Raw genomic sequence first — 57,273 nt, forward strand, 5'->3', positions numbered from 1 at the left:
CTGCGCCCCGGGCCGGCTTCCCGGCGGAAGGGTCGCAGGATCCGGGGCGTTCCCGGAAAGTGGCTATGCCGAGGCGGGCTGTCACCGGGTGCGCCTGCTCCCGTACAGTCCGTGGTGCCGGTGCGCCGTTACGGCCAAGCACAGCGGTTGACCAGGAGAAGAATCATGGACCCCGAAGCCAGTCTCGGCTCCCTTTCGCACGTTCCCGGAACGGGGCGGCCGGTCCCCGAAGCCGGGCCTGGACTCGTGCAGCGGTGGCGTTCGGGGGGAGGTGAACTGGTCGAGCTGCTGTCCCAGGTGCGCGAGCGGTTCGGCAGCATCGCCGTGTTCCGCCTCGGGCCGGCCCCCACCGTTCTCGTCACCGACCCGCAGGCGGTCCAGCACGTACTCGCCCGGCACCCGGAGCGGTACGTCAAGCGCTCCCACCGCGCCCGTCTGCTGATCGGCGACGGAGTCCTCGCCGCCACCGGTGCGGCGTGGAAGCGCCAACGCCGCGTGTTGCAGTCCCAGTTCACCGGTACCGGGATGCGCCGCTACGAACAGCGGATCACTGAGGCTGCCAGGACCACCGCCGGGCGCTGGGGCGGGTACGCCCGTACCGGGCAAACCCTCGATGTCGGGCGGGAGATGCGCCGCTTCGCCCTGGACGCCATCTGGCGCTCTCTTACCGGGCATCCCCTCGATGACGGGACCGAGCGCGAACTGGCCGCCGTGGCAGCCGTGGCAGCCGCCCTTCCGACGCTGCCCGCTGATGTCACCGACGCCCACGACGCCGTTGCCGCCGATCTCGCCCGGATCGACGCGGTCGCCCGGCGCGCCATCGAGGCCGCCCGCGGCGGGGCGGTCGGCCCCGACGGCCCGGGCCTGCTTCACGTCCTGATCGACGCCGCCAACGAGCGCCCCGGGTACACCGACCGGCTGATCCGCGACGAGCTGGTCACGTTGCTCGTGGCTGGGCACGAGACCACCGCCACCACCCTGACCTGGCTCTACCTGCTTCTCGACCGGTACCCCGCCGCCCGCGAACAAGCTCTCTCCGCCGGCGACGAAGGTTCGGCGCAACGCCGCCAGGCCATCCAGGCTCTGGTCCACGAGACGCTCCGGCTCTACCCGTCCGCCTGGATCCTGCCCCGCCACGCCACCGAGGACGACACCCTCGCCGGCTACACCGTCGAGGCGGGCACCGACATCCTGATCTGCCCGTACCTCACGCACCGCGATCCTGAGCTGTGGCCGAACCCAGAGCACTTCGACCCTCGGCGCTTCATCACCCCGGACGGCCGGCCTGCCCACCCAGGCGCCTACTTCCCCTTCGGCATCGGTCCCCGCGCCTGCCTCGGTCTGCAATTCGCGCTCCGCGAATCGACGGTCCTGCTCGAACACCTGCTGCCAGTCCACACCCTGGCCTTCTCCTCCAACCCCACGAAGGCGGCGTACGGCATCACCGTCCGCCCCGACGGCCCCACCCCAGCGACCTTGAAACCGCCACGCACCTGAAGTGGGCCATGAGGGGAACGGCACAGAGGAAGGGCAGCAGCACGATGAACCCGGAGGCGTCCTTGGGGCGGCTGACCGTTTTGATGGTGAGGTTGAGGTACTGCCTTGCCCAGGTCACGAGTTTGCCTGCGTAGGCGGAGTCTGCCCAGACGACGGTGATCTCGGGGTGCACGAGGCGGAGGCGGAAGAGGACTTCCTTGGCCGCGTCGCGGTCACTGAGCGAGGCGGGAGTGACCATGACCAGCAGTGGCAGGCCACGGGTGCCGACCACCAGGTGGCGCTTGCGTCCGTTGATCCTCTTGCCTGCGTCGTAGCCGCGGGAGTTCTTGCCGACAGTCTCGGCGGGTTTCACGCTCTGTGAGTCTTCTCTGAACGTGCGATTGCATACTCGTAAGCCAGCCGCTCTGGCTCACGGCAGGTGCTCACGCACCGCTATCCAGGCGAAAAGCCGTTCCTTGGTCGGTCCGGGCGGCAGGAAGTCGACCAGTCGGTCCAAGTGCGCCGTCAGGTTCTTGTGCCGCCGCAGTTCGCCGATCTGCTCAATCGGGAGGTCACGCCAGCCTGCGGATATCGTGCGGACCTGGCCGGGATCGAGGGTGAGTGCTGCAAGGGTGTCGGCAACGAGGGCCTCTGGGTCCCAGGCTGGCTCCGTATCGGGGCCAAGATGCTCAATGATCCATGTGCGCAGAGCGAACTCCTGTCGGGCCCTGCGGGCTTGGTCCCACGGGCCGTCGCCGGGCAGCCGTTCGTTGGCGCGCAAGTACAGCCTGGCCCAGCGGAGGCGGACGAGCCTCGGCTGGTGAGCCCGGTAGGCGCGGGATTGAGCGATGATCCGGACCCGCTCCAGCCCCTGTACTCGCTGACCGGCAGCGAAGGCTTCGAGATGTTCGATCGTCCAGGTGCTGAGATCTCGGATCGACCCGTTGTAGTCCGCGTCCGTGCTCAAGGTTCCTCGCTTCCGACGGTGGAAAACCAAGGTCGACGGTAGTGGCGTTCTGGGATCGGCGATCGATTTGGGCGAGCTTGTCGTTGGCCCCTGCGAGGCTGACCTTGAGACCTTCCACCTCTCCAAACCACCACTCGCAGTGGGCCTCTTCGATGCGGGCGATTGTCGCGGATCTCCACGAGGCGGTGGCATTGTTCGGGGTCCGGTCTCAGGAGGGAACATCGCAGGCAGGAGTGTTCATGGATGCACGGGGTGCTGAAGGCTCTTCCGCAGGTTCCCAGGGCGACCTTCCGTCGCTCGAAGTGACCGAGGAACTCCTCCCACTCCCATCGGTCGGCACTCTGCACTCTCCGGCGGGACGGAGGGCTCGACGGCGGGTGATGAAGGCCCGGTGGCCGTTGATGACCTCCTCGGGATAGACCGCTTTGTAGCCGACAGCACCGAGAAGTCAAAGCCCCGGTCCTCCAGGTCCAGCCCGAGGGCGTACTTGAAGTATCGAAAATGGAGATCGAAAACGTGCGTTCCGAACGGTGCCCGCGCCCGCTTTGGTGCCGACTCCGTGATGCCCGCAAGGGACTACGAACGCCTTCCGCAGCGCAGTCAAGCCCATCTGACCTGGTCACTCATCACTCTGATGACCCGGCGGGCCCGACCCGAACCGCGGCAGCCCAGAAGGCTGCCGGGCGGCGGTGAGATACCGGTGAAGGCTTCGCCACCGTCTCGAGTGGACGGCCGTACGCCCCTCCACAGATGGAGGAGTGAGCGGCACGCCGCAGCACGGAAACGATGCCTAACGCATAAATTGCGCCTAAAGACCCCAAAATATTCGAGGCGCATCGGTGAGCCGATTCGGATTGGTGTGCCCCGTCCATCCTCAGAAGGGCGAGTGCATGTCGAGATTCAGGGCTCTTGCCGGGGCGGCGATGATGGTCGCAGCCGTCCTCGGCGTTCCGGCCATCGCTCACGCCGACGACGCCGACCACGGCGATCGGGTCCGCTGCAACGAGCAGGCCCTCAAGGACGCGATCAAGAAAGCGAATGACGCCGGTGGCGGCACGCTGAGCCTCGCCCGTCGCTGCACGTACACCATCACGACGCCGGACAACGAGGGCAACGCTTTGCCGGTGATCACCAGCAAGATCACTGTCTACGGCAACGGAAGCACCATCAGGCGCAGCTCCACGACAGCATTCCGCATCTTCCAGGTCGGCGCCCCCGATGAGATCGGCTTTCCCCGACAAGGAGACCTGACCCTCCACGACGTCACCATCCGCAATGGCCGCTCAGTGAAAAGCAGTGCGGATAACCCGGGCAACGGCGGCGGCATTAGCGTGTTCGGCAGCAAGCTCACGCTCAACGGATGCAAGGTTGTCGACAACAGTACCGACGGCTTCGGCGGAGGCATCAACCACTATTCCTTGTTCAGCAAACAGGAGGACTCTTCGCTCACCATCCGGAACAGTGTCATCAGGGGCAACCACGCGCACGATGGTGGCGGAGTGTGGCACGTGGACGGCATCGCGACGTACTCACACAGCACCATCAGCGGCAACAGTGCCGATGGCCAGGGCGGCGGCCTCGTCGTGGGCGGCCCCAGCGTGGTCGTCAACGACACCAAGATCACCAGGAATCGCGCGGGTGTTGCGGCAGGCGGCTTGCTCATCACCGTAGCCGAGAACGAGGGCGCCTTCACCAGCGTGGACCTCAACGACACGACCGTCAGCGGCAACACGGCGGCCGTCTCGGCCGGCGGCATCTACCAGACCGGTGGCAGTGCAGCGAGGCTCAACCGGAGCCGTGTCCACGGCAATACCACCACCGGCGCCAACGGCGTAGCCGGCGGCATCTTCGTCGAACCGTTCAATCTCATGACTCTCCGGGACAGTTCGGTCGACAACAACTCCTCCCAGCGGGCCCCCGGCGGGATCTTGGGCGGGGACGACCGCGTGGACAGGGTGATCCTGATCTCCAGCCGTGTAGTACACAACCGCCCCACCAATTGCAGCCCCACACCACTACACGGGTGCGTCAACTGATCCAGCCCGACCACTCCCCGACCCGCCGCCGGCTCTGATCGGGAATCTCCGCCGATTCTGCCGGTGATGGTCCTTCGTGAACGCTCGCGAGGGACCATCACCGCCGACTACCCCCATCCGCACAGGCGCCCGGCATGCGGAGGCTGCCCGTTCCCCGGGGCGCCCGCCACAGCCCCTCCAGTGAAGTCCGGCAGAATCGGTCCTCCAACGCCTTGATCTCCTTGCCCACCAGGCGATCGGCCTTCCCCGGGTCGGCGGTTCCATGTCGTCGTTGCGGCAGCGGACCACCGCGGCCACCAGACCCTCACGCGACACCTCCGCTGGGCACAGCGACAGCGTATTGCCACGGTCACGCACCAGGTGGGGCAGATCCTCACGACGGGCCCGCTCCACCCCCCGCCACGGCCGGCGGTGCCCACGTGAACGACGATGACGACGGCCGCCACGCCCCCAGCACGAGCGGGATGAACAAAGCGGCCAACGCCCCAGTCTCATGTCCGCCTGACTCCCCCTCACACAAACACGCGAAGGCCCCCGGCACGACGTGTCGGGGGCCTTCGGATCCAGACAGCAAAAGACCCCGCCGAAGGGGGGCATCTGAGGCTGCACGACCGCTCCACCCCGCGCGTGCAGGCCGTACGCCAAAAACCCGAAGGATCCTCCGATGCCCTTGCTGTTCACGCTCATGCTCGCTGTGGTCGTCGTCATGGTGACCCTGCTCCTGGCCCTGACGCTCGGCGCGCTGGTTCGCTTGCGTCCCACGCTGTAACGACGATCATCGCCCTCATCGCCATGCTCGTCGCCGCCACGCGCTGATACTGCGACGGCCACAGGCCCCCGTACCGCCATGCCGGCGCTGCGGCGGCACACAGCGGCACGCCCGCCCAACAACAGCCCGGGCCCACTCGCCCGGACTCCACGCGAGCGGCCCCGGCACATCAGCGGATCAACCGAGGTCAGCGACCAGCGCAGCGGCAGCAACTAGTCAGGGGATCCCGTACTTACGGTTACCGGGATGTGATGAGGGCCCGCCTGCCGGATCGACGGCGAGAAAGCCGTTGCCTGACCCATCATCTTGCCCATTGCGGGCAGAACTCCACATGGATCTGTTCCCAGTTGTGCGCAGTCAGTTCGTCCCAGTCGTACATGCCTCGGCAAACGTGGTAGTTGCAGGCGCCGGGAATGTGATGTCTGGTCGCCGCATGGGGCGGCCCATCCTTCGTGGCGGCGAATATCTCCTTGGCTCCTTCCCGGAACGCCGCGGTGCCGCCGGTCAGGAGCAGCGTCTCGGCGTAGACGTGCTGGCGGAGCAGGAACTCGTTCGCCTCCTTCGGGTTGTCCGGGACGATGGAGTCAGACTCAAGGTCGGGCAGGTCTCGCTCCGGCACGCTCGCGGTGCGGAACTCCCGGGGAGCATTCCCCGCGTTGAGGCGCTCTCTGAGCCGCTTCCAGCGGGAAGGACGCAACTGCACTGCGCTGGGGGCCAGCACGAGGTCGAGTGGCTGCTCGTCTTCCCAGCCGATACCGGGCGCGGCCGGAGCAGTGCGCATCGGCAAGTAGACCAAAGATCGCGGCGATCGCGCTGCGAGCAGCCACAGGGTGCCAATGCGCCTGCCCTCCGTCCGGTCCACATACATGTCGTACGAGCCACGTGTCCTGTAAAGCGCCCCGTTCTTCAGTGGTCTGGCCGGCCGGATCACACGGTATTCCGTGCCTCCCAGCCGCACCCGCTGCACGACAATCTTCACCCGCAGGCTGTCCCGGGGCAGGGGCGCCCTTGACGCGGTCATGTTGATGTCTCCTGTCTGTCGATCCGGTCGGCGCCGTCGACGGGACGCGGATGGGAGATCGGCCAGTCCCGCTTCCAGGAGGACATCTTTCCGCCCCCGTCCTCTCCGGCTCGGACGGCGTGGGTGAAGGGATGGCCACCGTAGGGAATGAGAGCGTGTCTCGGTCGTCCAGCACACCGCCCCGCCAGTGGCGTTGATGTGCAGCTTCTGCCGGCTGGAGAGCAGACGGAGCCGGCCAGGCGCGCCAGTTCAACTCGCCGATCCGATCCGTATCCTTCAGGCCGCCAAAGCAGCTCAGGACGCTGCGTGCTCTCCCAGCCGAGGCCGGGGCCCGCGCACAGGAGTGGGCGCGCAGCACACCATACTGGCGAGCGCAGGGACAGGGACCAATGCTCAGAGGGGGGAACAGCGTGAGGAACGGGTCATGGCTCCGGGCTGCCGCTACGGTGGCCGTTGGCATCTTCATCGCCTGCGGATGCAGCACGGGCCAAGGCGATGCCCCGGCCGCCGGCGCGGCCGCCCGCCCGGCCTCGTCGCCGACATCCGCGATCAAGGTCCTGCGGCTCAAGCAGGTCGACGTGGCGCTCCCCGGGCCCGAGGACGTTCCGGATGGGTGGGTGGCAGCAGGAACCCCCAGGCGAGGCGGCACAGCCCAGGACGACGGACGTATCGCATACGGGACCTCCGGCTACCAGGCGCCCGACCTCGACGGAGCCGTCGGCTTCACCATCAGCTCCTACACCAGCACCGCCGACGCAATCGACCACTTCGCCTTCAGCAAGACCCAGTACAAAGGCGGCGTTGACCCCATCACCATGACCGGCGCCGATCAAGCCTTCGCCGCCCAGGGCTGCGTCATGGAAAACGCCTGCAGCGCCACCATCATCGCCCAGTCCGGTCCGGTAGTACTGTCCGTCAACATCAACACCAAAACCCACGACTACCGCGCCCCCGACCCACGAATCCTCAACTCCGCCGCCCGCATGCAGATCGAACGCGTCCGACAGACGCAACACGGCAAGCCCCCCACTGCCCAAGCCTCCTGAACGGACATACCCACGCATCGGGCCGCCAGCGGGCCGGTACGTGCAGCGGTCACCAGCCGCACAGGCAGCACGTGTGCACCTGCCCGCAGTCGCCGAACGGCGGGTTCGCTCGGCGGGGCGCGCCGGAGCTACCGTGTCACCGGGCAGCAGCCGCTCACCCTGACCGTGCGCCGGCTCGGGATCGGGCCGGCGCACACCGCGCGGGTGGCTGACCATCGGTCACGGGCGGCCCCGCTCAGACAGGGGCGTCGTGGGTTTTGGCCTCACCCTGGCTGAACCCCCAGAGTGCAGAACCCGTCCAGAGGACAGCGTTGCACGGGTACGGAGAGCTCAATGGGGTGAGACGCGCCCCAACGGGGCTGGTCGGCCAGACTCCTTCCGGACCGGGACGGGAAGACTTGCAAAGGCGGTGTCAGCGCACGCCACTAGAGTCCCGGAAATGACCACAAACCTCTTCGCGCCCCACGAACTGCCTCAACTAGCCGCGCTGCAAGGCCTGTTGGACGACCCCACGAAGCCGCCGTCCACATCCCGGGCATGGAGAGCCGTCCGTGAGCTGGCCGCCATGACCGGCCCAGCCACCGAAGCCGCCATCGTCCTGGTCGCCCGCTTCGCCGAGATCGCCGAGCCGCCGTCGGACAAGTTACTGCCACTGTGGCGGGACTCCCCGGATCGAGACGCCTTCGCCCGCCTGCTGTTGGCTCCCGCGTTCGCCCGCGAGAATCGCACCGAACTGGACCTCGGCCGGAAGCTCCCCCTGACGGGCATACGGCACCTGATGACACTGCGCACCCTCCGCGCGTACCGCCGCAAGGACATCACCGACCTCGGCGAACTCTCCGCGCTCATCGACCTCACAGACCTCAACCTCGACGGCTGCCGCAACGTCCGCGACCTCACCCCCCTTGCCAACCTCATCGAGCTGACCACCCTCAACCTGCAGCACGGCGCCGTCTGCGACCTCACACCACTCGCTGGACTCACCCGCCTGACCGCTCTCGACCTGAACCGCTGCCACGCGATCACCGACCTCACCCCACTCGTGCGGCTCACCCGCCTACGTAGCCTCGGCCTCGCCGAGACCCGCATCCGCGACCTCACCCATCTCGCGAGCCTCACGACCCTCACCGAACTGCTCACTTGACGGCATCGAAGGACTGCAGTCGCTCGAACAGGCCAACGTCAGCGGCAGTCCCCAGGTACGGGATCTGTCCGCGCTCGCCGAGCCGCCCATGCTGGACAGGCTGATCCTCACCGAACTCCCGCAGTTCACGGACACGTCCCTGCTCCCCCGCTCCGCCTCGCTGCGCCAACTCACCGTCCGGGACTTCGAGTACCTGGTCACGCTCGACGGGCTCGACCGGCTCGCCGGCCTCCCATCGCTGGAGATCCTGAGCGTGGAGGCCTGCCCGCAGCTGCGCACGCTCGGCACCGGTCACGGCCTCCCAACACTGCACAGTCTGTTCACCAGCCACTGCCCGGAGCTGGCCAACCTCGGCAGCATCGCCGACCTCCCCGTCCTCGCCGAACTGATGCTGGGAAACCACTCCCCCAACTTCAACCCCGACGGGCTACACAGCAGCGCCCCCTTCACAATGATCCGGACACACCACGACGAGGATCCCCGCTGGCAGGCCGCCATCTCACAGGCCCTCGGCAAGACACTGCGGACAGCCAACGGCCGACCCGAAGCCGTGAACGAACCACCCAACGCCTGCCTGTCAGAAAATCCAGCCTGAATTTCTTGACCAGCACCCGGCAGCTTCGGCATGGCTCTATCGGATAGCCGTGCTTCTTTGAGTGGCACCAGTTGGCACGCAGCCGGAAGCTGGGACAGCTGTTCTCCGCGTCTTCCAGCGTCAGTAGTGCCGGCAGTAGAGGCCGCCGCCAGTGCTGACGGCAGCCGCCGCGGGCCGAGCAACCCCCTGCAGGATCGCCAGAGGATCGTCGTCGGTCATGTCATTTTCGTCTGAACGCCTCAGCCCCTCGGTCCAACGAGCGGCGAGCTCATGGAGCCCTCCTCGGGCATCGCGCAGTCGTGAACGCCACCGTGGCGACGGGGTTAAGGGTCTGAACCCGGAGCAGACGGGGAAGCACGGGTCGGAGCAGGGACCTCCGGCTCGCCGACCGAGGCAACGTCTTGTGGTGGTGAGATGAATACAGCCCCGCTTCCGCCGATTCTGGTCGTTCTCCCCGACGGCCAGGAGCTCAACGGCCTCCTCCACGCACGGCTGCAGACGCAGCGGGCGTGGATGTACCAGGTCAGCCTGCCGACGTGGCAGGCGACGGCGGACGAATGGGTGGAACCCGCCCAGTACATGGTCTGGGTGCCCGCCGACTATGTCCGCCTGCTGGAAGGCATCGTCTACGACGACGTTCCGGCACAGGGGTTGGCGCCGCCCGTCGACGCGCCGACGCAGCGGCTGGAGCCGGTGCCCGCCGCCACCCCCGTCGTGGAGGCCGTGGAGGGCGCGGGAGCGTGGAGAATCGAGCGGCTCCCGCGTGAGCGTGGCCGGCCTGGATGGAACGTGGTACACGTCCATGACTGCGAACACGCGGATGACGGCGACATCCTCGACCTCGACCAAGCGCTGACTGTGGTCAGGCAGCCAGGCACGAGGGTGTGCACGAAGTGCGGCGCCGCCGAAACTCTCCCACCCCTGATGTAGCCGATGGTGCAGCCGAGGCCCAACTCCCGGCGCGCGCTCCCCGATGGGTCGAATTCTCCGGCGGTCGGCATGTCTCAGCCGCGCAATGCGGGGCACAAGGTCCTCACCTGATCGAGCGGAGAACCTCATGCTTGGCATCGCAGCAGCCGTGCTGTTTTTCATCGCGTTCCTCATCAACGCCGCGGACATCTCGACCAACGACGTCTTCACTTCCAGCGACATCATGCTGATCGGGCTGACACTGCTGGCCCTGCACGTCGCGGGAATAGGGAGCGGCTGGTCCGGCCGGAGCCGCAGACGCTGATCCGGCCCCGTACACCAAGGGGCCCACGTAGCAAAGGAGTTCGTCCGAGGCCCTTGATGACCAAGCCTTGTGCGCAGTCGGTCACTAACCTATACCTAGCGCCATGATCGTAAACGCGTGGCGGGTACGGGCCACGGTGGAGGAGTTCGACCTCCCTCGGGACGGAGTTCCTTTCGATGTACGGCTGCTGACGGCGAACCGGGCGGAGTGGCTGCGCGAGGTGGGCCTGGAGGCAGGGACGCCGTTCCTCGTCTCGCCGGTGTTCGAGTACGACGTCGTCCTGAACCGCTTCTTTCAGACGCCGGGGATGCGGATGCACGCGGTGAACACCCAGTTCGGCTACGCCCGGGACCTGGCGGCGTTCCTGACGTTCCTGTGGGTGTCGCGGCGCTGTAAGGGCTGGCGGGACGCGGCCGAGGAGGACCACCTCGCCTACCTGGCCTGGCGGCGCCGGGACGGCGACGGGCCGCGCATCGCCGGGTCGACGTGGAACCGCGAAGTGGCGGGGGTGGACGCCTTCTACCGGTGGGCGGTGCGTGCCGGGCACATGCCTGCTTCGAGGTAGGCCGCGGTGTCGATCACACGTGTGAGAGCACTGCGGACGATGCCCTCACGTTCGCCTTCAGCTACCTCATCAAGGTCACCGCCAAAGTCCGCTGCGGTGTCGTTGTCGAAGGGGCCGACGTCCCAAGTGCCCATGGTCTCTCCTGATCACGGTGTTGACCGGGGCATCCTGACAGAGGCCACTGACAGAAGCCGTGCAGTCCAGAGCGGGGTTTCAGCCGCATGTGACTGGTCGAGACAGATGTCACCTGGCCTCGATATCCGTCACCCGCGTCAGCTCGGCGGGCTGCCATCATGCTGAGCCGGGACACGACAGGTGGAACCTGGCCAGGCATGTGGGAACTACTGGCTAGAGATGTGTCGCAGTCCGGACAAGGTCGGCGACGGCTCTGGACCGGCTGTGCGATGGCCAGGCGATCACGGTGGTGACTGTCGGCGCGTCCAGCACGGGCACGGCCGCGAGGTCACCGTGCAGTTGAGCTCGGCACGACTCCGGTGAGACCGCGCAAGCACGGCCGAGCGCGACGAGCTGCAACAACTGCGCGTGGTCACGGACCTGCGGGCCGGGGCCGGGCGGGTAGGTGCCGTCGGGATCGGGCCAGCGTGGCAGGGGCAGGCCCGGCAGCCCGGTGATGTCGGCCATGTGCACATGGGCCCGGACGGTGAGCGGATGCCCGGCCGGCAGGACCGCAACCTGGCCCTCCGCGCTGAGCTCTTCGGTGTGGAACCCGGCCGTCGAGTCGAACGGCCGGTGCAGCAGCGCCACATCGGCCCGGCCCTCGCGCAGGAGTCGTGCCTGCTCGGCCGGGCCGCACAGGATGACCTCGACGGGGACCGCGCCGGGTTCGGCAGCGTACGCGTCGAGCAGTTTCGCCAGCAGTTCGCTGGACGCGCTGGCCTTCGTAACCAGGACCAGGCCGGGACGGCCGGTCACGGAAAGGGCGGCACGGCGGGTCCGTCGCTCCGCAGCGTCGACCGCCTCGAGGGCCGCCCGGCCCTCGACCAACAGCACCGAGCCGGCCTCGGTCAGCGTGACAGTGCGGCTGGTCCGATCAAACAACACTGCCCCGAGTCGGCGTTCGAGCTGCTGGATCGCCCGTGACAAAGGCGGCTGCGCGATCCCGAGCCGCTGCGCGGCACGCCCGAAGTGCAGCTCTTCAGCGACAGCGACGAAGTATCGCAGTTCCCGGGTCTCCATACGGCCACGCTACTTCAGATCCATACCCTGAAGGTATCGCTGCCCACCCAATCGGTGTTGGACCCCCGCCGGGGCCCGAGGGCAGCATGGTCCCTATGACTGAACGAACGATTGCGCTGGTCACCGGCGCGAACAAGGGAATCGGCTACGAGATCGCCGCGGGCCTGGGAGCCCTCGGCTGGAGCGTCGGCGTCGGCGCCCGCGACGATCAGCGCCGTAAGGCCGCGGTGGAGAGACTGCGCGCGGCCGGCGTCGACGCGTTCGGCGTACCGCTGGACGTGACCGACGACGCGAGCGCGACCGCCGCCGCACGGCTGATCGAGGCACAGGCTGGGCGCCTCGACGTGCTCGTCAACAACGCAGGCATCGCCGGCGGCATGCCGCAGGAGCCCACCCAAGTCGATCCCGCCACCATCCGGACGGTCGTGGAGACCAACGTGATCGGCGTCATCCGCGTCACCAACGCGATGATGCCGCTGCTGCACCGCTCCGCCTCACCGCGGATCGTGAACATGTCCAGCAGTGTCGGCTCTCTCACCCGGCAGTCAGGAACCGCTGCTGAGCAGACGACGGGTCCGGTGGCCGTGGCGTACGCGCCGTCGAAAACGTTCCTGAACGCTGTCACCCTCCAGTACGCCCGGGAGCTGAACGGCACGAACATCCTGATCAACGCTGGCTGCCCTGGCTACGTCGCGACCGACCTCAACGGCTTCCGCGGCGTGCGTACCCCCGAACAGGGCGCGGCGATCGCCATCAAACTCGCGACCCTGCCCGACGACGGCCCGACCGGCAAGTTCTTCGAAGACGCCGGCGTAGTGCCCTGGTGATGTGCACGGCAGTCATCAGCCGCCGGATGAGGCGGCTTCGCCCGCGCGTCTCGAACAGGTCTATCGATACTGGTTCCCGCATGAATGGCAATTCACCGCAGGTTCCAAGAAGCCTGGCCGTTTGGTTCCAACCAGCGTGTCCCGCGAGGCTCGAACCGCCAGGTCACCACACCCATACGGTTCCAACTACTGAACTTGAATGGGTGATGTCGGGGACGGGGAGTCTGGTGGCACCCCGAGCCGCTCCACCTGTGGCTGGCTCGGCAAGATGGGCGTATGACCGAGAGCGAAGCGGATCTGCTGGCGTTGCTGCGCGGGCTTGATGATCCGGGGTGGCTGGAGTGGCCGCAGCACTACGACCGTGGCGAGACCGCAGCCCGCTTCGGTGGTCTGCTGACCGACTCGAAGGCGACTTCGCAGCTCTCTGCACGGATGAGCAGGACACTCAGGACTCCAGCGAGTACGGACGCGTCGTCGTGCCGGCTGACGCGACCGTATGCGGAACCCGGATCGTCGTCTGCGTGAGCAAGTTTGGGTCACTAGCGCTGGTCTGCGCGGACAACCCGGGCGCCTTCCTCGGAACGGAGGAAGCTCATACCGAGGGAGAGCTGGACGGCGCTGACCTTGCCAAGGTCAACCGGGCGTTGGTCGAGCTCGGCTATGTAGTGGTTGCCGAGGAACTACTGGAGAGCGACTACGACGGGCCGAGCCGACTGCCCTCGCATGTTCAGCGGCCCACCTGGTGGGCTCGCTTCTTCGGCTTCTTCTGACGCTCACGCCGACAGGGACAGGCCCGTGCCCGCCAGGCAGCCGTCGATGACCTCCGGCCGGTACTGGAGCATCTTGAGCTTGCGCTTCACGGCTCGGGTGATCTGGCCGAGGTCGGCGGCGGCGAGGTTGCCGATGTCGCGCTTGACCAGCGATCAGATGCCCTCTTGCGGGTTGAGGTCCGGGGCGCGTCGGCAACTGGAACACGGTGAGCCAGTCAGCGTTGGCCTCGAAGAACTCCCGCAGCGGCGCGACCAGGTGCATGCGCAGGTTGTCCCACACCAGCACGATGGGCCCGCCGAGCTGTGTACGGGCGCGGAGGACCAGGTCGCGGTAGTCCTTCCAGCCGAAGCCCTTGGGTTGGTCCCTGCGGCCCCGGCACTCGCGAATCGCGTAGATCAGACGGGACCGCTCACCAGGCTTGTAGCAGGTCATGCCCGCCATCGACACGCGGCCCGAGCCCCGTCCGCGCACACGAACGACTGGGGTACTGCCCTTACGGCCCCAGGTCCTGGCACGCGGCGGCGTCATCGACTGGCCGGCTTCGTCCTCGAAGACCACCCAGCCGCTGTTCGCCGCCGCGGTGCTCTTACCCGCGCCCACACCTCTCGCTTCCACAGCTCAACCGCATCGTCGTCACGCTCGATCGCACGCCGGGCTGGTTGCTGCCAGCTCCAGCCGTGACGCTTCAGCAACCGCCAGGTGCCCTCGACCGTGTAGGACACATGGAACAGTCGACCGATCAGTGTCCTCACCCGGGTCAGGGTCCACCGCTGATCAGCCCACCCGTTTGCCAGTGGGCCACGCTCCAACTCCCGCTCCAGCCTGGCCATCTGCACATCAGACAGTCGGGGCCGACCAGGCGATCCTTTGGATGCCACCCCAGCCAGGCCTTCATCGCGCCACTGGCGTCGCCAGCGTTCCACCGACCGCTCCGAAACCCGCAACGCGGCAGCGATATCCCGGTTCCCCTCCCCGCCCTCGAACCGAGCCACGGCTTCGTGCCGAATACGCTCCCGCGCGGCCCTCTCGGCGTCGGTCAAGCCACCACCCTGCGCGTATCTCACCGCAACAGGACTACCGAAGCCGCCCCCACGCCGTCCGGAGAACGGCCCGACATCACCCGATCAAGTTCAGTAGCGCGTCCCGGCACACATGCTCAGATGGCCCACGACATAGTGTTCTTCCTCGCCGCCGACGACGCGACCGCTGCTGCGACGCGCCTGCGGGGACCTGGTGAGGCCTTTGAGTCAGTGACCTGCCGTTTCATTGAGCCGGACAGTGCCATCGCCGAATGGGACATGTACTTCGAGGAGCCTTCGGCCGAGGCCCCGCCGGTTGAGCAGCTCCTTGGGTGGGCGTGGCCGGAGTGGGTCACTGCCCCCTTGAACGACGGCGTTGAGTTGGTCGCTCTGCCGCAGCGGCCGACCCGGGCGCTGGACAACGCGACCTCCGCCGAGCTGGAAGAGCTTGCAGGCCGCTGGACCACGCGGGTCCGGTCTGAGGACGGGGACGACATGACCGACGATGATCTACTGGAGGTCCTGCAGGGAGTTGCCCGGCTTGCAGCGTCTGCGGTGGACACGGGTGGCGGCCTCTACAGCTGGAGCTCCTGACCATTCCCCTGCGAGGGACGCTCGTTTTTGAGGCCGCTGCATGCCAAGAGCTCGGTCCCGGTGGAGTCGAAGTACAGGGTGAAGAACCAAGATCGGTCTGCTGCGACGATGTTGCCGGTACGCAATTGCTCGTCGCGGTGCCGAGCGCGGAGGATCTCAACGGTCTCGTCGAGGCCGAGGGTCGTCAGGCCGATCTTCAACGACCGCTTCAGCCTTGTCGCAGCGATGCCGACGACCATCCACTGTGGCGGCTGTCCGTCGTAGAGCACTACCTCGCCGCCGGCGGCGATGGCGTCGCGTGCTGCCTTGCAGGCACTGGTTTGCTCTTTGAGCATCACGGTGATGTCGGGCGGACTTGGGCTCTCTCCTCGGTGGCCATGTGGCGACTGTAGAGACCGAATGCAGGCGTTGCTACAGGATTCGGCGTGACCTGCGCAGGGCTCAGGGACAGAGGCGGTCGTGATAGGTAGAACTGCGGACCGGCAACATGGTGGTCAATCGGTCAACACGAAACCCTGGCTGCAAAATGCCCTCTACTCCCTGAACCTCCCTCCAGGATTCCAGCCATTCCTGGGCGACGGCCGGGTCCGTTGTCATCGGACACACAGAAGCGCGCGGAAGCCGTCGGCCTCCAGACTTTGGTGTGTCTCATGAGGCACCGGGCCGTTGACATCGGTGATGACTGGCGCGTGTCTCAGCCCTGGGTAGTCCGGAGTGGGGCGGTGTCCTGCGCAGTCCAGGACTGGACCGGAAGATCCGGATTGCGACGCCTCTTGAAACGTGCATCGATACCCGCGCGGCAGCGCACAGCAGTGCAAGGCACAGTGACCTCATGAGCGAACGAGGGCTGGACCACGACGGAACGATCGCACGCGAAGGCGCACTGGACCGAGTGCCAGCAGCATTCACCCCCGTCGTCGAGGCCGCCCGCACTCATATCACCGAGACGTTCGACAGCACGCGGCTGCACAGCGCCTACATCTACGGCAGCATCCCGCGCGGCACCTCCACACCCGGAGTCTCCGACCTCGACCTCCAGCTCGCCCTCCACCACGAGCCCTCCGAAGCCGACCGCGATGACGCCAAAGCGATCGAGGCCGCACTCGACCGCTCATTCCCCCAGATTGATGGCGTCGGCATCCTGCTCACCAGCACGCGCGCTCTGCTGAGCGACCTCGAACGCCACGATGGCGGGTTCTTCATCGCCTGCCTGTGCACCCCGCTGCTCGGTGCCGACCTCGCTAAACGACTGCCCCGTTACCGCCCTACAGCCCTGCTCGCCCGCGAAACGAACGGCGACCTCGCCCTCGCGCTGCAACGCTGGCACACCCGAGGCGCCGAAGCCGCCACGGTTGCCGACCACCAGACTCTCAGCCGCGTCGTAGCCCGCCGCATCGTGCGCACAGGATTCACTCTGATCATGCCCCGCTGGGGCGGCTGGACCAGCGACCTCAACGAGTCCGCCGAACTCTTCCGCCGCTACTACCCTGAGCGCGTTGACCAGATGCGCATCGCCGCGGCCACCGGCCGCACCCCCTCGGCCGATACGGCAGTACTCAGCATGCTCATCGACGACCTGGGCCCCTGGCTCGCCGCCGAATACACAGTCGTGCACGGCGAGAAAACACCCCGCCCCTGAAACGGCACCTTTCCCCTGGAATTCGCAAGGTGACTCTGCACAGAATCCGCGAAGGCCGAGATCCCATCCTGCGAGCTGGCCACCGGCTCAGGGTGCCGCTCAGGTGCCCGATGCTCATCCATAGGACCGAACACGTACGAAACGGGCGGTCTCGTGGCGTCCGGCTGCCTGGCGCAGTTCGACGAGGAGAAGGTCGGTGAGCATCCGTACGGGCCCATGGTCCGGGTGGTCCGTCAGCTCTCCCAGGCGACCGTGTACCAGCTCGCCGACCTGTCGTGACTGCGTTGCGGTCAAGCGCGGCGAGATCTTCACGGTCCGATCATCGGGAAGCTGCACGAGAAGTGCCTGTGGCCGATCCACCGGGTCGAAAATGCCGAGTAGCGCGGTGTCCCGCGTATCGGAATTCCGGATCTTCCTCAAGGCCCAGGTTCCTCCTGCCCGGTAGGGCGAGCTCAGCGTTTTCGCCACGATGAGGGGCAGTTCCGGAGATTCACCCGAATGAGACATCTTCAGGTGTCTGGAAAACCGTGGTACTTGGGGTCGAACACCGTTCCGGCAGGCAGCGCCGCGGGGCCGGGGAGCTGCGCGACGGCCTGGGCCAGCATCGGCGCCAGCGGAGGGGTGATGTGCGAGAGCCTCACGCCCTGCGGCGCTTGTGCCCGCTCGCTTTCTTGGCCGGGGCCTTCTTCGCCGGGGTCTTCTTGGCCTCGGCGGTGGTCATCTTCGCAGCGCGCTTCTTGGGGATGTCGTGCACGGTGGCGTCCTCGCCGGTCTCGCCGCGGGATTCCTTCGCGGCCTGGACGGAGGCGTTGAGCGCAGCCATCAGATCGACGACCTCACCGGTCGGCGGCTGTTCTCCTTCGGCCGTCGGTGGTGCTTTCCCGTCGGCCTTGGCCCCTGAGCAGTCCCAGCCGTTCGCGGCCGCGCAGCGCGTACTTCGCGACGGCCACTTTGGAGCTGCGTTCCATAGCTTGCCACAGCAGCTTGTACGGCTTGGCGGCGACCTGGCCGTCCGCCTCCAGATAGTAGGAGGCGCCGATCCGCACCGGGTCGATGCTCTCCGCAGGGACGAACGCTGCGATCTCGACAGCCTTCGCGGTGGGCAGCGGCATGTTCTCCAGGTCCTCGTCGCTGGTAGCGACGATGGTGTCCTTTGTCGACCTCGTACCCGCGGGTGATCTCATGATCGGCGAGCTGCTTGCCGTCCAGCTCGCACACCTTCCGATACCGGATGCGGCCCATGTCCTCGAGATGGATCTGCCGGAAACTGATCGAGTGGTCCCCAGCCGCGTTAATGATCTTGATAGGGATGGTGACCAGGTCGAAGCGGATGGCGCCGGACCAGATGGGGCGGGGCATGACCAACCTCCGTGACAGCCCCGAGACCGTCAGCCTACGACGACATCCACCGGTCGGTATGAGACTGCCGGCCCAGCCTCGATCGCTGCGGATCTGCGAGGATCTCGGGTACAGCCAGGCGCGCGAGTCGGCCCGCCCCCCGGGGGGCGGGCCTCATACTGCGGCCTGTTCCGCTCGCCGCACCGCCTTGGTGAGTTGCATACGTGTGAGCCTTTGCACGACGACGACGGCCAGCAGCGCGGCGCCGATGTCGGTAAGGCAGCCGACGATGAAGGCGTCAGCGCCAGCGAGGAACTCGTCGGCCGTCTGGGCCATGTCGTATTGAGCGCCCGCAATGCCGTTGACCAGATTCGCGACGAGCCATGCGATCCACCAGACGTTGATGATGGTGTGTGGCTCCTGCTTCCCCATGCCGTACGGGTCTTGGCGGCTGGCCGCCCAGATGTCGGCTGCGATCGCGCGCGGGAGGTAGAGATTCCCGATCGGGACGAACCAGCCGCCGATCGCCCAGCCCCGCCCGCGGCGCTGGAGATCCGGCGCGAACACATCGGCGTTGGCCCGCACCCGGTGGAACCAGATGATGAAGACAACGGCAGTCGCGAACTGCGCGACCCCTTGGACGACGCCGGCGGCATCCGTCACCGAGAGGGCCTGCTCCAGGTCCGTCACCGAATAAGCCGTGCCCATCAGGTTCCGCAGGCCGGCCGCGGCGAACAGGGAGAAGACGTCGGCCGCGACGACGATGCAGAGCAGTGCGACCACGGCGTAGGAGAGCCCTACAGGCGAGCGCAGGACACCCGGCCGACGCTCCGCGGGCCGTCCCGGCAAGGTGAGGTCCACCAGCGGGACGGCCGGGCAGCCGTCGCACAGGCCGTCACCGGTCGTGGCTGTGTTCTTCCGACAGTTCGAGCAGAGCATGGCTGAGCAGACCCCCCACGGGCGCGATGACGCCCCTCCCCCAGAGGCGTCGTGGAACCGGGACCGCACGCCGTGCGACCGCTCACGGACGATATGCCTCCTGCCCGGCCGCCGTCCAGCACGAATCCGCAGCTCAGCCCAGCGAGCGGCCGGTGCCTGGAAGGACTGCCATGCCGGCCCTGGGGGGCGGGTCCCCAGGCTTACACGCTTGTCCTCAGGATGGAGGGGAGGGCATCCAGACGGGTGCTGTCAGAGGGCAGGGGCACACTGGCCCCATGAACGTCTCCGACGATGCTCATCCCCCCATCTGCCCCGCGCTGCCCGGGCTGAAGTGGGTCGAGTCCATGGGGGTCCGCTCATCGTGATTCCGGTGTCGGCAGTTCAGGAGTGGGGCGGCTGCACAGAGGCCGGAATGATCGTCGGCGGGACGGATGATCCCGACGACTATGACCGAGCCTGCGCGGTCGAAGACCTCACCGCGGTGATCGCCGTGGATACACACGGCACTCGAGCACTGGTCATGAGCGATGAGCCGGCCACAAGCTGCCTTCTGCCGGGACGCAATGTCTTCCTGCGCTGGCTCGCCGCCGACTCCGAGGCCAGGCTTCTCGCCGCCGCCGAGGCGATGCTCGATGCCCCGGGCACCGCGTGGGAAGACAGTGGGGTGTGGGAAACGGACGGTCCGGCGGTGCTGATGGATTCCGCCGAGGCCGGAGCCGATCTCGCAACGCCGTACCCCGACAGTTCCCGCCTGCCGGAGCAGACCCTGGTCGCCGTACCAGCAGACCGGTGGAGAGTCTGTGCGTTCCAAACGACTGACGACCCTCCCTGGGTTGGTGTCGTTCAGCTGATCGCGGAGTAGGGCCCCGCGCCGCGCTGTCCCCAGCCGACCGCATGACGCGGTCGGCGGCGACCTCGAGTCCCCGGGCGGCGCCTCTGTAGCCCTCTCGCCGCCGACCGCGGCCACACCGCACTCGCAGGCCAGCCACCCATCAGCCGCGTGAGCAACGCTGTAGGTCAATACACCTAGCCGCTGGCCTGGGCCAGTGCTTCGATGAGGCGTTGGCGGACGATGTCCAATGCGGCGATCCTCTCCTCCACGTCCGTGAGCCTCCGAGCGATGACCCGCGCGCTCGCGGGACAGATGGGACCGTCGGCGATGTCTTGATCGAGACAGGGCAGGAAGGCGCGGACGTCATTGGCGGTGAGGCCGAGCGAGAGGAGCAGCCTGATGTTGCCCACCTGGGCGACCTTCGACTCGTCATACTCCCGGTATCCGTTCGGCGCTCGCCGGGGGTGGAGCAGGCCCTGCTGCTCGTAGTACCGCAGTGCCCGGGTGGTAGTGCCGACCTCGTTCGCAAGTTCTCCGATGAGCATCGCTCTATCTTCATCCACCCGTGCTCAGCCCGCCGTCGACACGAATGACCGCACCGGTGAGATAGCTGGCCTCGGGGCGCGCCGCGTTGACGATCCACCAGGCGATTTCCTCCGGTCGGGCGATACGCCCAAGCGGGATCCGGGCCCGAAGCTCCTTTCCCGCTGCGGCCATCTGCTCGTCCGCGAAACCGGCGTGGCTGAGCACCGGTGTCGCCGTCACCCCAGGGGCCACTGACACAACGCGAATGCCGCGCGGCGCAAGCTCGACAGCCCACGTGTGGGTCAGGAAGTCGAGAGCCACCTTCGTGGAGCCGTAGACCGAGTTGTTCGGCCAGCCATAGTGGGGCGGATTGGATGTGACGTTGACGATGGTGCTGCCGGCCCCCAGGTGTGGCAGAGCATGCTGAGTGAGAAACACCGGGGCGAGAAGGTTGGTGGCGAGCTGTTCCTCGGCGACCTTCCGGTCGATCGCCTCCAGCGGAGCCGGACGAGTGATCGCGGCGTTGTTGACCAGGACATCGATGCGGCCGAACGCGTCGACCGCGGCGGCGACGATGTCGACCGGGGCGTTCGGCGCGGCGATGTCGGCCACGAACGTGCGAATGCGCGGGTGTTCTTTGGCGGTCTCCGCCAAGCGTTCGGCAGTCCGGCCGATGATAAGAACCTCGGCGCCCGCAACAGCGAACTGCTGGGCCGTCGCACGGCCGATCCCGGTGCCTCCCCCGGTGATGAGCACTGCCCGGCCGTGAAGGGTGTTCGTCTCTTCCATGGTCGGGACGCTAAGCCTTGACCCTGGCGTCAAGGTCAAGGGGCGGGGGACGGCATCAGGCATCAAAGCCGAACTTGATGCGCGACCGGACTCGACTGGCGAACTGTCTCTGAAGGAGCGGGACTGGCCAAGTCGCCGTGAGTGGCGGTTCGTACGCAGTGGTGGAGACAGCGGGCTGCGGCCGACCGAACACCTGGGCATCGCAAGACAGCGAGGTGGCCTATCGCAGGTGGCTGTCAGTCCCTCCAGCTCTACGTATCGCGGCGGTTCCCGAAGACGCACGGCACCCACTGATCGAGCTGGGTGCCGAATGCCGCTGCCGAATCGATGCCGGATGCGGGCAGCGTTCCGGCGTCGTCGAGGCTGGCGACGAAGTCGACATCAGCCCAGCCGCCCCGGAACAGCACCACGGACAGCTCAGCGTCCGCCGGCCCGGAGATGAGAACGCCGATCGAGTCAGGATCACGGACGAGTGCCCTGTCAGTCTCAAGCCGCTGAGGCCACGGGGCGGCTTCGTCCCGCCAAGTCACCTGCCCAACCGTGAGACCAGCCCCTAGCCATCGCGCGGCCCGCTCGGCAATTGATGCGACCGCCTGATCAAGATCAATGACTCGTTCCACAAGCAGATCATCCCGCACCCAGACGCGCTGTTCCACTGGCTTCCACACCCTTAGCTTGGGCCGCCAGCCACCAAACCGACTCCGGTGCTCTCAGTTCCTACCGACATTTTCAGGGCGCCAGGTCATCGACGACTCTCTGAACTCACCGATTACGGTCTCCGGTCTCACATGCTCAGCCAGACAACGAGGCTGCGCCACAGCACCGAACCGCATCGTGTTCGTCTTCGTCAAGAAGGGCCTCCCGCTGCCCGATCTGCGGCCGCCCCGACTGCACCCGTACGCACGCTGCAACCGGATCGCCGAGCTGGTGACCCGGCCGACCCACCGATCTCCCTCGCCGCGTTGCCCAGCGTCCGCGCTGCCGTTCGCATCAGCGCCATCGACGTCCATCCGAACGACAAGCCAACCATCTACCACCACACAACGCTGTCGCGCGCGGAAGGAAACTCCGTGCGTGACCGAGCCGAACGGCAGCCGGGCCGGGCGGCGCCTTCCTGCTCAGCGGGCCCACTGGGGCGGTCACGGCAAAGCCCGCGATCCGCTGCCCCTGCCGGAGCGCCGGCCTGTAGGTCGCACCGGTGGCGATCGTCGTCATCACCGTGGTCCGCAAGGTCAGCCTCAAGGCCGGGATCGGTGCCCTGATCGGTCTCGCGCTCGCGCTGGGCATCTACAACTCCCGCGGGACGTTGGCGAAGCTCTTCGAGGACGAGGTCACCAATCCGGCCACGGACGTCGGGGCGGTCACCGACGTGGTCTCCCCGCAGCCGGAGCGACTGCCGGGTGTGCCGGGGCGGTGTCCTGTGAGCGCGCCCACCGCGGAGCGGCCGCGGGTCGCCCGGGTCTACACCGCCGCGCGACGGCATCCCTGGGTGCTGGGCAAGTTGGGCGACTGGGTGATCTGGTTCGGCCCGTACACCCCCGCACAACTGTTGGTGATGGGCGGCGGCGCCGTGCTGCTGATCAAGACGTATCTGTGGTGGTCGTGGCTGGGCCCGGTGCCGATCGCCGGGTGGCTGGTGTCGATCTGGGCGGTACGCGGAGCCAAGATCGGCGGCCGGTCCCCGTTCACCGCTGCCTTCGGGTGGCTCGCTCTGCTCGCGCAGCCTCCGGCAGGCCGGATCGCTGGGCAGGCCGCTCGTGACCGGCGACCCTGCATGCTCACGGGCGCGTTCGTCACCGTCAGGTGGTGCAAGAGGCGGGCCGTAGGGTGGCCTGATGTTCGATCGGTTGGAGATCACCGTGCTGCCGCCGGGGCCACGCTTCCCTGCCCAGCTGCGCTTCTGGGTGAACGGCGAGGACGTCGTGGAACAGGCGGTTGGCACTGGGTGCCGCGGACCGCTTGCGGCAGAAGCGTTGCCCTTCGGTCTCCCCAGCCCGCTACGGGCGACACGCGAGCCGCGCCGGCTGCAGTTGGGCGAGCCGGAGTGCACCGGGGGTTGCTGCGGCTTCCTCTCTGTGGTCGTGCAGCGAATCGGAAACGTCGTCCAATGGTCGGACTGGCAGGTTCCCCACTTGGAGGCCCGGCCACTGGAGTTCGACTTCGACGCGAGCGAGTACGACGCAGAAGTGGCCCGCGCTGAGGCAGATTCCTGGTGGCGGTTCTCGGTTTAGCTTGGCTGGCGCTGGCGGTAGCCGTAACGGTAGCGGCCAGAACGTCGCCTTCCAAGGGTGGGCTCGTTGGTCTGGACGTGTAGTTAACTAATGTGCAGTGGGCGCGAATTGAGCCGATACTGCCGGACGGCGCCCCCAAGCGGGGGCTCCGGCCGGACCAGCCGCTCCCTATTCCCGCGACGTGCAGGGCTGCTCTGCGCCGCTCGTACGGCTCGTGGGGAAGCTCCTGTCCGTCGGCCTGAAGGACGTCGAAGGCGATGAAGTGCACAGGCATCGCCACCGCCAGCTGCGCCACGGTGGGGCTGCCCGATGAGGCGGCGCGCTGCAACGCCTCGAACGACAGCCGGTCTCCCGACCACACCACCAACTCGCCATCGAGGACCAGGCCGTGCGGCAGCTGCCTTGCGGCGATGACAAGATCAGGGAAATGCCGCTGGATCAGTGCCCCGCGCCGCGACTGCAGCAGCGTCGGCCCGCCCAGCTGGTCCGGAGTGAACAGAAGCGCGCGGAAGCCGTCGGCCTCCAGACTTTGGTGTGTCTCATGAGACACCGGGCCGTTGACACTGGTGATGACTGGCGCGTGTCTCAGCCCTGGGTAGTCCGGAGTGGGGCGGTGTCCTGCGCAGTCCAGGACTGGACCGGAAGATCCGGATTGCGACGCCTCTTGAAACGTGCATCGATACCCGCGCGGCAGCGCACAGCAGTGCAAGGCACAGTTACCTCATGAGCGACCGTCGACGAGTGACTCGGGAGTAGCCTGCTGACGTAACCACACGAAGGGGTCCGCCCGATGCCAGTCCGGATCGAACGCCAGGAACACGTCACCACCGTCGTCCTCTCCCGCCCGGAGGCCCGCAACGCGGTGGACGGTCCGACGGCGGCCGAACTCGCCGACGCATTCAGGGCGTTCGAGGACGACGAGACGGCCCGGGTGGCGGTCCTGTGGGGCGAGGGCGGCACGTTCTGCGCGGGCGCCGACCTCAAGGCACTCGGCACGAAACGCAGCAACCACGTCACCGAAGAAGGCGACGGGCCGATGGGTCCCACGCGGATGCGGCTGTCCAAGCCGGTTATTGCGGCAGTGGCGGGCCACGCCGTCGCCGGCGGTCTGGAGCTGGCACTCTGGTGCGATCTACGGGTCGCCGAGGAGGACGCGGTCTTCGGGGTCTTCTGCCGTCGCTGGGGCGTACCGCTCATCGACGGCGGCACCGTACGACTCCCCCGCCTCATCGGCACCAGCCGCGCGATAGACATGATCCTGACCGGCCGTCCGGTCGCGGCCCCCGAGGCGCACGAGATGGGGCTCGCGAACCGTGTCGTCCCACCTGGCCGGGCACGCGCGGAGGCCGAGGCCCTGGCCGCCTTGATCGCCCGCTTCCCGCAGGCCTGCCTCCGGGCCGACCGGAGCTCCGTACTCGACCAGGAGGGCCTGAACGAGCAAGCCGCCATGCGGGGCGAACTTCGCCACGGGACGAGCGTGCTCACGCAGAGCCTGGAGGGCGCAGCCCGGTTCTCGGCCGGGGCGGGACGGCACGGGTCCTTCAGCGAACCCTGATACCGTTCCGCTCCCAGCACGGCAGCCGTCCCGCGTGCGGTGCCGAAGCGTCCAGGCCATCTGGGCGCGGATGCGCAGGAGTTCGAAGTCCGTCTTCGCGCAGTAGCCAAAGCGGCGCAGCCCTCCTGCGCGGGACCACTAGCCACTCCGTGGTAGCAGCACTTCGTTTCTTGACGCAGGGTATAGAGCGTTTCAGGCCGTCAGCGGAGCGATTCCCCGACGCCAGGGATCACGGCGAAGCTTGCGTCGTCGGCGAAGAGGCAGACCGGCTTCAGGTCTGCCTCAGTGTTTTACGAGGTCGCTGCTTCGGCGAACTGGTTCGTTTCGAAGAGCTGGTTGATGTGTCCCCGAGCTCGGACCAGTGCTGCCCCGAGAGTTCGCCGGCAGCGCGGGCGTTGCCGGTGGCGCAGACGTCGATGAGCTGCATCACCGCCACCCGCTCCACCCTGGCCGGTCAGGTCCTGGCCACCGGCCGCGGCATCAAGGGCCTCGTCGCGGAAGCTGGTCTGCTCACCGCCGACCAGCTGGACGCAATCCTGCGCCCCTAAAGCCTCACCTGACACTCCCCCCAGCCCCGGCACCGCAGCCCGACGTCCGCGCGGCGAGCCGCAGCTCACACAGAGGCTGCTCAGATAATCGATCGCACGAACGGATTACCCAGGACACAATCGGCGTATGTCGAACCTTGCGGAGCACCTGCTCTCCGCACTTGAACCACTGCCGTTCCCCGCCCGCCTCTCCCTCACCGCACGAACCGCCCGCCGGCTGGCGGACGACGGGCAACTCAGGGCGCTGCTCACCGACCTGGACGCGCGCGGGCCGTACGAGCGGCGGCTGGCGGCGCTGGCCGCCTCCGCCGGACAGGATGCCGACTTCCTCGCCGAGCGGCTGGCCGACCCTGACCCGATCGTCGCCGGATACGCCCTGCGCGCCGCACGTGTCCTCCCCGTGCCGGACGCGGCGGTGGAGGCGGCGTACGACGACGCACCGGCCGCCCTGCGGCACCGGCTGGCCCGGCTGCTCGCCTCCGGTGGACGTACCGCGCTCGCCGAGCGACTGGTGGTGCGGCTGCGCGCGGAGTGGGGCGACGCCGAGGCCGCTCGACTGCTGCCGGCCTGCTCCACCCCCTTCGTGTCAGAGAAACTGCCCGGGCTCGCGCACGCCGTCGACAGCTGGACCGGGCTCGCACGCCGACATCCCGACCCGGTGCTGGACCACGCCGAAGCTGCCCTGGCCGACCGTGCCGGCGGACAGCAGCGGGAGGACTGGTGGCGCCTGAACGCCACGACGGTCGCAGCGCTCGCGCCGGTACGCCCCGGGCGGGTGTTGGCACTGCTGGAGCAGTACGGGCCACACAGCCTGCCGCCTTCCCTTACCAGCGGACTCGGCGCACTGGTAGCCGCCGACGCCGAGGGTGTGGTCCGCTGGATCACCTCCCCCGACCGCCACGAACAGCGCCACGAGCCGATACCGCCGCCGGGAGTGCTGCGCAGGCTGGTACGGGCCGCGCCTGCGTCGCTGCCCACGCTGGGCCGCCACTGGCTGCACCGCGGCGGTCACTTCGCCGCACTGCTGAGGGCCATGGCCCCCGGCGAGCGCCCGGCGTTCCTCGATGCGGTCACCGCCGGCGGGACGCGGGGGGAGCCGGCTCTGGGCGTGCTCGATCTGCTGCCCCGCGAACGACGCTGGGCGGAGGTGCGGCGGGCGGCGGCCGAATTCACCGGCGAAACCTGGTGCCTGTGGGACGACCTGGACACCCTCGCGCACGGGCCGTTCGGTGAGGCGCGTTCCGCGCTGCTCGCCGCGGTCGGACGGCCCGACGCCGGCGACCGGGCCGCCGCCTGGCCGCTTCTGGTGGCGTGCGCCGGCCGGGACGGCGGCCGATTGGCAGTCACCGAACTGCTGACCGCGATGGGGCGCCTGCGCAACGAGCAGGACCCGGTGCGCGCCGCAGCGCTCGGCGCGCTCGCCGAAGTGCACCCGCGACTGCTCAGCTCTGATGACGCCGGGCCGCTGGACCGGATCGCCGTCGACGCCCTGGAAGCACGGGACAGTTCGGACGACAGCCGGGCGGCGGTGCGAACACTCGCCGAGCGCTTGCTGGTCGAGCACGCAACGGACGGTGAATCGGCCCTGCGGCCGTGGGCGCTGCGCACCCTGGAGCGGATCGCGGGCCGGGTCGGCGTACCCGACTTCGGCCCGCTGCACCGGGTCCTGCGCCGAGGTCAGGAGCACCAGGTGTTCGAGGCGCTGCGCCCCTGGCTCGAGGCCGCGGCCGGGCGAGCCGACTTCCGGTTGCTGCTGGGCCTGGCCGACGCGCTGGGGCCGCGTGCCCAACTGATGCCGGGGCTCCAGGACATGCTGGCCACTGCCCTGGAACGCGGCGACGACGAGACGTTCGAGGCGGCTGCGGAGCTGTGGCTGGCCGCACCGGCCACCCGCGACGAACGGGTGGCCCGGATCGTCGCGCTCGAACCGTCGGCGGTCGTCCTGCCGCCCGTACGGCGCGTGCTGGCCAGACGGCGTACGGATCTGCTGGACGCGCTGCTCGACGACACCCCGCCGTACGGTCGCTTCCTGGTGAGCGGCGCTCGGTGCCCGCTGCCGGACCTCGGCAACAGCCACCGCTGGCTGCCCCGCCAGCAGCGGGCGGCGGCACTGCTCGCCGGGCAGGCGGCCTCTGACGACTCCCTTCCGCTCGACGACCGGGCCGCCATGATCCGGGCCGCCGCACCGATTCCGGAGCTGGGGCGTGCCCTGGCGATGAAGCACAAGGACGACGCAGACGTGGTCGTCGCGGAGGCGGCGCTCGGTGCGCTGCCCTGGACCGACCGGCCGCAGGACGCCCTGCCGGTGCTGCTGGAGCAGGCCGGCAGCGACCGGGCGCGGGTCGCCGTGTACGCGGCGGCACGCGCCGCACGCTTCACCGCCCCGTCCGAACTCGCCCTGTCGCTCGGCGCGTTGCTGACCGGGGAGCAGGCAGCGAAGGTGACCTCCCGCAAGGAGGCCGTACGGCTCGCGGCTCGCTTCCTGCCGCCGCAGCAGGTACTAGCCCTGCTGACGCGTGCCTTCCACGCTCCCGACCGCCACCCGGACGTGCGCTGCGCAGTCGTCCGCGCACTGCCGCCGCTGCTCGGCGTGCCCGAGGCCTGGCGCCTCCTCGAGGAGGCCGCCCGCGACGACGCCTCGCCCGTGCTCGAGGCTTTCCTGGGGGTCACGCCCTGGGAACTGGCCGATGTGCATCGCCGCCGGTACGCCACCGTGGTCGGCGCGGCGTACGACGCGTGCCTGGCGTCGCTCGACGGCATCGCAAGCTACGGCCCTCTGCGGGCCGTGGGTATGTGGTCCCGTTACGCCCCCGCACTGGCCGGCCGGCTCTCCCGTTCGGTCTGCGATCTCGGCAGTCGCACTCACTGGCCGTACGCGGCATGGGTGTTGCGCGACCTGGCCGCCTCCGAACTCCCCCACCCCGTGGGCGGTGCGGCCCAGGGCAGTGTGTACCACGGTGCAGTGGCCGGGCTGCTGGCTGCCATGCACGAACCCGAGGGCGGCTGCGACGCGCTGGAGGACCGCGACCTGCCCGCGCTCCAGCGGCTGCGGACACTGGTGTCTCTATGCTCCGACCAAGGCGAACGACCCGAGATGCTTGAGGCGGTCGCCAGGCAGCTGGCACCGGAACCGCTGCTGGGAGCCGAACGCGCCGACCTGCTAAGCCGACTGGTCGACCGCAACGCCGAGCCGGCCGCGCTCCTCTCAGGTCTGCGGGACCTGGCAGAGGCCCTGGAGGACGCCGGAGTGACTGTCGCGGTGCAGACCGCCAGCCGACTGCGGACCTCCTGGGTGCACCGCGCGCTGCCGCAGCACACAGGGTCGCTGCTGGGCTCGGCCGACCGGCTCGCCCGGGACGGTGGCACCGTCACCGGGCTTCTGGCGGCCGGGCTGGTGACCGGAACGGGCAACAGCCTCGGCTGGCCCGAGGAGTGGCGGTCGCTGCTGCGCCTGCTGCGCAGGCACCCGCACCCTGACGTACGCCACCAGGCATACCAGACCGTCACGGAGGCGGAATGACAGCCGGACAGCCGACCTCGCCCACCGACCGCCACGGGCCGGTGTGACCCGAGGCGGTCGTGCTCAACGCCGGCTCCAGCTCGAGCAAGTCCGGCAAGCCCGCTGCCTGCAGGCGCTGCTGCCCCAACTTCAGGCCCAGCTGCAGACGCTCCGCTTCCCGCAGGGCGTGCACTCCCGCACCTGGAGCAGACCGGACGATGGATCCGCGAAGCCGAACCGCGCCGCCGCGCTGACCCGGCGGCTACATGCGCAAGTCCGGTATGCCGATCACGGCACCCTCCAATGTCGCCAGGCACCCACATCGGGCCGTGCGCCTCGGCTCCGGACAGCCCTCGACACTGGCGAACGACATCACAGGACATCCGCGACGCCCTGCATCCCACACGACTAGTGTCCTCGGCATGACCGAAAACACCCTGCGCTCCGTCACCATCGAGCGGACCAGCACGGGCCACTTCACGGCGACGAACACTCGTGGCGGCACGATCAACTTCGGCACCAGTTCCGATGCCCACGGCGGCACCGACTTCACCCCGGTCGAGCTATTGCTCGCCGCGATCGGGGGCTGCACCGCAGCCGACGTGGATGTGGCCACCGCCCGCCACGCGGAGCCCACCGGGTTCGCCGTCACCGTGACCGGCAACAAGATCAGTGACGAGCTCGGCAACCGGATGACCGACCTTGCGGTCACCTTCTCCGTCGCCTTCCCGGACGGCGAACCCGGCGACCGCGCCCGCGCGATCCTCCCCCGGGCGGTCAAGACTTCCCACAACCGGCTCTGCACCGTCAGCCGCACGGTCGAGATCGGTACGCCCGTCACCGCGACGGTCACGGGCACCTGACGCCTGCCCGATCGGGGAGGTCTCCCGCCTGGAGCGCCTCGGCGGCCGGTCCCTGTCGGTCGTACCAGGATGCGAGCATGCAACCTCGGTGGCCTCGGAGCAGGCAGCCCTTGCCCGAGTCTCGCGACAACCTCCGCGCACTTCAAGGCGATGTAAGGGTTATCCCACACCTGCTGATCGCGTGTCAGGTGCCTGCCGCCAGCTGACGCAGATGCCCAATATTTGGTGGCGGACAGTGTCGATGCGCGCGACGATGCCCCACATGGACGAGGGTGAGCACATCAATCAACCAGCAGAGACTCGATGGACGCAGTCAACCATCCATCCTGACATGTGGGTTGATCCGGACGACGACCCGCGCGAGACCGATGTCGAGACTGTCGATGAACGCAGCATCCTGCTCGACAATCTGCGCCACTACCGCCTCACCCTGGAAATGAAATGCGCGGGCCTGGACGCCGAACAGATGGCCCGGCGCTCCATACCGCCGTCCACGATGTCCCTGCTCGGACTGGTGCGGCACATGGCCGAGGAGGAACGACACTTTCGCCGGGTGATGGCCGGCGAGGACGCGCCGAAGCTGTACCGCACCGACGAAGACCGCGACGGCGACTTCAACGGCGCGATCGCCGACCCGGCGGTCGTGGAGGACGCCCGGCGGCAGTGGCGGGCAGAGGTGGAACTCACCGACCAGTACCTGGCCGGCGTCACCGAACTCGGCACCCGGAACGCCGGCTTCTCCGACCTCGGCCCCGAACCCGGTGGGGACGAGCAGCTTCGCGACGTCCTGGTGGCGCAGATCGCGGAGTACGCGCGACACTGCGGCCACGCCGACCTCCTGCGCGAGCGGATCGACGGCCGAGTAGGCCAATGATCACTGCACCCCGACACACCGATCAAGATCACTCGTAGGATGGGGAGATCAACTGAGCAGGTTTGATCACCCCCAGAACGCCAGGTGAGTAATTTCCAAGAGCGGCATCAACGGGGAGGCAAGTACCTCAAAGGGACTGCGGCTGGGCCATAGCAGGCCGGCTGTATGGGCGAGTGGCGACGCCAACTAGTAGTGCTTCGTTACCTCTGCCGATCCTGCCTGGTCACCGGCATGGTGGTTGGTATGGGGCTCGGGGAGGTGGAACGGCTCCGGGGTGAGTTATCGGAGTTCGTTGCCGATGTGTTTGGGTCGCTGCCGCTCAAGCTCCCGGCATCGGTCTTGGCTTCGCCGGGGTAGAGGTCGGCGATCCGTCGCATCGTCAGGCCGGGAAGGTAGGCGACACGGCAGCCCGCGTCGCGGGCGACAGCCAGTGGCAGTGCTCCCCGGGCTCACCCTCGGCATCAGCGTGCCAGCATCCACGTTACGAAGGCCTGCTTCACCCAGAACGGGATGAGCGGTCATGCCCCTGATCAGCGGTCTGCCAATACCTCCGGTGCCCGGTGACACCACTTTTCGACCATGGTCGACAAGGGGCCCAAGTCATGCCGGGTCCGGCGGCCTGGACCCCATCGCGGGGCCACGAAAGCGGTAACGGGGCTCCGGCCGGCGAGCCGGACGACCATGCCATCGGCCGGTCCCGCGGCGGACTGACCACGAAGATTCACCTCGCAGCCGACGCACATTGCCATGCGCCATCCGCGAGCACCTGCGCAACCGCGGTATCCGGACGGTGATCCCCGTTCGGGCGGACCAGCCGGGCCACCCGCTACGCCGAGGCAGCCGTGGCGGCAGGCCACCCGCCTTCAACCGCGAGGCCTACAAGCAGCGCAACACCGTCGAGCGGTGCATCAACCGCTTGAAGCAGTGGCGCGGCATCGCCACCCGCTACGGGACGGGGTCGTTGTCGGGGTCCCAGATGCGGGGGGTGGCGGTGAGGTAGAGGCGGCGGGCGGCGGGGATCTGGGCGTCGTGATGGATGGCCGCCCAGGCCTTGCCGAGGCGGCCTGCGGTGCGGTGTGCCTCGTCAACCGACCGCAAGGTCCCAGGCGGGCAGGTGGTGGCTGTCGTGGGCGGCCAGGAGGGTGGGCAGGGAGGCGTAGGTGGCGTAGACGGTGACCGGTGCGCTGGCGTCGGTGGGGGTGAGGGCGGCGAGTTCGGCCGGATCCGTGGTCATCGGGATGTCGCCGGCCGAGGGATGCTCGACGGCCTGGCGGGCCGAACAGACCGCGACCGCCCGGCCTTTGCGGCCGGCCGCGTGCCAGGAACGCACCTCTGGGACAACAGGTCCAGCGTCGGCACCAGAACCAGAACCCGGCCTCGGGCAGCCAGCCGGAACGCCGTGCTGGCGGCGATCAGGGTCTTCCCCGTACCGCACGCCCGGGCATGTGTACGCAGTGTCTTGACCGCTGCGGTGACAGCGTCCTTCGGGTGCGGCCGAAGCTCGAGGTCGGCAGTGGCCATGGCTGGTGCTTTCGGATGGTCGGCGGGAGCGACCGGAGCATTGTGGCATCCGGCCGCGCGGTGGTGTCTTTGCGGACGTGGAGCCGGTGGGTGATGCGGCGGCGCAGCTCGGGGACGTGGCTGATCGGTCCGACGGTGCGGTCGTGGGCGCGCAGGGAGTCGAGGACGTGGTCGAGGGCCGGTGAGAGACAGGCGGGGCCCGTACACACCCTGTCAACTCAGCGATGCAGGAGCCGGTTTGGTAAAGCATCGACAAAGAGGCGGGACGGCGGGGGCCGGACACAGTCCTTCATTATGACCGGCCCTCCATCGACACACATCTGCGGGGAACCCGATGGCCCGAAGCGTCCTGATGCACAACGTCGAGCAGCGGCTGCGACTCACCGAGTCGATCCACTGCCGCCCGGACATCCCCAGACGCACGGGGAGTTGACCGAGGAGGCGGATGCCGATCCCGCCGCGGCGTTCCGCCTCTCCGGCGGGAGAGCGTGTCACGGTATTACACATTCCTTCTGGGCGTCCCCCAGCTCATTCTCGAAGTCACGCATGACGTTCGAGATTTCGCTCAAGGGTGCGTTCCGTCAATTCCTGTGCGACCCTTCCGGATTCAATGACCCCTGCCTTCGGGCGCAATCCACGGGGCGCGAAGAAAAATCAAATGGGGCTCTGAACGCAATCGAGAATCGACACGTACTCCATGGCACACGGATCGAATCCGAACCGTGTTTCGCCATCGAGGACGGAGTGGAAAGTGTCCCGAAAGAGAATGATCACCAAGAAGAAGAAAATCGTCCTGCTAGTCGGCACCGCCGCACTGGTCGGTAGTGCGGCATTCGCGATGACCGGAACCGGAAATGCCGGCCAGCGGCAGGGCAACGAGTCGTCGAGGTGCAACGGGCTGACCAGGCTTGCGGCGGACCATCAGCGGTTCATCGCCAATGAGCGGGCCAACCCCAACGTCAACTCCCGGGCGAGGATCGCCAATTCGACAGCGGCGATCCGTCAGATCAGGCAGCAGCAGCAATCCGCAGGCTGCAACGGGTCGGGCCGCCGCCAGGCCGTCCCACCCGGAGACCGGCAGGGAGGAGGCGCTCAACGCGGCGGCCGTGGCAGGTGCAACGGGCTGGCCAGGCTTAAGGCGGACCACCAGCGGTTCATCGCCAATGAGCGGGCCAAGCCCAACGTCAACTCCCGGGCGAGGATCGCCAATTCGACAGCGGCGATCCGTCAGATCAGGCAGCAGCAGCAATCCGCAGGCTGCAACGGGGCGGGCCGCCGCCAGGCCGGCCGGGTGGTCTGTGCCGGGTCGACGGTGACACTGTCCGGAGAGGGCGGTGCACCGGCGGCATCCAGCAACCAGTTCCCTGCGGGGACGCAGCTGAGGGTGACAAACCTCGACAACAACAGGTCGACGACCGTCAAGGTGAATTCGCCCTCCGGAAGCTGTGTGCTGCTGAACAATGCGGCGTTCGAGCAAGTCCGCGAACCGGGCAGGAACGTCATCCGGAACGTGCGCGTCGAGCGCGTCGGATAGCTCGAGAATAGCACCGGGTATTCCCGCTCCCGCCTCGCCGTCCCCTGGGGCGGGAGCGGGTCACCCACCTCCGCACTACTCGGAATTCACCTCGATCCAAACGGAGGCAACTGCACGACACCGGAAAGGAGGTCCTGAGACGCGTACGACTCGGCACAACAGGACGCCCCCCGGAGTGAGGTGGCGATTCCGGGGGCTGTATCTGAAAGATCGTCCAAGTCCGTGAGGTGGCAGGTCGGCCGGGGGCTCGCGTGGGCCCCTGGCCTCCCGGATCGGACGTGAGCGACAAGGAGAATCCGGCGGTCAAGCCCGATGAGCTGGTGGATGAGGTCGTCGAGCGGTTCTTGGACCGTGCCGATGCCTCAGGGCGGCCCTGCTGGGCGACGGCGGTGCGCTGCCGGGCCGCATACGCCCGACGTCAGGCACCCAACGCCACACGCACGCACGTCGACCCGGCCGCGCACCCTCCTGCCGTGCCAGGCGCGGTGAAGACGCCCCTCGGCCGGTGACGCAGGGGGCTCGGCCCCGATGCCTCCCATTCAGCCAGAGGGCTTGTCAGGAGGGACCGACAGGGGTGCGGGCCGCACGCCGCTGATACGTCACGGCCCCGCACCCCGCCCATGGCGGCGGCTGGCCGCCGAAGTACTGCCGCACCCACACCAATTAACGTACAAGGAGGAGCGCTGATGCGCCGACGAAGTTCAATCTTACTGGCCGTGGCCATGCTGTGTGCTGCGGGATTCGCCGCCATGCTTGCGGGATGGACCCCCGCTCCTCAAACCCCGGAGGGGTCGAATTCTTCAGCCCGTCCGGCGTTTGAGGACATGCGGCCGAAAGCCGCGGCGCCGGGCATCGCCGAGCCGACCGAAGGGCGGGAGGTGTTCTCGCCGGACGGCACCATCACCCGGGTGAAAATATCCAAGCAGGTCAAGACCGCAGCCGCGGCGGCCGACGCCAAGGCGGCGGCCGCCGAGGTGACCGCCCTTCAGAACACCGGACCATCTGCCTCGCGATTCGACATGGTGATCGTGGGTGACGGCTACACAGCCTCACAGACGGGGCTGCTGCGTCAACACGCACAGGCGAAGTGGAACGAGATCGCCGCCACGGCCCCGTGGAACAAGTACCGCCGGCTCATCAACGTGTGGCTGGTCAACGTCCGGTCCAACGAGTCCGGCGTGGACAACGACCCCTCTCCGGGCATCAACCGTGACACCGCCCTGGACATGCGCTTCTTCTGCGAGGGTCTCGAGCGGCTGCTTTGTCTCAACGAGTCGAAGGCCCAGGCGTACGCCGCCCAGGCCCCCGGCGTCGACGCGATCGTCGCCGTCGGCAACGCCACCAAGTACGGCGGCGCCGGCTACCCGAGCCTCGCCACCGCCTCCGGCGGCAACGCGCAGTCCGGCCGCATCGCCATCCACGAACTCGGCCACTCCGTAGGCGGCCTGGCCGACGAGTACTACACACCGGGCACCACCAACCCGGGCGGTGAACCCAGGGAACGGAACGTCACCACCGACCCGCGCGGGGCCAAGTGGGCGCCCTACCTCGGACGGAACACCCCCGACGGCGGCGTCATCGGGGCCTACCAGGGCGGGCGCTACTACGAGCGCGGCATCTACCGCCCGTCGCAGGACTCCCTCATGCGCAACATCAACAAACCCTTCAACCACATCGGTCTCACCACGATGGAACGGGCCATCAGCTCCAAGGTCAGCTGAACGCCGGCGCCCGGGGACAGGCCTTCACCAGCCACGAGGCGTCGCGCACCGGCAGCCTGACCAACGGCTCCGCCTACCAGCCCGACTGCGGTTCCTTCATTGCCGCTGGCACACACCGCGCCGGCCTCTCCGGGCCCAGCGGCAGCAACTTCAGCCTCGCGCTGCGGCACTGCAACGGAACCACCTGACAGACCGTCGCGACCAGCAGGTCTCGCGGTAGGCCCACCCACCACGGATCCAGCGGCCACCACACCTACCAGGCCCGCTCCCTCTCGGAATCGGGGTCGTACACGCTGGGTTGCAACGCGCCCTGCCCCAGCGACATGACGGCGGGTCCCGGCACCTCAGGTGCAGGGACCCGTCCCCTCATGTCAGCAGCGGCTCGAACACACCGCCCCTGTACCCACGGGCCACGCGGCACCCATCCGGCTGTTCCCGCTCCAACGCACCGCCTCTGTGCCGACGCCGGTCCCATGTGGCGCTGTGAACCGACTCGGCAGGAACGAACAATGTCCGCCACTGCCACGCCATCAACAGCACCCCACGCACCTCCCAAGGCGCGCGGACCAACACTTCGCTTCTCCCCATGGCCCGGCGCTTGCGAGCCGCTCCCCGCACACGCCGCCGACTCCATCGGCGAGCGCTATTCAAGCGGTTGTGGCGGTGCGCGAAGCCGTGAGCGTTCTACTACGCCTTCGGGCGGGAGTTGCCTGGGTCCGTTGGCTGTTGGAGCCGCTGTTCCGGGCTCGGCGGGGAGATTACGAGTTCGGCGACGGCTCGGCCGTCAGGTGCGTTCGAGAACCGCAGCGTGGCACCGAGGACACGGGCTTGCCCCACAGCGATAATCAGCCCGAGACCGTGACCGGTCCTCCTGCCGCTTGCGGACTGGCTCCTGAACCGCTGGGAGCCGTGGCCGAGGACATGCCCGGGTTAGCCGTCCCCGTGGTCCCGCACGGTGATGGCCTGGCCGTCGACGGTCAGAACCACCGGCGGATGGCCATGCTTGTGGGCATTGGAGACCAGGTTTCCCAGCACGCGTTGAAGCCTGCGCTGGTTGCTCCCCACCCGGGTGTCCCGCTCAATCCGGACCTCGGCCTGCAGCCCGGTGGCCAGCACCGCACGCTCGGCCAGCGGCCCCAGTTGATGAACCTCGATGTCGGCCTGCTCCACCTCCGCATCGAGGCGGGAGATCTCCAGGAGATCCTCGGTCAGTCGGTGCATGCTCCGGATACGGTCCCGTACCATCCCGGTCGGGCGGCCGGGCGGCAGCAGCTCTGCCGCCGTTTCACCGCCGACGTAGCGCGGCGCTACGGCCGAGAGGGGCCCCGGCTTCGTACGGGCAGCTGACCGGGATGTCCTGCACGCGGGTCAGGGAGCGGAAGCCGGCCGCGGAGGGATCGTCGTCAACGTTCCTGCATCCACCTCGATGATGGTGTCGGCGTAAGAGGCCAGTCGCAGGTCGTGAGTGATGAGGAATGTGGTGCGCTCGGTGGTCAGGCGGCGAAGGGGTTCGGTGATCCGCTCTGCGGATTCGTCGTCCAGGCCCGTAGTGGGTTCATCAAGGACGAGGATCCGTGCGTCACGGATCATGGCACGTGCGATGGCCAGCCGACGGCGTTCCCCTCCGGAGAGGAACTGGCCCTGCCGGCCGACCGAGGTGGCGTACCCGTGAGGTAAGGCGCTGATGAAATCGTGCGCGTCGGCGGCCTTGGCGGCTGCGGTGATCTGCTCATCGTCGGCGTCGGGGCGACCGTAGGCGATGTTCTCCCGGATCGTCCCCTCGAAGAGCATGCTTTCCTGCGGCAGGAGACAGACGTTCCGGCGCAGTGATGCCGCCGTCATCGGGGCAATGTCCAGACCGTCGAGAAGAATGCGGCCGGCCGAGGGAGCGTAGAAGCGTAGAAGGAGCTTGCCGATCGTGGACTTGCCGGCCCCGCTCGGTCCCGTGATCACAACGAGCTGACCGGGTGCAGCGGTGAGCGAGGCTTCCCAGAGCGATGGTCGTGCTGCACCGGGATAGAAGAAGTTGACACTTTCGAAGGCGATCGAGCCACGAACCGATGCGAGGACTTCGGACGGATCCGGCCGGTCGAGGCTTGGCGTGTGCGGTGCCGTCGGGCGCTTGCCGGAGCCCCGAGGGGACCCAACGGCCGTGCGTCGCCGCGGACGGGCCTCCCTCAGGTGCGGCTTGTCAAGGGAAATGCGTTCAGCAGGACCGTCATCAACGGTGACGAGACCGTCCGCGGGCGGGTCAACGGGCCGAGCTGCAAGCACCTCAAGGACGCGTTCCGCTGCAGCCGTCGCCGACGACATCTGGATCAAAAGTGCGCTGACCTGCTCCAACTGCGGATACAGATGTCCGACGTATGCCGAAAAGGCAAGAAGGCCGCCGATGGTGAGCCGCCCAGCAGAGATCTGCCAGGCTCCGATGCCCATGATGAGCAGGACGCAGAGGGTTTCGACAAACCCGCTGAGGGGCCGATAGGCACCGTCCAGGAGCGCCTGGCGTAGATTCGCACGCATCCATGTCCGCCCTTCGCGGTGCACCCGTGCGCGCTCTGCTTCCTGCCGGTTGTATGCCTGCACGACGGACATGTTGGTCAGGTTCTCTTCCAGCAGGGAGGCGAGCTGTCCGTTGCTGTCTCGCTCCTGCCGGGTCACGGTCCGCATGCGCTGGGAGAAGGCACGAGCGACCAGCCAGAACACTGGCGCGGCAGCGACGGTCGCCAGGGCGAGCGGCCAGCTGATCCAGAAGGCAGCGACGGTGAAGAACATGATCTCGAACATGGCGGTCACTGCTGCTACCGGAGCGGAGGTGACCAGGGACTCCACGGCCTCGATGTCGCCTGTCAGCCGCGCCACCAGGTCGCCGATCCCACGCTTTCCGAAATAGTCCGGAGGAAGCTTCTGCAGGTGCTGAAAGGTGTGGTCACGCAACTGAAGCAGGAAGTGCTCACTCACCCAGTCGGCGAGGTACCCGCCCGCAAATCCCGCCAGTCCACCGAGCACCGCCAAGGCGAGCCATGTCGCGGCGGGCAGCCAGAACGCAGAGACCCTGCCACCGGCAAGCACATTGTCGGTGAGGTAGGAAACCAGCCAGATGGAGGCTGTCTGGAAACCCGCGGAGAGCATGAGCAACAATAAGGTCGCCGCCATGGCGGGTCTGTTCTTCCGGGCCAATGGCCAGAATTCCTTGAAGCTGGCAACGGGCGATGTTCTCGCGTGACGGACACGCTGTCCGTGTGTGGTTGCGACTGTGGGCATGGCTGATTTGTTCATCTGGCGCATATAACAACCGGTGTTGGGTTGGAGTGCTGAAGTCGAGCCGTCCCCCGGCAGACCGCGGCCGCAGCAATTCATGCTGCGGCCGCGTCCCTTTCGTTTCGGTAATCGGAGTTGATGACCGTGAGAGGTGCTGACGGTATCAATCTCCGACTCCCTGTCAGGCGGGCGGAGAGAATTCCGGCGTTGTCATCCGCAGGGCCGTCGACTGCCGGAGCCGACTGGAATCTCTCGTATCCGCAGAACGGTTACCGGCAGGCGCGCCTGCGGGCGCCAGTTGCCCCGCGGACCTGGCCGCGGCCGTTGCCCCGCACGCCCTGACCAGCGCCACGCCGGCAGCGCCCGGCGGCCTGCTTGCCACGCCCGGCACCCTGCTGGACGCGCCCGAAGAGATCAAATCCCATGATTCATTCTTCCTTTCCATGCTGAATCTCAGGGGCCGTCAGGCCCCACTTTCCGGTTGCCTCGAATGACGACCTCATTGGGCCGAATCACTGGCAACCGTCACCTGATAGTACGGATGCGGATCCAGACCCACTCAACGGAACTCATGGAATTTTTATGGATTCTGACGGAGCGTCGCTTCCGCATGTGCGCACGTCCCGCCCCGGGCAACGCAGAAATGCCGGTCGAGGTTTCTCTCGACCAGCATTCCTCTGGGAAACTCGACTTGTCCCTGGCGCGACTCGAATCAGCGCTTAAGCGCCTGAAGGAAGGGACGCAACAACAGCATCCGCCGACGCGGCGGGGCGAATCAGGCTTTGCGATACGGATGACCTCTCGCGCACCGTCGATACTGACGAGGTCCGCATCGAGCGGCGGCGGGCCTCATCGCCGCCGTCGGCGCCGCGTGGTGATGAGGAACTGCCGCGACGCCCACCGCCGGAGCGGCACACGACGCGCTCACCGGACCGGCGTTCGCGGTTCCCCCCACCGGGGTGGTGAGTGGCAGCAGCGCGGCCGACACCGACGTGAGCCCGAGAAGGTTCACTCCCTTCGGCTTCCACCAGGTCGGCCTCTTCGCACGCAACAAGGAAGTCGTGGCTGCTCGGTGGTGGCCACGGATGATTGGCATGACGCCCCCTATGGACGGTGAAGGGCGAGTAGAGCCCCAGACAGCGACGGTGCGGCACCGAACGCAAAGAGTTCGACGCATCGATCGGTGGTCGTCGGGCAGTGCGCCGTGACGTAGACACGGTGCACGCCCTCGACGGGGGTGATGGGCACCGAGATGTCGTTCACGGAACCGTCGGCACTTGGACTGATCTGTGCCAGCGGTGGTCGGGCAGGGGAATCGAGCCTGAGCTCTAACCGGGCACCGCCGCCCGACGGCCCCGCGAGCCTCGCCACGGCGAGGGTGTCTCGGACGGTGGAGAAATCGACCCGGTCGTAACGCAGGACAGAAGAGCTTCCGAGGGCACGGGCACCGGGGTCGGAGTCGGCGCTTGTCCCCTGCTGCGATGTGTACGCATTGACCTGGACGGGGAATCGGGCCGAGAGCGCAGGAGGAGGTGTTGCTTGCTGTGACGGCGGGTCGTCCGGGGCAGATGAAGGTCCGGACGTAGGGGGCGGTTGTACGTGCGCTCCGAGCCGCGGGTCACAAGCGGTCAGCAGGAGCACGCCCGCGCCAACGCCGACCAGGAAGCCCGCCACCGCGACAGCGGCCCGGGAGTGACGAGGAGACTGCAGGGACGCTGCCCTGCTTCTTCCCCGGCTCCCCCGGCTCCCCCGGGTGGCCGCCGTGGCCCGACATGCACGCGAGGGCTCTGCGGAGGCATCGGCCCGGCCTCGCTCCAGCAACCTTGCCAGGAACGGCGGATCGCCCAGTGGTACGGGGATGGCGGCCTTCGCACGCAGGTATCGCTGTCCCGTCCACCATCCCAACAGCCGTACCGGCAGTTGCGCTTCGAGCTGCTCGTCGAGCTGGGACAGGTCTTTGTAAACAGCCGCACAGGCCGGACACGCGCGGAGATGGCCCCATCCTTCGGCCGAGTCCGCCTCAGGCCGCTGGGTCAGCCACTCGATCACATCCCTGCAGTCCGGACGCTCCAGCCGCTCGAGGTACAGGTCCGCACGGACCTGGCGCAGCGCGGTCATGGCCTGGTCGCACGCAGCCGGAACCTCATGGTGATCCAGGCCCGTGATGCGTGCCGTGAACGCGGGATCATCCCGTTCCACCACCGAGTGCCACAGCAGGCACTGGGTGGTGGCCGGGAGGCGCTCGTACGCGACAGCCAGCTGGCCGTCTTCGCCCCAGGGCCACCGTGATCCTGCCGCGACCCAGGCCCGGAAGTCCGGCGACAGCGTGTCGCGCTCCCGGTGCCAGCGATTGATCGCGGCGGTGCGGACCTTTCCCAGTAACTGGGGTCGCAGGCATCCCGGATGACGACGCTCGATGAGCGATTCGCCGGACACCATCTGCTGGAGCAGGTGCGCAAAGACATCTGACGTCACCTCCTGCGCATGCAGCGGACCTCTCACGCATTGGGAGGCGTATGCCTGCACTGCGGCGTAGTGGCGGCGGTAGAGATGCCGAAAGAATTCGATCTGGCCTTTGCGCAACGTAATCATCACAGCAGCGTCGGAGAGAGGTTGCTGTGATGGTCGCGAGCCCAAGAGCAATTGCATTGAGGAGCCTTCCACTCAAGTCCGGTGGTGCCATGGGTGAACTCCGTCACGGCGCCACCCTCCCTGCCGACTGAGACGCTGCTCCTCAGCCGGCAAGGAAATGTGGTGATACTCGCTTAGGTGAATTCGGTAGCGCCGACGCGGGTATCGCCTGCGACACCCCCCGTGATGTACGCCATGTGGCCGCGATGGCGGACCTCATGACCGCATAAACCCAATGTGCTGAACCCGCCTCGGGAACCGGCATTGCGGCGACCGACGCGGCGTCGGTCTGGTCGCAACGGACAGTGTTCTCCGCGCCCATCGAACGCAGGGCGCATCGCTGAAGCGCTGGTGGACGTGGTGCGCGAGGACGCTTCGTGCCACCGAGTCCCCCTCGTTATGCGTGTTTGGCTTGTCACAGGAGAAGAGGGTGTTCGACTGCGTCCATCCCGCTGCTTTGCCGAGGCTTTGCCGAGTGGGGCCCATGTGCCGTTGAGTGACGGGCTCGTACGGGGGTCCGGCCCGGCCTGCCCTGTCACCTGCCCTCGACGAAATAGCGGAGCCGTGTGGCGTTGTAGTAGTTGTAGGTGAGCACAACGGGGGCGTTCGTCTCGGGCGGCGGGTCGCCGCCCTCCCACCAGGCCTGCATGCCGAGCACCATCTCGTCCCAGGGCTTGCCGTCCGTTCGGTCGGCGCGCACCAGGTAGCTGCCGTCGTTCTCGACCCACCACAGGTCGAAGCGGAACAGTTGCCCTTCGCCCTCGGTGCGGCAGGGGCACATTCCGACGTCGATGACGTCCCTGCCGGTGGCTCCGGAGTGGTAGGTCGCTGCACCGTAGTCGATGCACTCGCCGGTGGCGGCGTTGCGCAGCCGGCTGTAGTCCTTGCTGGTCTTGGACGACACGGACTGCCAGACCTGGTCCTTGCTGCCGTCGCATGTGTTCTGGACGATTGCTGTGCCGGCAGGCTCGACGCATTTCGCGGTGATTCCCCGGTTGCGGAGGGTGCCCGACCACGTGACGGTCCCGAGCCCGGCCCCGGTCGGAGACGGCTTGGCCGGCTTCCCCGATGCGTGGACGGCCGGCCGGGCCTGGCCGGAAGGGATCTGCTGGGAGGGGGTGGCCGTGACCGTGACGGGCGGAGGATGCTCGACCTCCGTCACGGCCGGCGCCGCCTGCGAGGGCGAGGACTCGGTGCCGTCGTCGCCGAACGGCATGGGCAGGACGAGGAGGGCGACCGCGAGGGCGGTGACGACGCCACCGGCGAACGCGCCCGAGCGCAGTGGGGAGTCCGCGGCCGGTGGCCACCACCCCGTACCACCGTTCGGGGAGAGGCCGCCGCCCAGTGTGCCGGGTGCCAAGGCCGCACCAGCGGCACTCGCGCCGGCTTCGGCCATCCGGGCTGCCACATACGCCGAACTGCCCCACAGCAGCACGCTTGTCGGCAGCGCCGAGCCCAGCCGCTCGTTGAGGTCGGTGAGTTCGGTCAGCGCGTGACGGCAGTGCGGGCACTGCACAAGGTGCCGGTCGAGGTCCTTGTTCGAGCGACGGCCGGTACGGCGCACCGCGGCTGCGAGCAGGGAGCTGTAGCGGCGGCACTCCTCGCTCACGGAGGCGCTTTCGACATGCACGGCCAGGTAGGCCTCGCGCAGCCCTTCCCGGGCCCGGGACGCCAGCGAGCCGACCCCGCTGGCGCCCATGCCGAGCAGGCCAGCGACCTTCGAGGCGGGTTCCTCCTCGACGGCGGTGTGCCACAGGACGGCCTGCCAGCGCTCGGGCAGCGAGCGAAAGGCGCGGATGACGAGGCTGTTGTCCTCCAGACGGAGTATCCGCTCCTCGCTGCTCCCCGCCTCGGGACTGTCGGGCAGGTTGCTGAGCCACTCCTCGAAGTCGGCCGACAGCTCGGTGCGCCTTGATGTGACCGCCCATTCCGCGGCGACGCGGCGGACAACGGTGAGCAGATACGGGAGCCAGGCGGCCTCCGGACCGCCCCCGGACCGCACCACTTGCAGCGTGCGGGCGAAGGCTTCCGAGACCAGGTCCTCGGCCGTGTGCGGATCACGGCAACACGTACGCGCGTAAGACAGAACCGCCGAACGGTGCCGCCGGTACAGCTCCTCCACCGGAGCTTCGGATACTAACTCTCTGATTGCTGCCGTGAGTTCGGCGTCGGACAGGGAGTCAACACTATCACCGGACATGCTTAGCAAGGCCTTTCGATGAGGCGGAAGTGACATTGTGACCGATGCTCGAATGCCAGTGGAAGCGTTTTGGGTGATTCACTTCGGCGGGGTAGCGGCGGCGGCAAAGAAGCCTAAACAGCTCGAGATGGCCTTTGCGACAGCAAGTACCATGGCAGCGCCGGAGAGCGGCTGCTGCAGCGGTCGCGAGCCGAGGAGTAATTGCATAGGCGTCTTCCACTCATCTCCGGTGGCAGGTGACAGCCGTGGGAGGCGATGGAATTCTTCAGCCGGTAATCCGTGCGTCACTCCGACGAGTTGACGGAGGTGTACAAGGGCGCGTCCGATGCGAGTGCCCGGCCGTCGACGAGATAGCGGAGCCGTACGGCGCCGTAGCGGTTGCACGTGAGCACAACCGGCGCGCCCCGATCCGGATGCGGGTCGTTCCCCTCCCAACCAGGTGAGCATGCCGAGCTGCATCTCGTGCCCGGGCTCGCCGGCGCGGAGTTCGACGCGAAGAAGACAACTGTCGTCGCCGCTCGTCCCCGAGAGGGGATCGATGCGGATTAGCCGCCCTTCCCCCGTGGTTCGGCACGGGCCCATGGGGACTGCGATGTTGACGGCATTCTGGTGCAATCGCTGGATGCCTCTGTGATGGTCGATGCCCTCACCGCTGGCGCCGTTGCGCAGGCGGTTGGATCCTCGGTGCTCCGCGGATGATGGCGGCAGGTGTACGCGTACGAGAGGACCGGCTCACGATGCCTCCGGTACAACTCCTCCACTGCGGCGTCGGATACAGGGTTCCTCAGAGCGGCGGCGACGAGTTCGGCATCAGTGGGCGGTTCGTCCTGGTGGTCGACCATGGAGCAGCCAAGCCTTCCGCATTCCATGAAAACAGGGGTCGGTGACTGGGTGACATAAGAACGGGTACGGAAGCCGCCCGGCGGTGTGGTGCACGGGGGCCTGGTCCGGCGACAGGGCAGCGGCGCCGCGAGCCGGATCTGAACCCGGGCGATCGGCAGTCCGGGGTGCCGGTCCGCGCGCCGGCGATCGGGCAGCTGGCGAGTTCAGGTCGTGAATCACCAGCGCCGCCCTGTGGGCCAGTGTTCCGGTGTGGAGCGCCGTGCGCTCTCATCTCACCGCGGACGGTTGGGGATCGGCAATAAGGGGATGGCGGATCACCCATACCCAAGAAATTTCCCGAAGCGTGTCGAACCGCCGTGCTCGCGGACCTCAACCCGGCTCGCGTCCGGCTCAATGACGGGGATACCGGCCGTCACCCGGGTGCCGGCCGCGGTGGCGGCGAGGACGGTGCACCAGCTGCTGTACGCCCGCGCAGACCCGTCCCTGAATGGATCGTCGTCGATACCGCCACCCCGCAGGGCTGGCCCATCTCACCTGACCAACAAGCTCGCGACATCGATGCTGCACGAGCCCGCGGCTACCGGACAGCCATCGACCGGGACGGTTACCTCTTGCTGCGCCGACCTTGAGCTTCATCCCGTTGCCCCGAGCCTCGAAGGCGCTGAGTGTGCGCGATCTTGTCGATGGTGGCGGCGGTGCCGCGTTGTACAGACGCCCGAAGCTGGTGCCGGCGTCGTCGTCTCCCACCATCCCGGCTTGCTCGGCGCTGCCGACCCGCGTCCGCACCGACGGCGCGTCAACCCCACCAGCCGTACCGGCAGCCGCGCTTCGAGCGGCAGATCGAGCCGAGACACGCCGTGTAGACGCTCGTGCAGGCCGGACAGGAGCGGAGATGGGCGGTGAGACCCGCGGTGCGGGTGCCTCGGGCCGCAGAGTCAGCTTCCTCATCACATCGCGGAACTCCGGCAGTCCGAGCGTTTCGGATTCGGGCCCGGGCGACCCTCAGGAGCGCGCTTGTGTCCTCCTCTCACGCCACACATGAGGGTCGAATGACCTGTCCGTCAGTCTTCGGCGAAGCAGCGTTGCCGTGAGCTGTGGAAGTGGTCGTACCTGAGCACGACCCGGAGCGTCCGTCCCGGCGTCAATACGCAACCACGGGTCCACCTATAAGTCTGGCCGGTTCCCTGGCCTCCGGACAGGCCCCCCAGCGCATCTATACGTAAGAAAGCCCGGCGCTACGGGTGTTGAACCGGCTGCGCCCGGAACAGCGTCATGGCAGGCACGAAGCAAGGCAGGGGGACCGTGATGCGTGAGAGCGAGTGGGACACGGCGGTACGCGAGCCACTGGCATTGGCCGCGCCGGACGCGAGGGTGCTGGTTCTGGTCGGTGGAGAGGCAGGGACGGGCAAGAGCTGGTTCGTGAGGTGGCTGCTCGCGCATTCGGAGCTCGGCCGGGCGCCCCGTCTGAACGTGACGTTCACGGCGTCGGGGGCCTGTGTCGTCCGGGAGCCCGCCTACCCGAAAGGGACCGAGGCGGCGGTGGCCGAGGCCGGGCCCGTACGCCGTCCCGGCGGACGGCTGGCCGCCGCCCCGGCGCCGCCGTGGCCGGGAACGCTCACGGCCTCTTCATTGGGAGAGCTGGCGGCCTCGCTCGACACCGGTGCTCCGGTGCTGCTGGTGGCCGAGGACGTGCACCGTGCGGACGAGCGGGACGCGCGCGCGCTGCGTACCGTGCTGGCCCATCCCCCGGCCGGACTGAGGGCCGTGCTGACCTATCGGCCCGAGGAGCTGGCCCGTCCTGGGCTGGTCCTGGGTGCGCCGGTAGGGTACCCGGCCGAGTTGAGTCTCGTACGGTTACGGCTCAGGCCGCTCGGCGAGGTTGAGGTCCGCCGGATGGCGATGGAGGCGCTGGGCGAGGACCGCTGCTCGCAGGGGTTCATCGCCCGGCTTCATGAGCGCTCGGGCGGAAACGCGCAGGTGGTTTCCGATCTGGTGGCCGAGGTGAAGACAGCCGCCGGTCTGAGGCACAGCACTGCGGGCGGTCCGCTCCCTGGCGCGAGAGCCGCGGCGTTCGGCCAGGGACGGCTGACCGCCAGGGACGTGGACGAGGCCGCGGTGCCGGAGCGGCTCACCGAGCTGGTGGTCGGCCGCATGGCGGCGCTGGACGAGGAGCCGCGGCGCGTGGTGTGGGCGGCGGCGGTGCTCGACGAGGCCGCGACGGAGGACGAGCTGACCTTCATGGCGGGCCTGTCGGCGGAGGGCGGCCGTGCGGCGCTGACGGCCGCGCTGTCCGAAGCGGTGCTGAACGAGTTGGGGCTCGGCCGGTACGGCTTCCGGGTACCGATGGAGGCCACGGCCGTGCATCAGCTGCTGCCCGGCCCGGTGCGACGGCAGCTGCACGATCACGCGGCCGAGGCCCTGGCGGCACGGCGTCCGGTGCCGTGGGTGCGCCTCGCCCGCCAGCAACTCGCGTCCGGCCGGATCGCGGACTGGCTTCAAAGCGTGGAGAACGCCGCGCGTGAGGCCATCGGCGAAGGGGATCACCAGTCGGCGATCTCGCTGCTCGAGGACACGCTGGCACATCCCGGAGTCGCGCCGTCGGACCGGGCCAGGCTGGCCCTTCTGCTCGCCCACACTGCACTCAAGGGGCTGCGCTCCGACCAGACGGTCGAGGTACTGCGCCGGGTGGTCGACGACCCCGCGCTGCCCACCGCCGCGCGTGGCGAGATCCGGCTCAACCTCGGCAGCCTCATGCACATGGTCAGGCGGAGCGCCGAGGCGCGTGCCGAACTCGAACGAGCAGCTGAGGAGTTGCACAGCAATCCGGTACTGGCGGCGCGGGCGATGTCATCCCTTGGGGTCCCCTATTGGCCCGGCGGATCACTGGCAGAAAATCTCGCCTGGCTGGCGCGGGCCGAGGCAACAGCGGCCGGGAGCGGGGACAGGATGGTCCAGGCAAAGGTCGCGGTGACCCGGATGACCGTGGTGGTCTGTGTGGGTGATCCGGACGGGTGGCGGCATCTGGAGCAACTTCCCCGGGAAAGCGATGATCTCCGGATTCTGCATGCCTCGGGGAATGGTCTGAGCAGCGCCGCAAATGCCGCCGTCTGGCTCGGTGAGTACGCGCGATCCCGCGAGCTGCAGGCCGAGGCCATGACACTGGCGGCCCGAAGCGGTGCGTCGTGGACAGAGCAGTTCACCCAGGCTACGTCACTGGTTGTGGACATGATGACCGGCCGCAGGGCGGGCCTGGCCGCCCGGGCCCGCGCGATGGTGGCGGAAACGGCCGAGATGCCGGCCGTCGCGGGCGACACACGGCTGGTCCTCGGCCTGCTCGCCCTGGCGAAGGGCGAGTGGGGCCAGGCGGACACCTGGCTCTCCGGTCCCGGCCTGGTCGGAGAGGACGGCGCCGTCCCGCTGACCGCGGCGGCCGCGGGTGGCCGCATCAGGCTCGCGATGGCCCGTCAGGACCTTGCGGGCGCCGCCCGGGAGGCGGCTGAGGCATGGGCAAGGCTGCGGGCCAAGGCCGTATGGGTGTGGGCGGCCGAGTTGGCTCCATGGGCTGTGGAAGCCACGGCTCGGGCCGGGAACCGGGACGCGGCACGGGAGATGGTGGAAGAGTTCGCGGCAGGCATGGAGGGCAGACAGGCGCCGGCCGCCTACGCAGCACTGATGTGGTGCCGGGCGGTGCTCGCCGAGGCGGACGGCGACTTCCCCGAAGCAGCCGACTGCTTCCGGCGTGCCCGCATCCGCTACCAGGCGCTTCCCCGGCCCTACGAGGCGGCGCTCGCCGCGGAGGCCTGCGGACGGTGCGCCGTGGCGGGCGGCCCGCAGACCGCTGCGGGCGTCTCGGAACTGGCCGCTGCGGCACATGAGCTGGAAGTCATTGGCGCGACATGGGACGTGGCTCGCGTACGGGCGGAACTGCGGGCCCATCCGGGTGCCCAGCGGCGCCGCCCCCGGGGCAGGCCCAGCTACGGCGAACGGCTGTCACCGCGCGAGGAGGAGGTCGCAGAGCTCGCCGGGGCCGGCCTGAGCAACCGCGAGATCGCGGCCACCCTGCACCTGTCCCCGCGGACGGTGGAGCAGCATGTCGCCCGTGCACTACGGAAGTTGGGTGCCGTCTCCCGGCAGGATCTTGCCGTCAAAGACCGGAAGAACAGCGAACCGGAAAGCTGAGCAACGGTCGGTTCTCAGAGTCCTCCGCCGACAGGAGGCCCAGGGTGCTGACACGCACAGGCGCACTGGGGCACGCCGATATCCGCAACCCCGTGCGGCAATCTGACCCCCAGGGAGGCGGTACACGATCAGCCCGATCATTCCGAAAGGTGCCGGCTGGCCGGCCACTGACTGCCTGCACAAGCGTCCACGGCCCTGACCCAGGAAGATGTCTTCGACCACCACCCGCCCGAGTCACGGGATCCCCTCGCCCGGGTATGACCAGCACACACACGCACAACCGCAGGTCACACCGACCAACGGGATCCCGTCGGCTAAGGGCCACGACCGGGCAATGTGCGCCCGCGGCGGCCGCGAGCGCACCCCCAAGGCGCGTCTTGCCCAGGCAGGTGGCCCCGAGTACGAGGTCGAGCGTGGGAGCCATCACGCTCGCTGTGCCGGGCGTGAAGGTCACGATCGCCCCCAGCCTGCGGGAAGAGTCTCCAAGGCGACGCAGAGCTGGGCGGTCTCGCTGCGGGGAGGGAGGGGTCGTGCCGAAATACCGTGGAGTCGTGCTGGGCTGTTGCCGTAGCGTTCACTGCGCCCGCACTCGTCCTGACCGGAGACATCGCACCATGAACGTACTTCTGTCAGGGATCGTCGGTTCCACCGCTTACGGACTGGCCGGGCCGGGATCCGACGTTGACCGTCTCGGTCTGTTCGCTGTGGACACGGCCGCACTCCACGGCCTGCACCGCCCGGCCGAGTCCCATGTCACCACGGCGCCGGACCGGACGCTGCACGAGGCAGCGAAGTGGTGCAACCTCGCCCTGCGCGGCAATCCCACGGTTACGGAACTCGTCTGGCTTCCCGACGACCTCTACGAAGTGCGCACTGCTTTGGGTGACGAACTGATCGAGCTGCGAAGTTCCCTGCTGTCCGCCAAGCGCGTCCGTGACGCCTACCTCGGCTATGCCACCCAGCAGTTCAAGCGGCTGTGCGACCGGGGCAACGGATCCTTTTCGGCGGACACCCGCAAGCGGAGCGCAAAGCATGCCCGGCATCTCAGGCGCCTGTGCCAGCAGGGTTTCGAGCTGTACGCCACCGGCCGGCTCAACGTCCGCGTCGAGGACCCTGAGGCCTACCACGCCTTCGGCGATCAGGTCGCGGGGGACGCGATGGCGGCGCTTCCTCTCCTGCAGCGTTTCGAGGAGCGGTTCGATGGGACGAGGAGCGTCCTGCCGGATCAGCCGGACGAGGCTCCCGTGGAGGCGTGGCTGCACCGTGTCCGCACCGCGCACTTCGCACCCTGAGCGGCGGGTCCGCGATGCGGACGGGGCCTTGGTCCACCCGCTGGAGCGGCTCGGAGTTGCGGCTCACTGCGGCCGCCGAGGCGGCCGCAGTTGGGGTACGTACAAGACCTACGGCCGTGAACTTCCTTGGCCATGTGCGAAGCTCTGCCCTTCTCCCGCGCCGGGTTCGCCCCATCGCGAACCGCCCTGTGCAGTGTGGTGGTCAAAGAGGGACCTGAGGGAGCGGATCCGCATCGGTCCTGCGGGTCGGCAGCGATCGGGCCTCCTGTGACGATGCCCCATTCGACGACATGACCGGCAGCGGGCACTGGGGGGAGTCGAAGGGGAGGCCCAGCCGCTGGGCCAGGGCCCCGAAGTACACGCGGACCGGATGCTCTTGGTGCGCAGGACGAAGCGGTCGACGGCAGGCAGTGCGGCGGGAGAGGTGAGCAGCATCCTCAGGGTCTTCGAACCCCTGCCGTCGGATGCGGGCAGGAGGGGCGCCGATACGCGGGAGAGGCGGTCCTCCCAGCGTCTGAGGCCCTGCCCCCCAACGTCTGCCCCGCCTCGGAGCGTTCGTATTCGCGCGCTTGCTCATCGCCGGTCTCGGACAGGCAGCGCGGACCCGCACACGCACCCCGTCAACTCGGCGCCGCGTGGGTCGACTTGGTAAAGCGTTGACAAAGTAGCGGGATGGTCGCCACCGAACACAGTCCTCCCTAGTGACCGCCGTAAACACCACGCACCCTGGGGAACTCGATGGTCCCAAGTGTCCTCTAACACACGGCCGCCCGCTGGCCACGATCGGCGGCGCGGTCAAGACGCCGGAGGAGCTGCGCGAACGAGGCGCCCAGGCGGTCCTGGCCAGTCTGGGGCGGACGGCCAGCTGCTGGTGGATGCCACCGGCACCTGGGTCGGCCACGCAACCGCCGCCGCCCTGCGCAGCAACGTCGGCGCGGGAGACGCTTCTCTCGCGGGCTTCCTGACCGCCGGCGGCGGTCGCCCACGGGTCCGCGGCCGTCCAGCTGCCGGGCAGCGTCATGCCGTCACCGGCCGACCTGGACCTGGCGGCGGTCACGGCGGCCACGTCCGTACCCCTGGACCGTGTCCTCGGGGAGCCGGCGCCATGACCATCCGCCCCGTCCCGACCGACCCGCCGGTCAGGGCTGCCCACGGCCCCGGGCCGCCTACTGGTCGCAGGTGTTCACGGCCCCGGCCCACCCGTCCGTCCATCCGCTCGAACTGCCTCTGCGCGGATGGACAACACACCACCACAACCCACCACCGCCCCCGCGGCGGTTCGCGAGCAAGGAGCCTCGTGATGAACGAGTTGATCACCTCGGAACTGGTTGACCTCGAGCTGTCCGCCCAGACCAAGCAAACCGCCTCTCGCTCCCTCGCCGAGCGGATGGTCGCGGTCGGCCGGGTCACCGATCTCGAAGGCTTCCTCGCCGACGTGGCCGCCCGCGAGGCGAAGATGCATACCGGTCTCGAAGGCGGCATTGGGATCCCGCACTGCCGCAGCAAGCACGCAACCGCCCCGACCCTCGCGTTAGGCCGCAGCGACTACGGCATCGACTTCGGCGCTCACGACGGGCCCGCCGACCTGATCTTCCTGATAGCCGCGCCGCTCGGCACGGACGACGATCACCTGAAGGTCGTGTCCGCGCTGGCCAGGCGGCTCATGGACCAGGAATTCACGACCGCCCTCCGTATCGGGCACGATCCGGCGGCGGTCGCAACCCTGATCCGCGGCGAGGCGGGCCTGCAGACGGCAGCCGCTGGCCCCGCGTCCCCGGCACCTGCGTCCCGCCCCTTCCGGATCGTGGCCCATCCTGCCCGACCGGCATCGCACACACCTACATGGCCGCCGAATCGCTCCAGAAGGCCGGCGAGGCCAACGGCGTGGAACTCGTCGTCGATACACAGGGCTCCGCCGGTTTCGCCCGGCTCGACCCCGCCGTGATCGCGGCCGCTGACGCGGTGATCCTCGCGCGCGACGTGGAAGTCCGCGAGAAGGTCCGGTTCGCCGGAAAGCCCACTGTCGACGTCGGAGCCAAGGCCGCCATCAACCGGCCGGCCGCTCTCATCGCCGAGGTACGGGCCAAGGCCGAACGCGGCGAGATCACCGCCCCAGCAGGCGCCCCGGCCCCATGGACTCAGCCGCTCCCGGCAACCACTTCGGCACCGCCTGCGCAAATGGGTCATGACCGGCATCGCGTCAACTTCGGTGGACGAGGCGCGGTCTGGCTCGACACGACGGTGAAAGTGGGGTTGGCACTGCCCGAGTTGGTCACCGCAATGTGGTGCGGAGTGCGGTCACAGTGGTCGAGCCCGGCTGCCAACGGGTGCCGTCGGTACCCCACCGACCCGTGCTGACCCACCCTGCGCCGCTGCCGACAGGCCGCCGAGAACCCGTTGCTGCCACGCTCCGACCAACGCACCCCCATGGAGAGCACCATGCTCGCAACTCCAGTCAATCTTGACCAGCTCACCGGCGTCTGGCAGATCGACCCTGACCACTCCGAGGTCGGCTTCTGCGTACGCCACCTCATGACCCGGCTGCGCGGCGCATTCACGCGGTTCTCCGGGACCATCACGGTCGGGGACGACCCTCTGCAGTCCAGCGTGCGGGCAGAGATCGACGCCACGTCGATCGACACCCGCAACCCTGAGCGGGACAAGCACCTGCGCGCCACCAATTTCCTCGACAGTCACAACCACCCGACGGCGTACTTCACGTCTGCTCGCATCAGCACAAAGGACGGCCGATACCTCGTCGAAGGGGCGCTGACCATCCGGGGCCAGGTCCGACGGGTGACCCTCGAGCTGTTCTTGCTCGGTGTGGACACCGACGTGTCGGGCAGAACCAGGGCCGGATTCCGGGCCTACACCCGGATCCGCCGATCCGAGTTCGGCGTGACGGGCCATGCGCCCGTGGCTGGAAGACGCGCGCTGATTGGTGACACCGTCATGCTGGAGCTGGAGATCCAGGCGGTCAAGGATCACTGATACCGCGACCAGTGAGGCCGGCACGGATGGTTGGAGTATTCCCTCCGTCCCTTGCTGGGAGCCAGCGGCCGGACACATCAGCACGGGGCAGCGGGTGGATAACCGCTGGGCGTGACAGCCGCCCAGCATTCCAACGGACGGGCGGCCGGCGCAGTCGATGACGGCACTCTGGCGCTGCCGACCCCCGTCCGCACCGGCGGCGCGAGCAAGCACCTGCCGCGCCGCCCCCGGGCAGGCGGAGTGGGCGACGATCCGGCCGCAGCCGCCCGTGCCGGCCGATGCCGCGATCATCGCCGAACGTGCTCAGCAGGAGTACACGACTGTCAGGAGACAACACTCGTGGAGCATGGAATAGAGCTCTCGATGGAATTCAACGGGACCGCCAGCAGACTCGATCCTGCCAGAACGTACGTGCTGGGTCGTGATCCTCAGTCGGACATGGAATTCCAGGAGCCCGTCGTTTCGTGGCGGCACGCCCGAATCTACTGGAACGGAAAGAGCTGGGTCCTGCAGGATCTGGGCAGCACCAACGGCACATACACCAACGGTCGGTGCATGCGTCTGGCAGACATCACCCACGGTGCTGTATCCAGCCTCGGCAGTGAAGCCGATGGTCCGCAGCTTCGCTTCAGTGCGCCGACGCACCAGCAGAACGGTCACATGAAGGGCGGCCTCGCGCCACCAGAGGCACACCGGGACAGTCAACCCACCGCCCCCCGCTCCCATGGGCAGGCCGCCCGCGCCGCCACGCTGATCGCCCGTCGGCTGACCGTCAGAGTCAAGTGCGGCAAGAGCAAGAGAACGTTGCTGAACAAAGTGAGCTTCGCGGTGCCGCCGAAGGCTCTGATCGCGGTGATCGGGCCGTCCGGTTCTGGGAAGTCCACCTTGCTGCGCGCCCTGACCGGTCACCAGCGGGACGTCAGAGGCGAGGTGCTCTACGAGAACCAGAACCTCCACGAGCGGTTCGCTGAACTGCGTCAGCGCATCGGCATCGTCCCACAGCACGACATTCTCCATCTGCAGCTCACTGTACGGACCGCGCTCCGGTACGCCGCCAGACTGCGCTTTCCCCGCGACACCGACGCTGCGGAGCGCGACCGTCGCGTCGAGGAGGTGCTGAGTGAGCTCAAACTCGACCCCCACGCCGGCAAACGCATCGCCGCGCTCTCCGGTGGGCAGCAAAAGCGCGTCTCTGTCGCCATGGAACTGCTGACCACACCCTCGCTCATGTTCCTGGACGAGCCGACCTCCGGCTTGGACCCCGGCATGGACCGCGACGTCATGCAACTGCTGCGACGACTCGCTGACGACGGCAGGACCATCATCGTGGTGACCCACTCGGTCCGGGAGTTGGAGTTGTGCGACAAGGTGCTGGTCCTGGCCCCGCGCGGATCCGTGGCGTACTACGGTCCGCCGGAGACGGCACTGGAATTCTTCGGGTACGAGCAGTGGGCCGACGTCTTCTCCGCCTTCGAGGAGGAACACGAGTCCGACTGGTCCGGACGGTGGCGCGAGTCGAGGCAGCACCTGGCCTCCTTGGTCACCCCGCAGCAGACAGGCACGCGGGCGGGGCATGCGGCCCCCGAGCACGTTCATCCGCCGAAGCCACCTCGCTGGACAGCTCAGCTCTTCACACTCGTCCGCCGGTACCTGGCGGTCGTGGCCTCCGACAAGGGGTTCGTCAGCCTGATGGCCCTCCTGCCGGTCGTCCTGGGCCTGGCCAACACCGTGATACCTGCTGACTTCGGCCTTCGAAAAGCACCCGCCGGTAACACGAACGTCGAGGCCGGCACCGTCCTCTTATCCCTGGTCATCAGCATGTGCTTCATCGGCACCGCGAACTCTGTCCGGGAGCTGGTCAAGGAACGGGTGATCTACGAGAGGGAACGGGCGGCGGGCGTGTCCAGATCCGCCTACCTGATGTCGAAGATCACGGTGCTGGGACTGATCACGGGCTTGCAGGGGATCGTCCTGTGCGCGCTCAGCTTTGCACCGCGCGAACTGCCGTCAGAAGGCGTAGTCGTGAAAAGTACCCCGGTCTTGGAGATGACATTCGTCATCACGCTGCTCGGGTTCACCTCCATGATGTGCGGTCTGGTCATCTCCGCACTGGTGAAGACTGCCGAGAGAACTATGCCTCTGCTGGTTGTCTTTTCTGTTGCCCAGTACATGTTCTCAGGCATCGTCTTCAAACTCTTCGACAATCCCGGTGTTGAACACGTGGCCAGGCTGATGCCATCGCGGTGGGCCGTCGCAGCGGAAGGCGTAACACTCGATCTAGGGCAGCTGCTCGGTCCCCAGGACAAGACGGCTCCCTCGGCCACCGACCCTCTGTGGCGTCACACCTTCGGCCAGTGGCTGACCGACACAGGAGCGCTGCTCGGCGCGGCGATCGTCTGCTCGCTGCTCACAATCCGGTTCCTGCGCCGCCACGAACCGGAAGTCGTACGAAAACGCTGAGTTCGCGCGATTGTCAGTTCGGGCGATGACGAATCCGGTCAGGCTCCAGGACGGATCATGCCGCTGCTGGCTGAGGGCCGGTAGGCAGGCGCCCCTCGGGACGGTGGTGAATCCAGGACAGGCCGTCGAGGATTTCGATCTTCCACGGCTGGATGGGCTTGGCGAGGGCGGTGTGGATTTCGGGTCCGCCGGCCCAGGTGGTGAAGGTGGTTTTGGGGGTGCGGGGGTAGTGCCAGGCGCGTTCGCCGGGTGCGGGTGCGGGTGCGGGGAGGATGCCGACGTGGTTCCAGGTGTCGGGGACGGTGACGCGGACGTGCCAGTGGCCGCAGTCGAAGAGGGCTTTGGTCTGTTCCTTCTCGCTCCAGGCGGCGAAGCGGCGGGCGGTGACCCGCGCAGGCAGGCCGACACCAGGTCCCCCTCCTCCGTGATCCAGCCGCAATGCCGGCATCTCTCAGGCGGGTTGATCGCTAGCCCTTGTTGTCTCAACCCAGTCAACAAGGAGGGACATTGAGTCACGCCCCGGGAAGGCCAGCTTCGCCAAGCCCGTTACCCCGGTATCAGCCACCTTCAATACCTCCGGGTCAGCCGCCGCAGCCGCGGCGTGGGGAACAACCTCGAGGGGCCTGGTGGGTAGCCGGCATCTTGATTCCGGTCATCGGTATCGCGGTGACAGTCGCGACGGCCAACCGCGACAAGACGTCGGCCACCGGCAACTCGCTCGCGACGCCGAACGCCCGCCACGCCCGCCACGCTCAGGACGCCTACACCGGACGGCAGCAATCCAGCCCGAATGCTGTACTGGCCCGACGGCGGCTACGGCCGCGCGGGGACATCACTCCCTTCGACGGATACAACGACACCGACCTGCGGAGCGGCTGCTACCACGTCCGCACCCTGCTGGAGATCGCGCTCCATGCACTCCGCACGAAGGCACGACGCGAACTGCGTGCAGTCATCGCACCCGTGGATGAACAGACTCTCCGGCGCACGGTCAACAACCCCTTCGCGGCACCTGGGTTCCCATGGTGGAAGCGCCGAATCGAACTCCGACCCCGCTCAGCCGACCGGGGTCGTGTCCCGCCGCGTGGTGTAGCTGGTGGGCATCTTGCGGGGGATCCGGTACAGCACACACTGGCGAAGCGGCCCTTCGGGCACGCTCGGATCCTCGAAGTCGTCGGCCAGGTCTCGGGTCATGCCGATCCGGCGCATCACTGCCTGGGAGCGAAGGTTGTTGATGGTCGTCGACGCAACGACCTCCGGCAGCCCGAGGGCCTCGAAGCCGAAGGCCAGGCAGGCCAGGGCGGCCTCGGTGGCGTAACCGTGACCCCACGCCGAACGCATCAACCGCCACCCGATATCCACCCCCGCGAACGGCATGTCCTCGTCTACCTCGTCCAAGCCGACGCGGCCGATGAACTCACCAGTCTCCTGTGATTCGAGCGCCCACCACCCAAATCCTCGCTCGTCGAACTCGGCCTGCATGAGTGCCATCGCGGCGTCGCTTTGCTCCCGCGTCAGCGGTTCCCCCAGGTGTTCTCGGACTTCGGGATCGGCGTTCATCGCCGCCCACGGTTCGAGGTCGGACTCCCGCCACCGGCGGAGCAGGAGACGATCGGTACGCAGTTCTGGCATACCGGCCAGCTAACGCCATCACCATCAGGGTGTCGATCGGTTATGTCGAACCCTACGGTGCTCGGCGATGCCAGCCCCGCTGCGCAGATCTTCACGGCCTACACCACTTGGCGGG

At 68.0% G+C, this 57,273-nt stretch carries 49 protein-coding genes and 9 pseudogenes; 31 read left to right on the forward strand and 27 right to left on the reverse strand.

The features are described 5' to 3' along the window. Positions 1–165 precede the first annotated feature (165 nt). Positions 166–1,497 carry a cytochrome P450 gene (locus tag ACFWDI_RS27520; protein ID WP_385307748.1) on the forward strand — a complete coding sequence of 444 codons (1,332 nt, stop codon included), beginning with the start codon at positions 166–168 and terminating at the stop codon, positions 1,495–1,497. Here ACFWDI_RS27520 and ACFWDI_RS27525 read toward each other — a convergent pair. Together ACFWDI_RS27525 and ACFWDI_RS27530 are read right to left on the reverse strand one after the other, a co-directional pair. Beyond that, a pseudogene (locus ACFWDI_RS27525) lies at positions 1,463–1,861 on the reverse strand (transposase); the annotation flags it as partial. The gene ACFWDI_RS27520 and the pseudogene ACFWDI_RS27525 overlap by 35 nt on opposite strands. Before the next feature lie 45 nt (positions 1,862–1,906). Then, on the reverse strand, positions 1,907–2,443 hold the full coding sequence (locus ACFWDI_RS27530; protein WP_385307750.1) for a hypothetical protein: 537 nt from the start codon (positions 2,441–2,443) through the stop codon (positions 1,907–1,909). 890 nt (positions 2,444–3,333) lie between these two features. On the opposite strand from ACFWDI_RS27530, the gene ACFWDI_RS27535 reads away from it, so the two are divergent. Next, positions 3,334–4,479, forward strand: coding sequence for a hypothetical protein (locus ACFWDI_RS27535; RefSeq protein ID WP_385307752.1), 1,146 nt, complete (start codon positions 3,334–3,336; stop codon positions 4,477–4,479). A gap of 1,070 nt (positions 4,480–5,549) precedes the next feature. Here the strand turns inward: ACFWDI_RS27535 and ACFWDI_RS27540 are convergent. Further along, a complete protein-coding gene (locus tag ACFWDI_RS27540; RefSeq protein ID WP_385307754.1) occupies positions 5,550–6,269 on the reverse strand; it encodes a hypothetical protein in 720 nt (239 codons plus the stop codon). A 446-nt stretch (positions 6,270–6,715) separates the two neighbouring features. Between ACFWDI_RS27540 and ACFWDI_RS27545 the strand changes: the two genes are divergently transcribed. From ACFWDI_RS27545 to ACFWDI_RS27570, 6 genes are all read left to right on the forward strand, one after another. Then, a complete protein-coding gene (locus tag ACFWDI_RS27545) occupies positions 6,716–7,315 on the forward strand; it encodes a hypothetical protein (RefSeq protein ID WP_385307755.1) in 600 nt (199 codons plus the stop codon). 439 nt (positions 7,316–7,754) lie between these two features. Next, complete coding sequence (locus tag ACFWDI_RS27550) at positions 7,755–8,459, forward strand: hypothetical protein (RefSeq protein WP_385307757.1); 705 nt, start codon at positions 7,755–7,757, stop codon at positions 8,457–8,459. 88 nt (positions 8,460–8,547) lie between these two features. After that, entirely contained in the window at positions 8,548–9,054 is a 507-nt protein-coding gene (locus tag ACFWDI_RS27555) for a hypothetical protein (protein WP_385307759.1), read from the forward strand. A gap of 414 nt (positions 9,055–9,468) precedes the next feature. After that, positions 9,469–9,984, forward strand: a complete 516-nt coding sequence (locus ACFWDI_RS27560) for a DUF6233 domain-containing protein (protein ID WP_385307760.1) — start codon at positions 9,469–9,471, stop codon at positions 9,982–9,984. A gap of 127 nt (positions 9,985–10,111) precedes the next feature. Then, positions 10,112–10,288, forward strand: coding sequence for a hypothetical protein (locus ACFWDI_RS27565; protein ID WP_385307762.1), 177 nt, complete (start codon positions 10,112–10,114; stop codon positions 10,286–10,288). A gap of 103 nt (positions 10,289–10,391) precedes the next feature. After that, positions 10,392–10,853 (forward strand): site-specific integrase, encoded by a 462-nt coding sequence (locus tag ACFWDI_RS27570; protein ID WP_385307764.1) that lies wholly within the window; start codon positions 10,392–10,394, stop codon positions 10,851–10,853. Here ACFWDI_RS27570 and ACFWDI_RS27575 read toward each other — a convergent pair. Further along, complete coding sequence (locus ACFWDI_RS27575; protein ID WP_385307766.1) at positions 10,808–10,987, reverse strand: DUF4259 domain-containing protein; 180 nt, start codon at positions 10,985–10,987, stop codon at positions 10,808–10,810. The genes ACFWDI_RS27570 and ACFWDI_RS27575 overlap by 46 nt on opposite strands. Positions 10,988–11,201: 214 nt before the next feature. Beyond that, the gene (locus ACFWDI_RS27580; protein ID WP_385307768.1) at positions 11,202–12,050 is read right to left on the reverse strand and encodes a LysR family transcriptional regulator; all 849 of its coding nucleotides are present in this window, start codon (positions 12,048–12,050) and stop codon (positions 11,202–11,204) included. A 95-nt stretch (positions 12,051–12,145) separates the two neighbouring features. Here ACFWDI_RS27580 and ACFWDI_RS27585 point away from each other — a divergent pair, with 95 nt between their 5' ends. The 3 genes from ACFWDI_RS27585 to ACFWDI_RS27595 all read left to right on the forward strand — a co-directional run bounded on the left by ACFWDI_RS27585 (position 12,146) and on the right by ACFWDI_RS27595 (position 13,647). After that, positions 12,146–12,877 carry an SDR family oxidoreductase gene (locus ACFWDI_RS27585; RefSeq protein ID WP_385307770.1) on the forward strand — a complete coding sequence of 244 codons (732 nt, stop codon included), beginning with the start codon at positions 12,146–12,148 and terminating at the stop codon, positions 12,875–12,877. A 276-nt stretch (positions 12,878–13,153) separates the two neighbouring features. Further along, positions 13,154–13,402: a hypothetical protein gene (locus ACFWDI_RS27590; protein ID WP_385307772.1), complete on the forward strand. Its 249-nt coding sequence runs from the start codon at positions 13,154–13,156 to the stop codon at positions 13,400–13,402. After that, entirely contained in the window at positions 13,399–13,647 is a 249-nt protein-coding gene (locus ACFWDI_RS27595; RefSeq protein WP_385307939.1) for a hypothetical protein, read from the forward strand. Before ACFWDI_RS27590 ends, ACFWDI_RS27595 begins: the two co-directional genes overlap by 4 nt. Positions 13,648–13,894: 247 nt before the next feature. Here ACFWDI_RS27595 and ACFWDI_RS27600 read toward each other — a convergent pair. Continuing rightward, a pseudogene (locus ACFWDI_RS27600) lies at positions 13,895–14,176 on the reverse strand (DDE endonuclease); the annotation flags it as partial. Then, positions 14,173–14,712, reverse strand: coding sequence for a winged helix-turn-helix domain-containing protein (locus ACFWDI_RS27605; RefSeq protein ID WP_385307774.1), 540 nt, complete (start codon positions 14,710–14,712; stop codon positions 14,173–14,175). The pseudogene ACFWDI_RS27600 and the gene ACFWDI_RS27605, both read right to left, overlap by 4 nt. Positions 14,713–14,808: 96 nt before the next feature. Between ACFWDI_RS27605 and ACFWDI_RS27610 the strand changes: the two genes are divergently transcribed. Beyond that, the gene (locus ACFWDI_RS27610; protein ID WP_385307776.1) at positions 14,809–15,261 is read left to right on the forward strand and encodes a hypothetical protein; all 453 of its coding nucleotides are present in this window, start codon (positions 14,809–14,811) and stop codon (positions 15,259–15,261) included. Here the strand turns inward: ACFWDI_RS27610 and ACFWDI_RS27615 are convergent. Further along, on the reverse strand, positions 15,243–15,596 hold the full coding sequence (locus tag ACFWDI_RS27615; RefSeq protein ID WP_385307923.1) for a hypothetical protein: 354 nt from the start codon (positions 15,594–15,596) through the stop codon (positions 15,243–15,245). The genes ACFWDI_RS27610 and ACFWDI_RS27615 overlap by 19 nt on opposite strands. Positions 15,597–16,093: 497 nt before the next feature. On the opposite strand from ACFWDI_RS27615, the gene ACFWDI_RS27620 reads away from it, so the two are divergent. After that, positions 16,094–16,900 carry a nucleotidyltransferase gene (locus ACFWDI_RS27620; RefSeq protein ID WP_385307778.1) on the forward strand — a complete coding sequence of 269 codons (807 nt, stop codon included), beginning with the start codon at positions 16,094–16,096 and terminating at the stop codon, positions 16,898–16,900. A 153-nt stretch (positions 16,901–17,053) separates the two neighbouring features. Next, the gene (locus tag ACFWDI_RS27625; RefSeq protein WP_385307780.1) at positions 17,054–17,179 is read left to right on the forward strand and encodes a hypothetical protein; all 126 of its coding nucleotides are present in this window, start codon (positions 17,054–17,056) and stop codon (positions 17,177–17,179) included. Positions 17,180–17,409: 230 nt separating this feature from the next. Here ACFWDI_RS27625 and ACFWDI_RS27630 read toward each other — a convergent pair whose 3' ends face one another. The 5 genes and pseudogenes from ACFWDI_RS27630 to ACFWDI_RS27650 form a co-directional block, all read right to left on the reverse strand. After that, positions 17,410–17,541, reverse strand: coding sequence for a hypothetical protein (locus tag ACFWDI_RS27630; RefSeq protein ID WP_385307782.1), 132 nt, complete (start codon positions 17,539–17,541; stop codon positions 17,410–17,412). After that, positions 17,538–17,723, reverse strand: a complete 186-nt coding sequence (locus ACFWDI_RS27635; RefSeq protein ID WP_385307784.1) for a hypothetical protein — start codon at positions 17,721–17,723, stop codon at positions 17,538–17,540. Before ACFWDI_RS27635 ends, ACFWDI_RS27630 begins: the two co-directional genes overlap by 4 nt. 13 nt (positions 17,724–17,736) lie before the next feature. Then, positions 17,737–18,084, reverse strand: coding sequence for a Ku protein (locus ACFWDI_RS27640; protein WP_385307786.1), 348 nt, complete (start codon positions 18,082–18,084; stop codon positions 17,737–17,739). 28 nt (positions 18,085–18,112) lie between these two features. Beyond that, a pseudogene (locus tag ACFWDI_RS27645) lies at positions 18,113–18,259 on the reverse strand (Ku protein); the annotation flags it as partial. A gap of 153 nt (positions 18,260–18,412) precedes the next feature. Continuing rightward, the gene (locus tag ACFWDI_RS27650; RefSeq protein ID WP_385307788.1) at positions 18,413–19,021 is read right to left on the reverse strand and encodes a DUF4328 domain-containing protein; all 609 of its coding nucleotides are present in this window, start codon (positions 19,019–19,021) and stop codon (positions 18,413–18,415) included. Between the two features lie 526 nt (positions 19,022–19,547). Here ACFWDI_RS27650 and ACFWDI_RS27655 point away from each other — a divergent pair. Continuing rightward, complete coding sequence (locus ACFWDI_RS27655; protein WP_385307790.1) at positions 19,548–20,039, forward strand: Imm21 family immunity protein; 492 nt, start codon at positions 19,548–19,550, stop codon at positions 20,037–20,039. 164 nt (positions 20,040–20,203) lie between these two features. Here ACFWDI_RS27655 and ACFWDI_RS27660 read toward each other — a convergent pair whose 3' ends face one another. The 3 genes from ACFWDI_RS27660 to ACFWDI_RS27670 all read right to left on the reverse strand — a co-directional run bounded on the left by ACFWDI_RS27660 (position 20,204) and on the right by ACFWDI_RS27670 (position 21,979). Next, entirely contained in the window at positions 20,204–20,554 is a 351-nt protein-coding gene (locus tag ACFWDI_RS27660) for a MerR family transcriptional regulator (RefSeq protein WP_385307792.1), read from the reverse strand. A gap of 10 nt (positions 20,555–20,564) precedes the next feature. Then, entirely contained in the window at positions 20,565–21,290 is a 726-nt protein-coding gene (locus ACFWDI_RS27665; RefSeq protein WP_385307925.1) for an SDR family NAD(P)-dependent oxidoreductase, read from the reverse strand. 284 nt (positions 21,291–21,574) lie between these two features. Continuing rightward, positions 21,575–21,979 (reverse strand): hypothetical protein, encoded by a 405-nt coding sequence (locus ACFWDI_RS27670; protein ID WP_385307794.1) that lies wholly within the window; start codon positions 21,977–21,979, stop codon positions 21,575–21,577. A 1,179-nt stretch (positions 21,980–23,158) separates the two neighbouring features. On the opposite strand from ACFWDI_RS27670, the gene ACFWDI_RS27675 reads away from it, so the two are divergent. After that, on the forward strand, positions 23,159–23,554 hold the full coding sequence (locus tag ACFWDI_RS27675; RefSeq protein WP_385307796.1) for a hypothetical protein: 396 nt from the start codon (positions 23,159–23,161) through the stop codon (positions 23,552–23,554). A gap of 193 nt (positions 23,555–23,747) precedes the next feature. On the opposite strand, the pseudogene ACFWDI_RS27680 reads toward ACFWDI_RS27675, so the two are convergent. Then, a pseudogene (locus tag ACFWDI_RS27680) lies at positions 23,748–24,104 on the reverse strand (ATP-dependent DNA ligase); the annotation flags it as partial. A gap of 240 nt (positions 24,105–24,344) precedes the next feature. On the opposite strand from ACFWDI_RS27680, the gene ACFWDI_RS27685 reads away from it, so the two are divergent. The 5 genes from ACFWDI_RS27685 (at position 24,345) to ACFWDI_RS27705 (ending at position 30,893) form a co-directional block, all read left to right on the forward strand. Next, on the forward strand, positions 24,345–25,109 hold the full coding sequence (locus tag ACFWDI_RS27685; protein WP_385307798.1) for a crotonase/enoyl-CoA hydratase family protein: 765 nt from the start codon (positions 24,345–24,347) through the stop codon (positions 25,107–25,109). A 416-nt stretch (positions 25,110–25,525) separates the two neighbouring features. After that, on the forward strand, positions 25,526–25,657 hold the full coding sequence (locus ACFWDI_RS27690; RefSeq protein ID WP_385307800.1) for a hypothetical protein: 132 nt from the start codon (positions 25,526–25,528) through the stop codon (positions 25,655–25,657). A 127-nt stretch (positions 25,658–25,784) separates the two neighbouring features. Beyond that, positions 25,785–29,177, forward strand: a complete 3,393-nt coding sequence (locus ACFWDI_RS27695; RefSeq protein WP_385307802.1) for a hypothetical protein — start codon at positions 25,785–25,787, stop codon at positions 29,175–29,177. A 401-nt stretch (positions 29,178–29,578) separates the two neighbouring features. Continuing rightward, positions 29,579–30,019, forward strand: coding sequence for an OsmC family protein (locus ACFWDI_RS27700; protein WP_385307804.1), 441 nt, complete (start codon positions 29,579–29,581; stop codon positions 30,017–30,019). A 331-nt stretch (positions 30,020–30,350) separates the two neighbouring features. Further along, positions 30,351–30,893, forward strand: coding sequence for a DinB family protein (locus tag ACFWDI_RS27705; RefSeq protein WP_385307806.1), 543 nt, complete (start codon positions 30,351–30,353; stop codon positions 30,891–30,893). A 329-nt stretch (positions 30,894–31,222) separates the two neighbouring features. Here the strand turns inward: ACFWDI_RS27705 and ACFWDI_RS27710 are convergent. After that, positions 31,223–31,336: pseudogene (locus ACFWDI_RS27710) on the reverse strand (transposase); the annotation flags it as partial. A gap of 180 nt (positions 31,337–31,516) precedes the next feature. Between ACFWDI_RS27710 and ACFWDI_RS27715 the strand changes: the two are divergent. Next, positions 31,517–31,839, forward strand: a pseudogene (locus tag ACFWDI_RS27715) (IS5/IS1182 family transposase); the annotation flags it as partial. Here ACFWDI_RS27715 and ACFWDI_RS27720 read toward each other — a convergent pair. Genes ACFWDI_RS27720 through ACFWDI_RS27730 form a run of 3 tightly spaced genes read right to left on the reverse strand, consistent with a single transcriptional unit; the run spans position 31,839 to position 32,414 of the window. After that, complete coding sequence (locus tag ACFWDI_RS27720) at positions 31,839–31,991, reverse strand: hypothetical protein (protein WP_385307941.1); 153 nt, start codon at positions 31,989–31,991, stop codon at positions 31,839–31,841. The pseudogene ACFWDI_RS27715 and the gene ACFWDI_RS27720 overlap by 1 nt on opposite strands. Beyond that, the gene (locus ACFWDI_RS27725; protein WP_385307943.1) at positions 31,978–32,223 is read right to left on the reverse strand and encodes a hypothetical protein; all 246 of its coding nucleotides are present in this window, start codon (positions 32,221–32,223) and stop codon (positions 31,978–31,980) included. The genes ACFWDI_RS27720 and ACFWDI_RS27725 overlap by 14 nt, the downstream gene beginning before the upstream one ends. Next, positions 32,124–32,414, reverse strand: coding sequence for a DEAD/DEAH box helicase family protein (locus ACFWDI_RS27730; RefSeq protein WP_385307808.1), 291 nt, complete (start codon positions 32,412–32,414; stop codon positions 32,124–32,126). Before ACFWDI_RS27730 ends, ACFWDI_RS27725 begins: the two co-directional genes overlap by 100 nt. Before the next feature lie 751 nt (positions 32,415–33,165). Between ACFWDI_RS27730 and ACFWDI_RS27735 the strand changes: the two genes are divergently transcribed. The 3 genes from ACFWDI_RS27735 to ACFWDI_RS27745 all read left to right on the forward strand — a co-directional run bounded on the left by ACFWDI_RS27735 (position 33,166) and on the right by ACFWDI_RS27745 (position 35,669). Further along, complete coding sequence (locus ACFWDI_RS27735; protein ID WP_385307810.1) at positions 33,166–33,948, forward strand: hypothetical protein; 783 nt, start codon at positions 33,166–33,168, stop codon at positions 33,946–33,948. 278 nt (positions 33,949–34,226) lie between these two features. Beyond that, a complete protein-coding gene (locus ACFWDI_RS27740) occupies positions 34,227–34,457 on the forward strand; it encodes a hypothetical protein (protein WP_385307812.1) in 231 nt (76 codons plus the stop codon). A gap of 315 nt (positions 34,458–34,772) precedes the next feature. Next, the gene (locus ACFWDI_RS27745; protein WP_385307814.1) at positions 34,773–35,669 is read left to right on the forward strand and encodes a M64 family metallopeptidase; all 897 of its coding nucleotides are present in this window, start codon (positions 34,773–34,775) and stop codon (positions 35,667–35,669) included. Between the two features lie 687 nt (positions 35,670–36,356). Here ACFWDI_RS27745 and ACFWDI_RS27750 read toward each other — a convergent pair. From ACFWDI_RS27750 to ACFWDI_RS27765, 4 genes and pseudogenes are all read right to left on the reverse strand, one after another. Beyond that, a pseudogene (locus tag ACFWDI_RS27750) lies at positions 36,357–36,962 on the reverse strand (sensor histidine kinase); the annotation flags it as partial. Positions 36,963–37,037: 75 nt separating this feature from the next. Next, entirely contained in the window at positions 37,038–38,825 is a 1,788-nt protein-coding gene (locus tag ACFWDI_RS27755; RefSeq protein ID WP_385307816.1) for an ABC transporter ATP-binding protein, read from the reverse strand. 1,209 nt (positions 38,826–40,034) lie between these two features. Further along, on the reverse strand, positions 40,035–41,579 hold the full coding sequence (locus ACFWDI_RS27760; protein ID WP_385307818.1) for a carbohydrate-binding protein: 1,545 nt from the start codon (positions 41,577–41,579) through the stop codon (positions 40,035–40,037). Between the two features lie 517 nt (positions 41,580–42,096). Next, positions 42,097–43,683: a sigma-70 family RNA polymerase sigma factor gene (locus tag ACFWDI_RS27765; RefSeq protein WP_385307820.1), complete on the reverse strand. Its 1,587-nt coding sequence runs from the start codon at positions 43,681–43,683 to the stop codon at positions 42,097–42,099. Positions 43,684–45,909: 2,226 nt separating this feature from the next. Here ACFWDI_RS27765 and ACFWDI_RS27770 point away from each other — a divergent pair. The 6 genes and pseudogenes from ACFWDI_RS27770 (at position 45,910) to ACFWDI_RS27795 (ending at position 55,526) form a co-directional block, all read left to right on the forward strand. Then, positions 45,910–48,783 carry a LuxR C-terminal-related transcriptional regulator gene (locus tag ACFWDI_RS27770; protein ID WP_385307822.1) on the forward strand — a complete coding sequence of 958 codons (2,874 nt, stop codon included), beginning with the start codon at positions 45,910–45,912 and terminating at the stop codon, positions 48,781–48,783. Positions 48,784–49,397: 614 nt separating this feature from the next. Beyond that, positions 49,398–50,075 carry a DNA polymerase beta superfamily protein gene (locus ACFWDI_RS27775; protein WP_385307824.1) on the forward strand — a complete coding sequence of 226 codons (678 nt, stop codon included), beginning with the start codon at positions 49,398–49,400 and terminating at the stop codon, positions 50,073–50,075. A gap of 764 nt (positions 50,076–50,839) precedes the next feature. Continuing rightward, positions 50,840–51,184: pseudogene (locus ACFWDI_RS27780) on the forward strand (1-phosphofructokinase); the annotation flags it as partial. A 191-nt stretch (positions 51,185–51,375) separates the two neighbouring features. After that, a pseudogene (locus tag ACFWDI_RS27785) lies at positions 51,376–52,275 on the forward strand (PTS sugar transporter subunit IIA); the annotation flags it as partial. Positions 52,276–52,514: 239 nt separating this feature from the next. Continuing rightward, positions 52,515–53,066: a YceI family protein gene (locus tag ACFWDI_RS27790; RefSeq protein WP_385307826.1), complete on the forward strand. Its 552-nt coding sequence runs from the start codon at positions 52,515–52,517 to the stop codon at positions 53,064–53,066. A 240-nt stretch (positions 53,067–53,306) separates the two neighbouring features. Continuing rightward, entirely contained in the window at positions 53,307–55,526 is a 2,220-nt protein-coding gene (locus ACFWDI_RS27795) for an ATP-binding cassette domain-containing protein (RefSeq protein ID WP_385307827.1), read from the forward strand. Positions 55,527–55,581: 55 nt separating this feature from the next. Here the strand turns inward: ACFWDI_RS27795 and ACFWDI_RS27800 are convergent, their stop codons facing one another. Both ACFWDI_RS27800 and ACFWDI_RS27805 read right to left on the reverse strand, forming a co-directional pair. Continuing rightward, positions 55,582–55,965, reverse strand: a complete 384-nt coding sequence (locus tag ACFWDI_RS27800) for a hypothetical protein (RefSeq protein ID WP_385307829.1) — start codon at positions 55,963–55,965, stop codon at positions 55,582–55,584. A 617-nt stretch (positions 55,966–56,582) separates the two neighbouring features. Beyond that, entirely contained in the window at positions 56,583–57,158 is a 576-nt protein-coding gene (locus ACFWDI_RS27805) for a GNAT family N-acetyltransferase (RefSeq protein ID WP_385307831.1), read from the reverse strand. Positions 57,159–57,273: the final 115 nt, after the last annotated feature.

The organism is Streptomyces sp. NPDC060064 (genome assembly GCF_042736455.1).
In the GTDB taxonomy this organism is placed as follows: Bacteria; Actinomycetota; Actinomycetes; order Streptomycetales; family Streptomycetaceae; genus Streptomyces.

Coding starts and splice junctions, on each gene's coding strand:
- ACFWDI_RS27540 (WP_385307754.1), bottom strand. CDS start 6,269: ATGACCGCGTCAAGGGCGCCCCTGCCCCGGGACAGCCTGCGGGTGAAG.
- ACFWDI_RS27675 (WP_385307796.1), top strand. CDS start 23,159: ATGTTCGATCGGTTGGAGATCACCGTGCTGCCGCCGGGGCCACGCTTC.
- ACFWDI_RS27695 (WP_385307802.1), top strand. CDS start 25,785: ATGTCGAACCTTGCGGAGCACCTGCTCTCCGCACTTGAACCACTGCCG.
- ACFWDI_RS27575 (WP_385307766.1), bottom strand. CDS start 10,987: ATGGGCACTTGGGACGTCGGCCCCTTCGACAACGACACCGCAGCGGAC.
- ACFWDI_RS27585 (WP_385307770.1), top strand. CDS start 12,146: ATGACTGAACGAACGATTGCGCTGGTCACCGGCGCGAACAAGGGAATC.
- ACFWDI_RS27570 (WP_385307764.1), top strand. CDS start 10,392: ATGATCGTAAACGCGTGGCGGGTACGGGCCACGGTGGAGGAGTTCGAC.
- ACFWDI_RS27620 (WP_385307778.1), top strand. CDS start 16,094: ATGAGCGAACGAGGGCTGGACCACGACGGAACGATCGCACGCGAAGGC.
- ACFWDI_RS27770 (WP_385307822.1), top strand. CDS start 45,910: ATGCGTGAGAGCGAGTGGGACACGGCGGTACGCGAGCCACTGGCATTG.
- ACFWDI_RS27730 (WP_385307808.1), bottom strand. CDS start 32,414: ATGGCCACTGCCGACCTCGAGCTTCGGCCGCACCCGAAGGACGCTGTC.
- ACFWDI_RS27580 (WP_385307768.1), bottom strand. CDS start 12,050: ATGGAGACCCGGGAACTGCGATACTTCGTCGCTGTCGCTGAAGAGCTG.
- ACFWDI_RS27700 (WP_385307804.1), top strand. CDS start 29,579: ATGACCGAAAACACCCTGCGCTCCGTCACCATCGAGCGGACCAGCACG.
- ACFWDI_RS27560 (WP_385307760.1), top strand. CDS start 9,469: ATGAATACAGCCCCGCTTCCGCCGATTCTGGTCGTTCTCCCCGACGGC.
- ACFWDI_RS27610 (WP_385307776.1), top strand. CDS start 14,809: ATGGCCCACGACATAGTGTTCTTCCTCGCCGCCGACGACGCGACCGCT.
- ACFWDI_RS27790 (WP_385307826.1), top strand. CDS start 52,515: ATGCTCGCAACTCCAGTCAATCTTGACCAGCTCACCGGCGTCTGGCAG.
- ACFWDI_RS27755 (WP_385307816.1), bottom strand. CDS start 38,825: ATGGCGGCGACCTTATTGTTGCTCATGCTCTCCGCGGGTTTCCAGACA.
- ACFWDI_RS27690 (WP_385307800.1), top strand. CDS start 25,526: ATGAGCTGCATCACCGCCACCCGCTCCACCCTGGCCGGTCAGGTCCTG.
- ACFWDI_RS27535 (WP_385307752.1), top strand. CDS start 3,334: ATGTCGAGATTCAGGGCTCTTGCCGGGGCGGCGATGATGGTCGCAGCC.
- ACFWDI_RS27705 (WP_385307806.1), top strand. CDS start 30,351: ATGTGGGTTGATCCGGACGACGACCCGCGCGAGACCGATGTCGAGACT.
- ACFWDI_RS27760 (WP_385307818.1), bottom strand. CDS start 41,579: ATGCAATTGCTCTTGGGCTCGCGACCATCACAGCAACCTCTCTCCGAC.
- ACFWDI_RS27745 (WP_385307814.1), top strand. CDS start 34,773: ATGCGGCCGAAAGCCGCGGCGCCGGGCATCGCCGAGCCGACCGAAGGG.
- ACFWDI_RS27520 (WP_385307748.1), top strand. CDS start 166: ATGGACCCCGAAGCCAGTCTCGGCTCCCTTTCGCACGTTCCCGGAACG.
- ACFWDI_RS27685 (WP_385307798.1), top strand. CDS start 24,345: ATGCCAGTCCGGATCGAACGCCAGGAACACGTCACCACCGTCGTCCTC.
- ACFWDI_RS27775 (WP_385307824.1), top strand. CDS start 49,398: ATGAACGTACTTCTGTCAGGGATCGTCGGTTCCACCGCTTACGGACTG.
- ACFWDI_RS27565 (WP_385307762.1), top strand. CDS start 10,112: ATGCTTGGCATCGCAGCAGCCGTGCTGTTTTTCATCGCGTTCCTCATC.
- ACFWDI_RS27640 (WP_385307786.1), bottom strand. CDS start 18,084: ATGAGATCACCCGCGGGTACGAGGTCGACAAAGGACACCATCGTCGCT.
- ACFWDI_RS27660 (WP_385307792.1), bottom strand. CDS start 20,554: ATGCTCATCGGAGAACTTGCGAACGAGGTCGGCACTACCACCCGGGCA.
- ACFWDI_RS27615 (WP_385307923.1), bottom strand. CDS start 15,596: ATGCTCAAAGAGCAAACCAGTGCCTGCAAGGCAGCACGCGACGCCATC.
- ACFWDI_RS27635 (WP_385307784.1), bottom strand. CDS start 17,723: ATGGCTGCGCTCAACGCCTCCGTCCAGGCCGCGAAGGAATCCCGCGGC.
- ACFWDI_RS27590 (WP_385307772.1), top strand. CDS start 13,154: ATGACCGAGAGCGAAGCGGATCTGCTGGCGTTGCTGCGCGGGCTTGAT.
- ACFWDI_RS27555 (WP_385307759.1), top strand. CDS start 8,548: ATGCTGGACAGGCTGATCCTCACCGAACTCCCGCAGTTCACGGACACG.
- ACFWDI_RS27550 (WP_385307757.1), top strand. CDS start 7,755: ATGACCACAAACCTCTTCGCGCCCCACGAACTGCCTCAACTAGCCGCG.
- ACFWDI_RS27805 (WP_385307831.1), bottom strand. CDS start 57,158: ATGCCAGAACTGCGTACCGATCGTCTCCTGCTCCGCCGGTGGCGGGAG.